The organism is Acaryochloris marina MBIC11017, from assembly GCF_000018105.1.
GTDB classification, from domain to species: Bacteria; Cyanobacteriota; Cyanobacteriia; order Thermosynechococcales; family Thermosynechococcaceae; genus Acaryochloris; species Acaryochloris marina.
The window spans coordinates 4,209,596-4,267,266 of the sequence record NC_009925.1; the positions used below are offsets into that span (position 1 = coordinate 4,209,596).

The following is a 57,671-nucleotide window of genomic DNA, read 5'->3' on the forward strand; positions in this document are numbered from 1 at the left end:
TGGAAAATATGAAATTCTAACTTTATCTGGAACCCTTAGCGCCGCTGGTGTTCACTTGCATATGATCGTTGCAAATGAAAGGGGGGATTGTACAGGAGGCCATCTGGTAAAAGGGTGTCAGGTTTATACCACTTTAGAACTAGTGATTGCCCAGTTCACGAACCTACGATTTACGCGACAATGGGATGCCTTGACTGGATATCCAGAGTTGGAGATTAGCTCGATTTCCTAATTGTCCTCATTCTTGACTTAGGTCTAAAAACTAGGAGGATAAAATGATTTTTCTTAGCCTTGACTTAACCTGATTGCGTCAGAATCGAAACGCATTATCGAGCAATTTTTGCATGACTTGGATTGATTTCAGCTTACGGCTGACCGTTGCTCTGATTTTGGGAAGTGCGATCGGTATCGAACGGCAGTGGCGACAGACTCGCGCTGTTCTGAAAACGAATGTTTTGGTCTGTATTGGCTCATCTATGTTTGTGATGATGTCGCTAATGCATGCTCAAGACTCTAGTCCAACCCGGGTGGCTGCTCAAATTGTTTCTGGAGTGGGCTTTCTGGGAGGGGGTGTCATTTTAAGAGAAGGCACCAGCGTCAGAGGACTGAATACGGCAGCAACATTATGGTGTTCTGCCTCCGTTGGAACCCTTGTGGGGGGCGGCTTTCTTTTTCCGGCTTACCTGGGGGCAGCTGCGGTGGTGTTTTCCAATCTAGTGATGCGACCTCTAGTGGAGCAGTTGAAGTTCCGCCCCCATAAGCCTGGATCATCCACGAGCATTTATCGGTTCGTTCTGATTTGCGCTCATTATGAGGAGAAAAAAATTCGAAATGTTTTCCTTGAGTCCATCAATACAGCAAACATGATGATCAGCGCTTGGCGGAGTGAGAGCTTAGAGTCTTTAGGAAAACCCAAGCAGGTGGTGCTAGAAATTGAATTGATGACGATTCAGCGGGAGGATAAGCTGCTCAATGAACTGGCTGAAGCGCTGCAAGACCAGGCCAATACCCAGCAAATTCGATGGGAACTGGTATCGGACAAGATCAATAGCCTGTCTATTTCTAGGAAATAATGTCGAGCTCCTTGAGAGAGCAGCACTCTCACCTGTCACTTTTGTGGGTTGGGTGAGGAATACTACAAGGGAGATCTATGTACCTAGAAAATCGCAGTAATCTATTCTTTAAGTGGATGATATTGCTCATAGGTGCATTCTATTGGCGTTATTGCCTTATTTATCCAATAAATATTAAAATTTGATGATAAATATGCTAATATCAGATCTTTTTGATTCCATTGGTTAAATCAAAGATAATAAATCGTTAAGGTTTGGTGGGGGATATCAGCAATATGCAAGCAAGCTCTAAAAAAATGATTCTTGCTTCTTCATTTGTAATTTTTGGCTTGGTGGGCCCTGTGACCTTTTGGTTGGGTGAGCAAAGCAGTCAAGCCTCACTCAGCTGCTCTCCTCAACAGCGTGCTGGCAGTCCCATCGTCATGTCTCCTGACCAAAACCCTTAAGCATCTAACGGTGGTGAGGGGATCGCCACCTCAAAAGGCAAAGTCTTCTGGATGAGTACAAACGGATTTGAGGCGATGGCGCATTGCGGTTTGCGATCGCACAATCACATCCCCATCTCCATAGAGTTGAAACGCCCAGTTTGCTCCAAATAGCAGCATATCTAGCTCGTAAGCCAGCTGAACAGGATCGACACTACTATGGATATCTCCAACTTCTTGGGCTCTCGCAACAAGACGGGCAAAGGTTTGCTGTCGCTCAGCCATAATGTCGGCTAAGCGATCGCGAATGGGGCCAGGTCGACTATTAAATTCGGTAGATGTGGCTGCGAAAAAACATCCCCCCCGAAACAGTTGCTGCTCGGTATAGTGCAGCCAGGCTTCGCAAAGAGACCATAAACGCGGTAACCCTTTGGGGGCGCGGAGGGCGGGCCGGACAACTTCTCGTAACACTAAATGACGAGCCCCTTCAATCACCGCTAATTGTAGGGCTTCTTTAGATCCAAAATGGGCAAATAAGCCACTTTTACTCATCTGCAATTCTTTGGCAAGACCGCCAATGGAGAGTCCAGTCAGGCCATCGACTGAAGCCAAATCCATGGCACATTGCAAAATGGCTCTACGGGTTTGTTCTCCTTGGGCTTTGCGGTGGTGAACTGTGGAACTCAAAATCTAGGTGAAATGATAATGGGCTTGATTATAACTTGAAACTTTTGTCAGCTGGTTGGAGGGGGTAGATCGGCCTGGCCCTCGATATCCTGGCAGTTGGATTGTTGGTTTGAAAGCCATGATCGAGAAGCAAGGGGGCTATCTCCTCTGAAGACCCGACATCATCAATGCGCATTTCGTTGTGTTTCTGTGCACTATATGGCTAAATCAATTTCTGTCTTATGTCTGAAATCCAGCCTGGTGATCCAGCCTCCCGACGAAAGCTAGTGGTTGGGGCGTCACTGTTTCTACTCGCGATGTTATTGTGCCAGAGCGTTGTTCAGTGGTTTACTGAGTGGCTGGCTGAGGATCCAGAGCGGGTGAGAGAATATTTTGCCTATATTGTGGGTGCGATCGCATTCGTATTCTCGCCCTTATTTGTATTTGGATATTATGCGTGGCAAATTGGCGTGAAGGTTATTAGGGCGAAGCGATTTCCACCCCCAGGGATGAAGGTGATCAAGGATACTGTGGTAGTTAAAGGGCGACAGGCGGTTTCCCGAGGACGGGCCTTACAAGTCTGTGGCGTTATCCTGTGGGGGACGGCCATTGCCTTTCCAATTGCCTGCTGGCGGATTCTGGGCAATGTTCTCAGTGACATGCCATAAGTCAGGAGCTGTGATGGGTTTGGGGCCTCGATGCTAGCCTTGAAGAGATAGTACTCTACGGTCAACCAATGAGACCCTTGGAGGAGCAGGTATGCCCAATAGCCCATGTAACCTTGTATTTGTCTATAATGCCGATGCGTCTTTAAATAGCCTTCTACAAGAAGCCGCCCATAAACTCTTTGCGCCTGAATCCTATGAATGCTCTTTATGCGAGCTCACCTATTCCCTTATTCGCAAGAAAAAGGGTTGGGTCGAGTTTTTGGATAACCTACCCTGTCAACACGAGTTTCATCTAAGGAACCTTTTCCTCCGCCAATATCCCCAGCAGACTCATGACTCCTTTCCCTGTATTTACAGTAAGTCTGCTTCAGGCGATCTAACGCTTTTAGTCGAAGCTGAAGCGATTGATCAGGCTCGATCCCTAGAACAATTACAAACCTTAGTCGCTGAAGCGGTTGTAGATCTGCTGTAGTCTGTTTGGCATCGATCCAGCATTATGATGAGCCAGGCTTGAAGCAGCTGGCCTATGGTTTAATCTCTAAAATACTCATCAGCGTGTCATAGCGATATTCCTTCAGCAGTTTTGAGATGGTATCAACCATGGCCGTATGTGCTCTACTAGCAGTGTTCGAATCGTGCAATCATCAAGGGTGCAAATGGCCTGTAGGATCGCTTGCTTTACTTTTGATAATTCGCGGCCTAGACAAAACAGGTTGTAGCATTTGACGACAAGGGCATATCCCGCCAATTCAAAATTACCCTTGTCTAATCCACTGGTGTAGGCCTGCTCCAAAACATTCAAAGTTTCCCTGACATGACGTTTCCCATGGAGGGTGGACGCACTCATCGATTGGTACACTCGATTGCCCAACATTTCATGGTCCCCCATGCCCATTGACCCAATACCCAGAATTCAGGATGCCCTCAAATGACGCCTTACATGAAAGTAAACACTGCTCCAGAGAAGCCGTATTTACTTTCTAGTCCTAGATTAACTGAAACTCGATTAATTCTCGATTAATAGGTCATGATTGTAAGATTTTGCATTTATGGCAACAAAAACTCAGGCAAGAGGCTTTTCTGCAGCTCTCGCACGGTCTTATTCACGGAACGGGCCATTTGAATATGGGGTTCATCGGGTTCAATCGGGGCAATGGACGCAGGAAAGCCCTGACCCAACTGGTTAATCACATGGTTGGCCGCTTCTAGTCCAGTCACATAAGCCTTTTCCTGGGACCAAGATCCATGACGAGTCACCACCCAGTCTCCACTCATATATAGATTATTAATTGGAGTTTGAGCCGGTAACAAATACCGATAGCTTCCCGGTGCAAAGTGGGTCACCGCTCGGGGCAAGCGAATCACGCTGGAATCGACCACCTTAGCCTCACGGAAATCGGGAAGACAGGTGATTAAATCATCTTGCACCATGGAAATAATCTCATCATCTTCCATGGCCAAGAACTGATTGGCATGGTAGAAGTCCGCCTCAATCACCGTTTCTGGCTGATCGCGATAGTCATCATGGAGGGCATTGAGGTCAAAGAAGGTAGAACCCGTTGTCGGATGGAAGCCAAAGCAGGCATTGGACGGTTGAGGAACCTCGACTTTGCGGTCGAACCAGAGGCGGGTGGCTAAAATATCCACGGCACCCAGATTCATCATGTCGCGGAACTGAGGATGCTGTTGTAGCGTGGAACTGCCCCGGACGATGTTCTGCATGCCCGTAATGCCGACGGAAAAGATCACCGCATCGGCTTCAAACACTTCATCCCCGCAAATGACGGCATCGGCTTGGCCCAAATCATTGAGCCGCACATCGGTCACTCGGCGCTGGGTGAGGATTTTGCCCCCTGCATTGGTGATGCGATCGCACCAGGGCTTGAAAATTTTCTCTCCCACCGTCCCCCGACACCAAACCACATCAAAATCAGCTTGATGGGCCAGAATGAAATAGTAGAGCATCCCCAATGCAGCAGCAGCAGAGCACTGCTCACCGGGAGCGAATAACCCCACCAACAGCATCGGTTCAAAGGCATCTCGATAGAGCCGTGCTGAAACGCCATAGCTCTTAAATAGCTCCCTAGCCGTCACCGAATCGTAGCGTCGCCAAGCGTCATCGGAATTGTCAAAGTCGATGATTGGATACATCATCGTAAAGGCAGACAGCCGATCCACCAGCGGTAAGCGGGGAAACTGGGGATAAGCGAACGTTCCCAAAGGCATCGGCAAGCGCTGTTCCTTCTGAAAAATCGGGGACACTGCTTCCAGCCCTGCCGGGGAATATTGAGAGGACTTCGTCCAGTCTGTAAACGGATCGAGTCCTAACTCATCGACTAAACCAAAAATATTTTGATAGGGATACCAAAATCCGTGAATCCCGGCTTCAACAGGGCGACCGCCTGCGGTTTTCCAACCCGCTACCAGGCCACCCGGATAAGAGCCTGCCTCCAAGAGGGTGACATCATACCCTTGGGACACAAGGTGATAAGTGGCACCGAGGCCAGCCCAGCCAGCACCAACGACGACAACACGTTTTTTGGAGTCAGATGTCATAGCTTTAGAGATTGAATGATGGGTAACCAATTGCCCTATTCACCATGACATGAAATCTGCGGTCCATGCACAGTAGTATTCAGTGAAGAATTAGCCTGATAACTTAAGGTCTGGACAAGTATGGCTTTCAAAAAGATCCCACATGAGTTCTCTAAGATGTGAATGTTAATCCATACTTGAGACCTATTAAACTAATTGAGCAATCGTTCCCGAATCATGTAAATTACGGAACAATATAAGGTCATTTGTAGACGATATCTACGATGCGGAGACATCGGACACATTGCTCAAAGGAAGAACAGACTATGCGGACGTTTCATTGGATAAGTTTGGGAGTGGGTCTAGCGTTTATACCTTGGCATCCCACCCTAGCCCAGTCTTCTGCTCCGACAACACCCACTGCTGAATCAGCCCTCACCTCTACCGTTAAAGGCAACTGCGGCACTGAGCAAACCTGCGAGCAGCTTTTACAGACCCTCCGTACTCAATGGCCGACTGCCAAGCTGAATTGCACTCGAGATCGCATTCTGTCTCTCCGGGTCTTTCAGAACGACCGAGGGGGGCGACAGGTGCATGTGACGTGTTGGGACACTGAAGTCAAAAAAGGCGACCGCTATGGCTTATCTCGCGATTCTCTCCCCTATCCAGGCGATGAAGCTCAGTTCCTGCCGCCCCTGCCTCGCCGATCTCGCTATACCGAGCCCTTACAAACCCGTTTCCCAGGGCCCGTTCGCACCAGTCAAAATGAGTGCGGTTCTCTAGGGGGAGACATTCAATACCGGGCTCGCAAAGATATCGACCGACTGGAGCTGCAATGTGTATTTACCGTTGGCGCAGTGTTGATTGACACTGATGGAGACTTTATTTCCGATGGCGAAGCGTCCAGAGGCTCACTCATCGATAAAATTGTTGGCAAATTCGCCATTTCTGAGCTGGAAAAGCCCCTAGTCGCGCCACCTCCCACCGCCAGCACCCCAACCGAACCCCCTGTTGATAACACTGCACTCCCTCCCTTACAGGGAGAAGACAGTGTTTCTGATGTCTTTCCCAATGCCTCTCCAACCCCCACGACGAATGGAGCAGTGCCTGCACAGACTACAGCCCCCACGGCAGCTGCAAGGCCGACAAATTCCACTCCCTCAGCTCCCACCGCCAGACATGCTGCCCTTCAAGCTATCGATGTGCAAATTTTCAACCGGGTGAATAATCAGCTGGTTCCCCTCAACCAACGCTGGAATCCCTATGGTCTAGGGATGGACTTACTGATTGCCGTCAAAGTGAAACCGGGTCAACAAGAGACTCAACCCGGCACCAATTTAGTGCTGGCGATCAACGCCAAAGGCTACGACTCACCAGCCACAGGACCTGTTCCAGCCTGGAATTCAGTGCAAACGCGATCCATTGCTGTGAGCGCCAATGATCAACTAAGTTACTCGTTTCCCTTTCTAGCAGAGTATCAGTGCTATTCCGAAGTGCAGTTAACCGCAACCCTGATTCAGCCTGGTCTAATTACAGGACCTAGCCTGACGAAAACCATTAACCTGGGTTGTGCGGAATAGATTGTGGTCTTTTAAGGACTTATCGTTGCTAGTGCCTCCCTGTTATACGAAAATCCCTCCGTACTGGGCTATTTCACCGCCAGAGATAAATCCACTGCACATACTTGAAGGATTCAATTCATTCACAACCCCACAATCGTTTAGCTTGAAGAAATAAGTACTTTAGGCTGGCTAAAGATATAGCAGTCGCCATATTGAGAAGGACTTAAACTAGAGAAGTATTTTATTCCTTCTCCTATGTGATGCCCAAAATTTATAGTTTCGACCTACGTTGCAAAGTGATAGATGCGATTGAGCTAGATGGGATGCGCCCTTCTGAGGCTAGTGAGCTGTTCGATATCAGTCGTAACACCATTAACCAATGGCAACACCTCAAGGCGGAAACGGGTGATTTGCATCCCAAGCCAGTCCATCATCCTGGCCATAGCCATAAAATCACTGACTGGGACAAGTTTCGAGCGTTTGCCCACAAGCATCGTCATAAAACCCAAGCTCAGATGGCTCAACTATGGGATGGAGAGATTAGTGATCGAACCATCTCAAGAGCCCTCCAGAAAATCGGATTTACTCGAAAAAAAAACATATGGGTACCGAGAACGAGATAAGCACAAACGGGCAGCGTTCATCAAACGTCTGAGTACCGTGGACCCAGACGATATCGTCTATGCGGATGAGTCGGGCATGGATCATCGAGACGAGTATGACTATGCTTATGGCCCCAAAGGTGAGCGGGTTTATGCTTTGAAGACTGGGCGTAGAAGCGGCCGAGTCAATATGATTGCGGCGTTGAGAGCAAAGCAGTTGATGGCACCGTTCACGATCGAAGGAGCTTGCAATCGGACTGTGTTTGAACTTTGGCTAGAGCGTTGCTTGATACCCGTGCTCAAGCCTGGGCAGAAGCTGGTGATAGATAATGCCACTTTTCACAAGGGAGGACAAATACAGGAATTAGTGGAAAAAGCAGGATGTGAGGTTTGGTATTTACCGCCTTATTCCCCTGACTTGAACAAGATTGAGCGGTCTTGGTCTTGGATTAAAAGTCGCATCCGTCACCAATTAGAACATTTTGGATCTCTCAGAGAAGCAATGGAACATGTTCTACATCTAGTGTCCTGAATAGAATGGCGACTGCTATAACAAGTGAGGAAGATCGCTCAGACTAAATTGACCCCAAGCATGGCTACATTCTCAGTAGAAATGCAATTGATTTCTTGAGTAAAACCTATTTGAATAAAGTGAAGATCAGAGATTGTACTGAGTTAATGATTTTAATTATTCATTAAACTATACCTATAAAGGAAAAGCTTTCACAGCTTGCTTTTCTCTTATAACGTGTGCTTTCTGACTCATTACAATCTCCATGTTGACGGTTGAAGATATTACTGGTTTCTTCCTTGAGAATGCCTCCAAGTCTAGCCAAAGTCCAATAGAAAACTCTCAAAATATCCCTATTATTGAGTCTTGGGTTGGCGTTGAAAAAGATGGCAGGGCGGTTATTCAAGGGAAACTGTTTGGCCATCCCCAACATCCCTTGGGTGTCAAGATGATGACCTCCACAATTCAGCGGTACTTTGGAGGTGCAGGCCACGTTTACGTTAAAACTAGAAACTCACTCTATGAGCTGGGTCAACCTCTCCATGAGCTAGCACTCCCAGTGGAAATGCCAGATTTTCAATCAATGGCAAAAATGACGATATGGCACTGATAGTGCCGAGATTTAAGTCATCCGGGTTCAGGTTAATTGAATGGTGACTGCTGTAAATGTCTCTTTAGCTCGGCAGCCCAGTCACCAATATCGTCATTCTCAAATCTGTCTAGCCCTTATGGTTTATAATTCATGTCTTAGTTTGACATGAGCCTATCTTGCCTAGAATTTACAGGAAGTATACTCTAGACGGTTAAGAGATTAACTTTCTGGAAAGACTGAAACTTGAGTGAGAGCAGGCTGGTTAGTTTCGCCTTATGCTCTGTATTGCATTGGTCAATGCACTGTTGAATGGCCCCTTTGAAAGAGTGAAAATCCGAATAATACTTCGAGTAGAGACATTCCTTGCGCACAAAGCGCCAAAGCCGCTCAATCAAATTCAAATGGGGTGAATAGGAGGGCAAATAGACTAACTCAATATCGACGATCTCAGCAAAGTCAGTCACCAGCTGGCATTTTTGATATCGGGCATTGTCTAAAATGACGCTGATGGGTATGACTGGGTCGAGTAGTGCCAGCTTGGCTAGCAACAGACACATGCTATGAGAGTTGATGTAGGTGTGGTTGGTGATACTGGTGACTTCTTTGGTGACAGCGTTGAGTGCACCCAGAACATTGAATCGTTGACGGCCAGAAGGAGAAGGGATGAAGATCCGACGAAGGCACCAGAGAAACCCCAGATAAGCCCGGTGAACAAAATGAGCAGCATCCACAAAAAAGACAAGACGCTCTTGGCGTTGAGCTTCCTCTAATAAGCACCTAGCTAAAATTAATTACATAATCATCGCCGTAGGCTTTCAAAACTCTTTCCACATATTCGACCAAAGATGACCACCCCCAGTAGGCACTCATTTCAATCCACTGATATTTCATGAATTGCCACAGACGCTCAATCAAATTTAGATGGGGAGAATAGCTTGGCAACTCAAACAAGGTAATTCCCCGTTCGGCCCACTCTGCTTTCATCTCATAGATTGATTGGCTCGTATGGATAGGGGCTTGATCCACCACAATGACGGTGGGCAACTCCACGTCAGCAAAAAAGGTATCAATGCAATGACTGACAACCTCACTGGTGATGGTCTGTTCTGATGTATAAGCATGTAGCCCTTGTCGTCGACTCAAAAACCCCAGAACATTCAAGCGTTTACTTGAACGAGTCGGTATTTCCAGATACGTCCCTATGGGTCAATGGCACTGACTTAAGCTCAATCAAACAGCTAGCTTAGCTTTGAGAGCAGAGCGAGGTTGTCGCATTCGCGGGAAAGATTTGGGTCTGCGTTTGACGACTCTCGGTTCGTGCCGATTCGGTCGAGAGGGTAATAGATCGGCTGCCATGGTCTCAAGTAGATGAGTAAACAACCGCTTTCTGGTCGCACGGTTGGCTGTCGCCAACAAAGCAAGCATCTGATTGAAGTGTTGTCGTGCTCCTTGCACAGACAGTTGAGTTCTAGCATTATCTGCTAGCGGTGCCGCAAGTTCCATGAGACTTCTGAGTAGGTTATAGCCCAACAAATGTACCCAAATGTCCTTGCGCACCATATCCGGAGTTTTGGCACTGAGCATCTCCATTTTTAAGGTGGTTTTGAGATGGCGCAGATTGACTTCCGCCACTGGCCAACGCCAGCCATACAAGCGAGTCAGTTGCCCAGCGCTGTAGCGTTGAGCATCCAGCAGCGTCGTCACCACAATAATGTGCTGGTCGCGAAAGCCCTTAAGGGATAAGCGCAAACACACCTCTCTAACGACCAATGTTTGAGGAATCAGGGCAAAATCTTGCTCACTCATGTGCTCAGGCCGTTGGGCTGGCTTATGCCATGTCACCTGATGATCACCAATGCCATGCTTGTTGCCTTTGCGGAAATCAGTCTTGCGAGCATGATGTTTACGCAACACTCCATCAGCCCTGTGTTGTTGAATGATGGCTAGATCAACATAGCTGCCATAAGCTTGGTCCGCCATGACCACATCACCGACCTCAAGGTCTTGATAGAGCAAACGACTCATGACAATTTCACTGGTGTCCCAGGAGGCAATACAAGCTGACGCCACTGCACCGGTAACCAAACAGAAGAACACTACCAAGCGAGCGATGGGAAAACCACAGCCTGCTGTTTGATTGCCATGTTGTGGATATGATGCTTGGTTGGCCGCACTATCAGCCATCAACACGGTGGTTCCGTCGTAGACCTTGACGGGCCGACCACACCAGAGGTGCTCTGGGGAGAGGGGTTGCGCTAAGCACTCAGCGCTTTCGGGAATTAAACGTTGCAACAGTGACTCTGGAAAGCGACTTCTGGCTTTGCTGTAGGCTCCGGTATCAGATGAGGGCGGTTGGATGCCAGCCGCTGTGAGCCAAGTCGTGATGCATTTGACTGTGTTACGAAGGCTTTTATCGGCTGATAGCACTTGGTAAAGCATGGCCCACAGCGTAACGATGGGGCTATATATCCGGTTGCGATAGGAGAATGCTTCTTCTTTCAGGAGTTCCTCTAACCTTGAGGCTGGAAGGATATCTGTCCACGGTAAACCCAGGCTTTGGGAAAATTGCTGCTTGAGAATTTCGGCTGACTCAGACATAGTGAAAGGCAGAAGTTTATGGCGTGCAAGTCTTGATCCTATATCTATCAAGACTTGTAGCCTTTTCCTGACTTCTTAAGTCAGTGCCATTGTCCCTATGGGTTGCCATCCATAGGGAATACAGGGGACTAACGAAAAACCACTCTCATCCATAAAGAATAGATGGATGTCTCCCTTCTCTTCCTGTTCCTTGAGATGTTCTAACTGCTGTTTTTTTCGAGGTAGTGGGCATATAAAGGCTGGCCTGATGTCCCTTGGCGAAAGCGATGCCAGCTCATGTCCATCTGCTTCAAGACGCGTTTAACTGTGGCCTTTGACACGCGTACTGACCACTGTTGTTCAATCTGAGCTAACACCTGATTGAGTTGGATGGGAGATGCCTGAGTCCACTCATAAATCTGCTGTTGTTGGTCGGGATTAAACATCGGTTTTCGACCTCGACCTGGGTGATTATAGAGTCCTGCAAATCCTCGGTTGTTCCAAGCCTTAAGCCAGTTGTAAACCGTTTTAGGACTCACACTAAAAAGGGAGGCTAAGGTGTAGGGGGGCCAACCCTGGGCGAACAAAATGAGGCAATGGGCGCGTTGTCTGACCTGATGATGGCGACTACTGTGATAAATCCGATGCAATAAGCGTAAGCTTTCGGTGGAGATAGGACGGACTAATAACATCAAATCAATGGATGTAAACAGAGGACTCAGGTAGTTTACAACCAGGAAATTCTATGTAATTAATTTTGTTCATCTGCTTAAGGGTTCAAGGCGAGTTTGTCGAAACTGCTCTTGCTCCTCAATTTTCTCGGGCAGACTCGACTTTCCCGGCACATACCCCACTTTTCGAGAGCGACAACCAATGCGTTTGAGGAAGGCTTTGATCTGGGTTGGAGAACGCTTAATACCTGTCAATTGTTCAATGACTGCTTGGGCTTCTGCACTGGTGCGGGGCGGGTGTTGCTCAAAATAGGCTCTCACACTATCGCTATGAGCGTTGAGTGAACTGGATTGACCTTTGTATTCCAGGGTTTTCAACCCTTCAATTCCGCCTTGTTGATACAGACGAAGGGTTTTAGCTAAGGTCGGACGACTAATCTGACAAAGCTGACAAATCTGGGCATGGGGAAGACCCTGACTTTTCAAGTAGAGCACTTCCATCCGTCGCTGCACCCGTGGGTGAGGGTGATGATAGCGTTCGTAATTGAGGTGTTGGATTTCCTCTGCGGTGAAATCAATTTTAATCATGCAAGTAGGGGAGTCGGTTGAGGGATACTCCCAGTCTGCCAAATCTCTCCACTACAATGTTAAGCCGCAAGTCGTACGCAGTATATATTAATTTCAATCTTCCCAATAAGTGAGTTTTTCCCATTGCTGAGTGTCCAGGTTACCGACCAACAGTTCTACATCCCCAGTGAAATCTGGATGGGGCATACCTAGCTCATACATAGAGTTTTTGGTCGTCACATATACCCGACCATCTTTAGCAAGGTAGTGTTTGATAGGCGAAGTCTTTAACTTCTTTCCTTCCGCATGTTTGGGATGATTGTGAATTTCCCCATGGATGACAATTTTTCTCCCCACCTCAACACAAATCCAAGACTCAATAGTCCCTGTGCAAATAGAGGGTGACTGAGGTGTCGCTAAGGTCGACTGAGCATTTTGCAAATAGTAGTTGACTATGTCATCAGCTGTCATGACCAGGTCTCCCCTGTATGTTCCTAAATGAGAATAATCGCAATAAAATTAGAATTATTATTTTCGCAAGGGCCACACAATTGTATCTAGCCTAATCAATATCTTCGAGAGGAAAATCAGTATAAATACTGAAAGCCTTTCTAGAATTAGATTTGCTATTAACCCAAGTCTAGGTTTGGATATTGGTTTCTTGCTATGTAGGAAATCTTAATTAAGAATTACTCTTTATAAGATGTTTTGTTGTGGCTCTCGTCAAGCGTAGGTATTGATGAGAAGTTTAAGCGTCCATTTTTTCTTAAAAACTGACTTGTGTATAGGTACTGTCGGATAGACCTATTGGTGCACTCCAAATTGAGTGAAACCGCTTTAATCCTTTAGGTGTGATCTCAATGTCTTCATCACTTAATATCAGTTCGCCGTTGATAAAAGTACAGCCCGCAGCCCAGAGAATCCCAAGGAATTCATCCCGATCTGAAATAACGGGAATTGATTCGCTTAATTCATGGTTTGCATAAATCTGGGCAACTTGTTTCAAAAGCTCAGGATAGTGATTATCCAACGCCTGAATGTAGAAATAGAGTAAAGGGAATGGATCCTCTTTCCCAAAAATGGCGTTACATATGCAAGTGGAGGTCGTCAGCATCCAAGCAGCAATCTTTTTGGGATCTGTAGCTGGATTTCGTGCCATATCCAAGAGAAGATCCGTCATATTATGCCTAAAACGAACATTGAGGATAGTCTCAACGTTTTTCCAGACCGCTAGGGTATTGGGGTTCATTATGTGTTGGGAAATCTGTGCGTTCTCTATTTGGATACCCAGCTTCACCCTAGGATGATCAACGAACTCCCTTTTGTTAGGTTTTTTTAAGTAAGTTTTTGAACCCTTATATATTAAGGCTGAAATTCATCATGTTTTAGACGTGATTAGCTGGCAGAAATACTATTTTTCTGCATAAATTCTCGACAATCTCCATAAATGTCAAAAATACGGTCCATTTTAGTTAATTCAAAGATGAGACGTACCTGATCGCTCAGTGAACACAATGACAAGGTGCCACCTTCTCCTCGCACTGATTTAAGCGTAGCAACCAAAGCACCAATGGCAGAACTATTCATAAAAGTGACATCTTTAAGATCTATCAGAATTGTTTTCACGCCATCAGCTAAGGCATCGTTAACTTCAGTACGTAATTCGCTGGTACTGATACCGTCTATCAAGTCAGCAGGCTGAAAAACTACATAGCTCATCTTAATTGAACTCCTAAGTCGGTTCCGGTTGGGTAGGTTAGATAAAGGCGATAACACTCTATAAATTCTGGTTCACAGATCAGAACGCCATTGTCGTTTTTACAGAATTCCCAGTTCGGGAAGTGAGAAAGCAATCGCAGATAAATATTCAATTTTTGTGTAATTTTTTAGCTTAGTATTGCACTTAAATTGTGCGAGTATAATACTCATGCGCTGGTTTAAGCAAAGACAAAAAATCCGGTCAGATTTTAATAGATACTGAGCGATATTCTTCATAAAATTGAGGAAGATGATGGGAGCAGCCGAGTGCTATCGAGAAGAGGCTTAATTAAGTCGAGCCTTTTGGCTAGTTTAGGTACGCTTATATCCGTCTGTAGTGCGGAATTGACTACAGGAGTCAACAGTAAGAAGTTGTATATGCCCGATGAAGGAGAGCCTCACAAGCAAACTTGGATGGCTTTTATCGCCAGCGACGAAGTTTGGGAGCAACGGCAGATTCTGGAAGTTCAACGTAATTTGGCTGAAATTGCCAAAACGATTGCCAACTATGAAGCTATCTCTATGCTGGTCCGACAACAGGATCACGAACTAGCTGTAGAACTATTAGGTGGGTTAGAGTCTCATCCTTTCCCTATTCAATTGATTGAATTCACGATCAACGATTTGTGGATAAGGGATACAGGTCCTTCATTTATCGTTGATGAAAATGGGAACAAAGCAGCCATTAATTTCAATTTCAACGGTTGGGGAGAAGATCAGGCCTACCAATATGATGCTAAAGTCGCTGATTTTGTGGCGCAGCAAGCAGGAGTAACGACTATACAATCTAGCCTCGTTCTAGAAGGTGGTTGTTTTGAACTGGACGGACAAGGCACTGCCATTATGACGGAAAGCTGCATCCTTAATGACAATCGAAATCCAGGTCGAAATAAAAATGAGGTTGAAGTTGAACTCAAACAACTGTTGGGTCTTAAAAAGATTATCTGGCTAGAGGGCATCAAGGGGAAAGATATTACAGATGGCCATACCGACTTTTATGCTCGATTTGCGAAACCAGGAGTTGTGATGGTCAGTCGAGAGGCTGATCAATCTTCTGATGATTATCCAGTGACGCAGAAGAACATAGAGGTCTTACAAAGAGCTACAGATGCTATGGGGAGACCTTTAGAGCTGATTATTCTAGATACACCCTTGAAAATCAATACGAAATTTGGGACGAAGGATTTCGCCGCTGGTTATGTGGGCTATTACTTATGTAATAGTGCTGTCATTATGCAGAAATTTGGCGATTCTAAAGCTGATAATGCTGCAAGGAAAAAGTTGGCGACCGTGTTTCCCAATCGGCACATCGTGCAGCTGTCCATTGATGGTATTGCAAGCGGTGGAGGTAGTATTCACTGTGCCACCCAACAAGAACCTTTGGTTTAATATCTTTCGTCAATGACTTTTGTGGCAATTGCTTTATGTCGCGGCGGGTCTTCAGAAAGGACTTAGTTTCGAATACTGTCATTTAACAAGATAAATACTCGCACGGTTCAATAGTGTGATTTTTTGGAGGCAAGATAGCTATTGAACACGTAAATAGTCCTTATTCTGAATTATATAGTTCACGGAGAACGAGGTGCCCATTATTCAATCGGTTGATTTAGAAAAGAGAGGTTTGCTACACGATCAATCTTCGTCACTAGAAATCAAAGGTAAGTGGCTCAAACCTGGCCCATCGTTTAGAAAATCGCTATGTCAAACGGCCATAGAGTTCTGTGAGTAGGCCATTGAAAAGAGACGACAATATATCCTGATTGAATTTCCCACTTATTTCATGGCTTGGCAACACTTCATTCCCAAGAATGCTAAGCCCTCTCTTTCAGTTCAATCCCCTTCCACCCATTCATCTACTCAAGAAATTCACTCTGAGCCATTCATTCCTAGTGAAAGGGAAAAAGCTCATCAGCCATTTCCTACTCCCATTGATGATAAATTCATCGCTCAATGCAAAGTAGAATTGGCCTTTCATATCGGTCCAATGGTTGAGATTGTTGTATAGCAGTCGCCATATTAAGAAGGACTTAAACTAGAGAAGTATTTCATTCCTTCTGTTCTGTGATGCCCAAAATTTATAGTTACGACCTACGTTGCAAAGTGATAGATGCGATTGAGCTTGATGGAATGCGCCCTTCTGAAGCGAGTGAACTGTTCCATATCAGGCGTAACACGATTAACCAATGGCAACACCTCAAGGCGGAAACAGGTGATTTGCATCCCAAGCCAGTCCATTGTCCTGACCATAGCCATAAAATCAAAGACTGGGACAAGTTTCGAGCATTTGCTTACAAGCATCGGCATAAAACCCAAGCTCAGATGGCCCAACTATGGGATGGAGAGATTAGTGAGCGGACCATCTCAAGAGCCCTCCAGAACATCGGCTTTACTCGAAAAAAAACGTATGGGTACCGAGAACGAGATGAGCATAAACGGGCAGCGTTCATCAAACGTCTGAGTACCGTGGACCCAGACGATATCGTCTATGCAGATGAGTCGGGCATGGATCATCGAGACGAGTATGACTATGCTTATGGCCCCAAAGGTGAGCGGGTTTATGCCTTGAAATCTGGCACTAGAAAGGGTCGAGTCAATATGATTGCGGCGTTGAGGGCCAAGCAGTTGATGGCGCCGTTCACAATCGAAGGAGCTTGCAACCGGACGGTATTTGAAGTTTGGTTGGAGCGTTGCTTGATACCTATGCTTAAACCTGGGCAGAAGCTGGTGATTGATAATGCCACATTTCACAAGGCAGGACGAATACAGGAATTAGTGGAAAAAGCAGGATGTGAGGTTTGGTATTTACCGCCTTATTCCCCTGACTTGAACAAGATTGAGCGGTCTTGGTCTTGGATTAAAAGTCGCATCCGCCATCAATTAGACCATTTTGGGTCTCTCAGAGAAGCAATGGAACATGTCCTGCATCTGACGTCCTGAATAGAATGGCGACTGCTATAGAACAAACTTTGCAACAATCTAAAGAGGATAATCCTGAAAAACTGATTGAAGCCTTGGAAAATTATATTCAGGATTCTCAAGCTAGCCATTCGTTTGCCTTGAAACTAGCCGAAATAATTTTCTGACAATAAAACTAGTGCTCGACCACACTGAATTGGATAGGTAAGCTAGCAACAATCTAGCTGTTTTTAGCCAACTAATCATGCCTGACAAATATATTGTGACGCTAACGCCTGAAGAACGCAGTGAGCTGATACAACTCACCCGACGTAGAACCCTGTCAGCGCGAAAAATGAAACGAGCCCAGATTTTGATGTTGGCAGATGAGGGACACAAAGACGATACCATTACTCAAATGCTCAATGCAGGCATCTCTACCGTGCATCGTACTCGCCAGAAATTTGTTGAAGGTGGTGTGGAATTTGCCCTCAATGAGCGTCCCAGACCAGGAGGGCAAAAGAAGCTCGATAGCAAAGCAGAGGCCTTGCTAATTGCGACAGCTTGTAGCGACCCACCAACCGGTTGTTGCCGGTGGACCATGCAGCTATTGGCAGAACGGCTGGTTGAACTTAAAGTCGTCGAAAGCCTATCGGATGAAACTGTGCGACGTACGCTCGAAAAAAACAGCTTAAGCCTTGGCTAAAAGAGCAGTGGTGTTTTTCTACTGTAGGCGTAGACTTTGTTTGGCGGATGGAGAACGTTCTAGATTGGTATGCCCAACCCTACGATCCTGATGAGCCTGTTGTTTGTTTTGATGAACGGCCTTGCCAACTGATTGGCGAAACCCGGGTGCCCCGTCCATCGAAGCCCGGTCGTCCTCAACGCTACGACCATGAATACGAGCGGAAGGGCACTTGTAATATATTTGGCTTTTTTCAACCGCTCAAAAGTTGGCGACATTTGAAGGTGACTGAGCATCGAAAAAGTGAGGACTTTGGGGTGTGCATGCAGTATCTAGTGGATGGTCTGTTTCCTGATGCTCAACAAGTGCACGTTGTCTTAGACAATCTCAACACCCATACTCCCGCTGCACTCTACAAAACCTTCAAACCTGATGAAGCTTTGAGGATTCTCAGTCGCATTCAGTTTCACTACACTCCAAAACATGGTAGTTGGCTCAATATGGTTGAGTTTGAGTTTTCGGCTCTTTCTAGGCAGTGCTTAAATCGACGAATTCCTGATATTGAAAAACTCCGGCATGAGGTCACCGCATGGGAACAAAGGCGTAACTGGGATAAAGCGATGGTTAATTGGTTATTTACAGTGGATGATGCACGAACTAAACTCAGCCGACTCTATCCCCAAACTACCCTGTCATAATCACTGTGGCAAAGCACTAGCGGTATCATCCGCAATAAGACAGATAGACTGCGATACCAATACCTTGATGGCTTCTTAACCCAAATTGGGGTATCTAGTCGCAGAAGGTGTCAACAATCAAGCTTGACGCTCAATTTGCCATCAAGCTTGATTCCTTATCCAATAGCTTCAAATCATGAAGTGTAATTAAAGCCTGACCCGCTCAAATTCAGGTTACTTGATCCACTGACTACCGCAATAAGTTCATCAGTGCCAGGTGTTTTAAGGAAAATAGCCTGTCCAGAAGGAGTGCCGGTTGGTGATGAACCCAAACTATACTCACTGGCAGACCCATGCAAAAGGATGCGATCCCCTTCAGCAACCTTAAATCCCTCAATATGGGCGTAATCTCCCTTACCAAGGGTGTTATTTCTGCCGTCATCATAAAACGATTGAGATTGGTTGCCTAGAATATACAAATCGCCACCAGGGCCGCCCTTGAGTCTATCTATCTGAGATTTAGAAGTACTTGAAGTGGTTGCTATACCAGTCAAGACATCACGACCATTTCCTCCATAAAGGGAGTCATTGCCCAGGCCGCCAAACATTGTGTCATTCCCTTTATGACCGACCAATTTATCGCGACCAGAGCCTCCATATAGCCGATCATTACCATCTCTACCGAGCAGCCGATCATTATCACCATCGCCATAAAGAGAGTCGTTACCTTGAGCGCCATCAAGCGTATCTCGGTTACTTCCCCCTCGAAGCCGATCCTTGCCAATCTCTCCAAACAGCCGATCCTTGCCTGCTCCTCCTTCTAAATAATCGTTTCCGCTTCCCCCTCTAATCAGATCGTTTCCTGATTCCCCTTTCAGCCGATCATTGCCCTCCCCGCCATTGAGGAGATCATTTCCGGCTTGGCCGTAGATAGAATCGGAACCGTTCCCTCCAGATAAAGTATCAGCCCCATTGGCCCCTTTGATGGTGTCATTTCCTGCCAAACCCGCTATCTTATCGGGTTTATTCGTCCCGTTGAGTAAATCATTGCCTGCGGTAGCAGTATTTGTAGAAGGTGGGCTGTTTGCCTGAGGATTGGTTTGACCATCTGTTTGCGCAACATAGTTGCCTGGATTAGCGCCCGCACCAAAGACTTGGGTCCAATAATGAGAATAATTTACGCTTCCCGTATCGTTATTCAAAGCGTGGTACCCCAGCCCCATATGGGTAAAGCTTGAGTTGAGGATATTCGCTCGATGTCCTGAACTGCGCATCCATCCTTGAAAGACAGCTTCAGGCGTAGTCTGCCCTGCAGCAATATTTTCACCCCATGTAGACCATCCTGTATATCCAGCAGCCTCAATCCGATCTCCTGCACTCGTTCCTGTTTGCGGATCGGTATGACTGAAGAAATCACCCGTCGCCATGCGGGTAGAGTGCCCATCCGCTGCTTGATCTAATTTCTGACTTAAAGATAAGGTATTCAACCCGGCTTTAGATCGTTCCTGATTAACCAGACTCAAAATCTTCTGGTCAAATTTGTCTCGATTTAAGATCGCCATGTTGTTCTGTTTAATTAGTCAATATTGACAAGCTATTACTACTATGTGAAGATGCGGTGAATCACGAGCTTAATTAACTTTTAAATACGCTATTTTCTGTATAAAATAAATAATTTATGTTGGTTTATTGTATTTTTTTGATTAAAAAATATTGCTGAGTCAATAGATGCAATCTTCTTTTGAATTCAGTATTTAAAGGATTTACAGGCTGAGTATAACATTAGAATTAGATGAAAATATGATATTTGAAGTGCTTCCCAGTATTAAGATTGTGTGCTTGCTGAAATCCAGGATAGATCTAATCAAAAGAATATTCTGTTTTTAATTGACTGAAGGTAAAGTGTCAATATTCGCTAGGCTGTTAAAATAGTATATCTCAATAAAAACTCAATCTTCTTGGATATCTGACACAACTTATAAATATCCTGATATCAATAGAGCAAAAATCAATAGGATTCAGATCTGAACTAATAGGACCCAACCAAGGTTGGAACTACGAACCTAACTCTATGTCTGAAGATTTGTAGTTTATGAAGGCTTCCAACGAATCCCATACTAGGTCTGGAGAGATATAGGGTGTTGAGATATCTTCAAAACTAAATTCGATGAATATTAGGCCAGCTGGCAGAATCCACTAAGGCCTTGACCAAACATCATGAAATAGCTCGTTCTGTTTCACTCTGGGATTGGTAGTTGTAGCATCCCAGACGAGGAGTCGCAGGTCTTTTGCACTTCAACGTTAGACAGTGGTATCCTCAGCCATTTCAATTTTGGAAACGAGATAGTTCATCCTAACTTCAGCGATTAGGATGAAGTCACTCCAGCCTTGTGCTGGAAACCCTTGGAATTGAGGAGAAGGATGCAATGAAGCAGTTTAATTGGCAGCGGTCTGGTGCACTATCCGCCGCCTTACTGATGACGATGAGTGCTTGCCAACCACTCAATATTGCCCAAGCGAAATCGCAACCCCAAACCAGAATCAAGGGTTGCAATTCTGAGTCGCTGCTGCTGCCCGCCCATAAAGATGTCGAGGTATTGCGCAATCTGTATGAACAGTATCTGGGGCGCACGCCGGTCGAAATTGAGTTAGGGCTATCCCGTGCTGAGTTTGCTCAAAGTTTGGCCCAGCTTACTCGTAGTTTAGAGCGTTTACAGGATAAATCTTTGAGTTCTGTAGATGCAGCTCTGCTCAAACGCCTACAGCAAGACTATGCAACAGAGCTGAGTCAGGTCCGTCAACGTCGTAAACCTAGCAATCGTCGATTTGGGATCTCACCTCGACGTCCACGACCAACCGGTCTGCCACCGGCCCTTACGAAAGCACAGCCTGCCCCGGCGGAAACCGCTGCTCAATCCCAATTCAGCCGTGACCAAAGTGGTCGGATGAAGTCGGTTGCGCCCCCCGCTGGCCTTGCGCCCCCTGCACCTGAACCTAGATTCCAGGACAAGGATCGCCTTCATCTACCTGGGACATTCAACACCGAAGACTACAAGCGCATCAATGAGAATCCGTTTTTCTTACCTCAGCGCACCCCCCTGTCCACCTTTTCCATTGATGTGGATACGGCCTCCTATAGCAATGTGCGACGCTTTATCCGCCAAGGTCAACTCCCACCCAAAGATGCCGTGCGTCTCGAAGAACTGATTAACTACTTCGACTACGGCTATGCCTCTCCCAAAGGCGATCAGCCTTTCTCCGTCAGTACTGAGGTGGCGACTGCCCCTTGGAATAACCAGCATAAGCTCGTACATATCGGCCTCAAAGGCAAGGAGCTAGAAAAAGAACAGCCCAGCAATTTGGTGTTTCTGATTGACGTGTCGGGGTCCATGAAACGCCCCAACAAGCTGGCCCTGGTCAAGAAGTCCCTTTGCTTACTGGTTCATCAGCTGAAGCCTGAAGATCGGGTCAGCTTAGTGGTGTATGCCGGGCGGGCTGGCATTGTTTTACCGTCGACACCAGGCACCCAAAAAGCCACGATTATGAACGCCATCGATCGGCTAGAGGCCGGTGGATCCACTGCAGGGGCAGCTGGCATTAAGATGGCCTATGATATGGCCGAACGCCACTTTCTCAAGAATGGCAATAATCGAGTGATCTTAGCGACGGATGGCGACTTTAATGTCGGCCAATCCAGCGATGCTGAATTAGAGCGTCTGATCGAGCAAAAGCGAGATCGAGGAGTATTTCTCACGGTCTTAGGCTATGGCACGGGCAATTATAAAGACAACAAAATGGAGCTGTTAGCGAACAAAGGCAATGGGAACTATGCCTATATCGATACCCTCCTAGAAGCTCAGAAAGTGCTCGTCAATGACTTGCGAGGAACCCTATTCACCATTGCCAAAGACGTCAAAATTCAGGTGGAATTTAACCCGGGAAAAGTCCAGGCCTATCGCCTGATTGGCTATGAAAATCGCTTGCTGCGCGATCAGGATTTCAATGATGATCGGAAGGATGCGGGTGAAATAGGCTCTGGACATACCATTACGGCTCTCTACGAGGTGATACCCACTGGCGTGAAAAGTGATGTCGAGCTTCCTGATATTGATCCGCTGAAGTTCCAAAAGCCGACTGCCAGCAGCAATAGTTCAGATCTGATGAACCTGAAGTTACGGTACAAGCAGCCCACGGGCAGTAAGAGCCAGCTGATCAGTACTGCGATCGCAGATAAAAACCGCTCGATTCAATCTGCGACTGACAACCTCAAATTCTCCGCCGCCGTTGCCATGTACGGAATGGTTTTAAGAGATTCAGACTACAAAGGTAAAGCTACCTTTAACCAAGTTCTGGACCTCGCAGACCAGGCCAAAGGGAAAGATCCTCAAGGTTATCGCATGGCCTTTATGCAGCTGGTAGAACGCAGTCAAACCTTGCAGCAAGCCAAAGCCCGAACTGAAAAGCCAAAAGCTCAATTATCTCCCTAACGTTCTTCCCGCAACCCGTTTGACTAGACTCCCAAGTTTTAGCGCGAACGGGTTGTGCGTATGGACTCGACAAGAAACATGTGTTGCGAGTACCTGCAGAAGGCGTATCCCTCAATAGAAATGCTGATTATTGAAGATATCACTGAAGGTGAAGAGATTGTTTAGAGAGTGGGTAAATAGATTGAAGAGCAGTCAGTCACTGAAGTTGAAGCATATTGTGAGTTGACGTGACCATAGGTGACGCAGAATTGAGTCCCACGTTTGGATTAACGGATTGCAGGGAATGATCTATCTACGACGTAGTGGGAGACGCGTACATTCGAGGGGGCATAATTTCTGAGTTGCGGCGATATTCAGCCAAGTACTGCTCCAGGACGACGAACTGAGCCAAATTTAGACTGTAGTAAATCCAGCGCCCTTCATGGCGGGTATGGACCAATTCCGCGTCTTTGAGGACTTTTAAATGGAATGAGAGCTTGGACTGGTTGATATCTAAAGACTCGCATAACTCACCCACACAGAGTTCTCGGTGGCGTAAAAGCTCTAAAACGTGGGTACGGAGAGGGTCAGCGAGGGCATGGAAACCAGCGAAAACTAGTTCAGGAGAGGTAGAACAAACGTGTTGCATCAGAGGAGGTCAGAGGTTAGGTGAATCGTTTATATCCGAAAAATGGGAATCGATTCGTGAAGTAAGAAACAATACCTATTGTAAAAGACTCTTCGCCATGTTAGGGAAAATCACTCATTTGGTTAAGCAACTTATGAACCAAAGAAATATGTTCAGGAGAAGGGTTTTGGGCTAAAAAATCTTGTAAATCTTGTCGGGCTTCGGACCAACGGCCTACATGATAGTACAAGATACCCCGATCTCGCAGCTCACTATAACACTTCGGATCAACGAGCAGAATCTGCTCTGATGTGCTGAGGCATTTTTCCAGATGGTTTTCATTGAGATAGATTTGTTTCAGATTGTTCAGTAGCCGCACCAGAAACTGCTGGGGACTAACCACCTGAAAGAATTCAGGTCTCATCTCCATCGGATGCCCAAAAACTTGGGTGATGCGATCGCGGCAATCCTGCTCAAACAAAATCTCTCCCTGATAGAAAGGATCCACAAAAATATTCATGTCATCCCGAGTAGGGCGAACAAGAAAATGCCCTGGAAAGTTAATCCCTTCCATCGGGAAGTTGATCCGGCGGGCAATTTCAATATAAACCAACGATAGGGTAATAGGAATGCCTAACCGCCGATCCAAGACATCATTGAGGAAGCTATTGCGGGGATCGTAGTAATGTTGACTGTTGCCCGTAAAGCCAAGATCCTCGTATAGATAACGATTCAGGGTTTGCAGGACTTTTAAAGGGTATGGATCAGCAGGCAGTCGTTCTTCGACTTCTCCCGCCATCGTGTCCAGGGCATTGAGATATTCATCAACCGCTAAAGCGGGATACTCTTCCTGAGCAATATAAAGTGCAGCCGCAGCCAAATCTGGCTCAGACGATTGACGGAGCAAATGATAGAGCTGTTGACGAGGAGCCGAGAACTTCATCGTATTCACGATGTTACCTCGTAATTATTGCAAATAGGTCAATTTGCGAATTTCTACTGGAATTTCTGGCAGATATAAATCCCCAACACCGTCTTCAATCATCGATCTCGGTTCAGCTATTCGCCAGGGATGTTGAAGATCATGCCAAAATAAAATATATGGGATCATCATTCCAATAGCACCAATATAGGAATGAATACCCTCCACATAAACGCTCTGAGGAATGTGCCTTAACTGTTTAAGTCCATTTAGGTTCTGTTTTGATTCAGCTCTTGTTTGAAAGATTCAGAAAAATTATTGTGAGTTGGTGGGCCGACTCCAATATCCAAACTCGGCTTATGGTCGCTGCAACCCTTGTGGTGTCCTTGCTGATGAGTTCCCTGACATTTTGGGCTGTGAATAGCATTCAGCAAGATGCTCGCCTGCAGGACAATCGATTTGGCCGGGACTTAGGGTTACTCTTATCATCCAATGTGGCTCCGTTGGTAGCAGACCATAATTATGGAGATTTGGCCAAACTATCGCGGGAGTTTTATAGCCGCACCTCTAGCATTCGCTACATGATTTATGCCGATGAAGAAGGCAGTATCTATTACGGCATCCCCTATTCTGAAACCCAGGTCAATAGTTCCTTGACCTTGCGGCGGTTGATGCAATTGCCAGAGAACTTTATGCCGACTGCTGGATCGGTGATGGTGCGGGAGCATTCAACCCCTGACGGTGAAGTGACGGATGTATTTGTCCCTCTATTGCAGGATGAACAATACTTGGGCGTGTTGGCCATTGGCATCAATCCCAACCCCACGGCAGTAACTTCCTCCCATTTAACCCGCGATGTCACTATTGCTGTATTTATCACCATTTGGGTGATGGTGATCCTGGGGGCTGTATTTAATGCTCTAATCATTACCAACCCGATTAAAGAGTTGGTGGTGGGTGTGAAAACCATTGCCTCCGGCAACTTCAAAAAACGCGTTGACCTCCCGTTTGGCGGAGAGTTAGGGGAACTGATCTTCAGCTTCAACGATATGGCAGAGCGGCTAGAGCGCTATCAGGAGCAAAATATTGAGGAACTGACAGCCCAGAAAGCCAAGCTAGAAACCCTAGTCTCTACCATTGCCGATGGAGCGGTGCTGCTGGATACAGATTTAGCAGTGATTTTGGCGAACCCCACAGCTCGACGCTTATTTAACTGGGATAGCGAAGTCGTCAGTAAAAATGTTCTCAACCATTTACCAGAGCCTGTACAAATTGAGTTGACCCGTCCCCTCTATCAGAGCGCAGCGGGGCAGGAAGGCAGTGAATTTCGAATTACCCTGACTGGACCCACCCCCCGCACGGTGCGTATCTTGCTGACAACGGTTCTGGATCAGCAACGGGAGAAGGTCAAAGGAATCGCCATGACGGTTCAGGACATTACTCGAGAAGTGGAACTCAATGAAGCAAAGAGCCAATTTATTAGCAATATCTCCCATGAGCTGAGAACGCCTTTATTCAATATCAAATCCTTTATCGAAACCCTCCATGACTATGGCGATGACTTGAGTGCCGAAGATCGCCAAGAGTTTTTGGATACAGCGAATCGTGAAACGGATCGCTTGACTCGCCTCGTGAATGATGTGCTCGATCTATCACGACTGGAGTCGGGCAAGCAATATCGTTTTGAAGCGGTTGATCTGCTCCAGCCCGTAGAGCAAACTCTGAGAACCTATCAACTGACGGCTCGCGATCAAGGGATCGAGTTGAGCCACGATATCCAGGCAAATCTCTCGCCCATCTGGGGTAATTATGATTTGCTCCTGCAAGTCCTCACCAACTTAATTGGGAATGCCTTGAAATTTACGCTTAAGGGTGGAAAGGTGATGATTCGAGCTTATCCCTTAGCAGAACATACGAATCAAGTGCGGGTAGAGGTTGCGGATACCGGGATTGGCATTGAGCCGGATGATCAAGCGGCTATTTTCGATCGGTTTTACCGAGTTGAGAATCGAGTCCATACCTTGGAAGGTACAGGTTTAGGACTCTCGATTGTCAGGAATATCCTGGACAAGCATCACGCAAGCGTCAATTTAATCAGCGAGTCAGGGGTTGGGACGACCTTCTGGTTTGACCTCAACGTCTATCGTGACGATTTAGCCAAGCGTGCGGCTGATGAAGCAGACTCTTTAGAAATGCCGGCCCAAGCCTAGCTCACTTACCACCCTAGCCAAGAATGATTAGGGTGCGGGGGTGTTTCAGGTGGGGGAGTAGTGGCCATCTGATCACTGACTAGCTTTGACTCTGCACAAAAAGAGGTAGTATTAAATCCACCAAAGCTTTTGACCGTCGTGGTGCGCAGTCGCAAGTTGGGATTGGCAAACCAAAACCGCTCTTGAGAACTCATAGTGTCATATTCGGTGGTTAAAACGAGGCCATTTTGCGCATCCACCTGATACTGCCCCACGACGGGAACGCTCTCAGCATACCCCCGCTCCCGCAATAACTGACCGGCGTTATTACTACCTTCATGGGGGACTAAAACAAATACCGTTGACCCCCGATGGGAGTCGTTCTCCTCCTGATCCCAGGCCATTGCACCTCGCCACTGCACAAAACACCCGCCGATGGCTAAGTGGGGTTGAGCATGATGTAACTGGCAAATTTCAATGACTTTGGGGTCATCTGGGGCTAAGACCTGGACCTCGATTTCTGTATTTCCCGACTCGGACCGGCGAAGGAGCAAATGGTGGGTAATGCGATGGGACCGCCACCGGCCTTCGCTGAGTTGGAAAAATTCTAGGGCATTCATGTTAGCGCTTGCTCAATCGAGTGGGGGCATTCGGTCAATCCATGGGGTGGAGCTATTCCTCTTCTGTCTCATCGGGGAGATCGCTCTCATCTTCACCATTCACTTTGATGGGCGCTTCGGTCACCTCATCTTCAGGAGCTTCGCTACCACCACCGACGACAATTAAGTCGATTTGTTGGCGATAGTAATCAACGCTCTTGACCTCGACATCAACACGATCACCCAAACGATACTGACAGCGATTTTTGCGACCCACTAAGGTTTGTTGGCGAGAGCGGTATTCATACCAGTCGTCTTTGAGGGAGCTAACATGTACTAACCCTTCGACCATGAGCGTCTCGATGCGGACAAAGAAACCATAGGACTGAATTCCGGTGATAATACCCTGTAATACTTCTCCCGTATGAGTTTGCATTTGCTTGGTCTTTTGCAGCCCCGTTAGATCCTGGCAGGCTTGACGGGCTAAGTCGGCTTGCTCATTCAATTGGGGAATCGCGTCCGTAATCAAGGCATCTAAATGCCGCTGGGTCTCCGGGGGTAAGACATTCCAGCTAATCTGCCCATGGCAATCGCTATGGCGCAAATTCACTTTCTCTTTGGCTCGAGATGTGCGCCGATCGCGCCCTTCTGTAAAGACCGCATGTAAAATGCGCTGATTGAGCAAATCGCCATATCGATTGAGGGGAGAGGTGAAGTGGCCATAGTTGTTGACAAGGGCTAAACCAAAATGTGGCCCTGACACCGCACTGTACTGGACGGGCTTGAGGGTGGATTGCAGTAGCTCAAATAGGATGGCTGAGCGTTCTGAAGTCTGAAAGGTTTGGCTAAAGGTTTGGAAATCCTGGGGCTGAACCGTATCTTCCTGCTGCAAACCGAGGGAGAGCTGGATATTGTCAGCCAACTTGAGTAGATCCTGGAGATCTTGAGCATCAGGTGGAGCTTGGATTTGATAAACCCCTGGAATGGCTAATGCCTGCAGATGGGAAAGAACCAGGTGATTGGCGAGGACTAACAGATCAGCAATGATGCTGTGCGCTTGGGTGGGGGACGCTAAGATAACGGCTCCTAAATCCCCTTCATCACCCATGATTTGGGGAGGAACGGTGGACAGCAACAGATCAAAGCCACCGCGATCATAGCGTTGCTTTTTCAGGGCCTCACTCACCGTCTGAAACAGCTGCATGGCATCTGCGAGGGACTTATCTTTGTGATCTCCATCCAGAATTTCTTGCACTTGTTCATAGGCTAAGTGTTGATCGACATGAATCACAGAAGGCTGAATTTCAAATTCTAGAACCTCCCCCTCGTTATCCAAGGTGACCAAGATGGAAAACGTGAGGTGATCTTTGCCTGCGGTGAGGGCACCAATGCGCTCAATGCAGGTTTCTGGGAAGAGGGGCAGTGCCGTATCCCCGAGGAACATAGCGGCCCCCCGTTGGCTAGCCTGACGTTCGATGGAGGAGTCTGGGTCGAGATAGTAGACTAAGTCAGTGACATGGACGCCCACGCGCCACTTGCTGCCTTTTAATTTTTCGACGGAAAAAGCATGGTCGAGTTGAGTGGGATTGGGGGTGCGATCGCAAATCGTAAACGTGGGCACCTTCAGCAGATTCACCCGCTTTTTCTGATCGGCTTTGCGCAGCTTTTTCGGCAGGGCTTCAGCTTCTGCTAAAACATCTTCAGGAAAAGAGCGAGGCAAATCGTACTTACAAAAGACAAGCTCTGTATCAGCCGCCGATTGGGCATCACTCCCTAGAACTTGGGTGACCCGGCCTAGAGGGGACAGCTGCCCTAAGGGGTAGCGAACAATCTCCACATGTACAAGCTGATCAATCGCCGCTTCCAGGTCGGGGCCATCGGTTTCCTGATGGAGGGCGAGTTCAAATAAAAGGCGATCATCGAGGGGGACGGCTCGATACTCCCCCGCTTCTGTTTTCTTGACCCTGGCAATCACAGATGGGTTGGAGCGTTCTAGGATGAGGCGGACTTCACCTTCGGGACTACGGCGACGGCGACCTTCCTTGGTGACTTTAACCAGGACCCGATCACCATTCCAAGCTGTATTCAGCTGGCTCTCTCGAATATAAATATCTTCCGTATCGTCTTGATCTTGGATAGCGAAGCAAAAGCCTTTACTGGAGCAGCGGAGCTTTCCCTCAACAACCCCTTCTTCTGGGAGACGCTTATATTTGCCGCGCTCTTTGGTGAGGATACCGACTTTTTCTAGGGCCTCTAAGGTGATTTGTAATTGTCTGATGCCATCAGAAGCCTGGCAATCTAATTTTTTTTCTAAAGCTTTTGGAGCGAGTAACTTATCATCTGCAAAGTTGTTCAGCAGAGTACTAATCGAAAATTCCATGCAACTTTTCGTCCTTCATTGTGGCTAGGGCCCGGCTCCAACTCAGTGCCAACCTTGTTGATCGTTCTCGCCATAATGCCAGGAGCATCTGTTCTCCTGGAGGGAATAGCTTGACAAGATTGAGCATGATTCAAACCGCTTAGGTCACTGACACTCATACCCATCAGAAAAAATCTCAGCTCATGGCCCTTTAAGCAATGGTCTAGCAAACTTAAGGGGTTAGAGAATGCTGTTTTAGAAAAGGATTAGGTTTTGTAATGGACCTTGATCCGTTTTTTGCGATCGCAGCATTGATTCTGAGACGTTGACGGAACTGCAGCAAAACAGTTAGAGCATCGAGTGCTTGAGTATGAAAACCTGAAGCGCCCTATGAACATTGTATGCTTTATTGATCGTTCCTCACAGGGGAACAACTGTCAAACGAAATTTGTCAATGGGTTCCTAATACCAATTTCCGATTTTTAAAGGTTGGGAGACTGCCGAGCCTTATCGCTTTCCAGTCACAATAAATGCAACCCTTTGTCCAATATTAGTGGCATGATCGGCCATTCGCTCTAAAGAGCGAATCACTAACATCGACAACAATAAAGGTTCCGTGGGGCCAGAAATAGATTGGCTAGCGAGGACATCGTATAAATTGTCGTAGCAATCGTCTACAGCATCATCTTCCACTTTGACTTGGAGGCCAACTTCCGCATCCAGTTGGGTTAAGGCAGACAAACTCATGGCCAACATACTCTGGCACAGTTCTGACATATGCTCGACTTCGGGCATGTAGGGGGCAACTGGATAGGGAAACAGTTTAACGGCGACTTCGCCAATATCTTCGGCATAATCCCCAATCCGCTCTAAATCTCGAATGAGCTGCATCAGCGTACCGATTAGCCTTAAGTCGCTGGCCACCGGGGACTGCAACGCAATTAACTGCAGACACTGCACCTCAATCTGTTTATAAAACTGATCAATCTTCTTATCCTGCTTGGCGAGGGTATCCACCACCGATAAATCGCGGTTAAACAGAGCGGTATGGGCAAAACGACAGGACTGCTCAACCAATGCCCCCATGCGTAAGACATCACCTTGAATAGTTTGGACTTGTCGCTCAAACTGACTGCGAATAGGTTTTGTCACTTTGGGCAAAGGCGATTGGATTAACATTTCTTTATTATTTACTAATTTAATAACGTCTAGGACAATCTTTGTGATTTAAATTTATTGTTTTAAGTTACCCCGTTTCCAAAAATCAGCATTCAATTAGAGCTGGCTTTTAGAAATCAGATAATTAGGACAATTGACAAGCTGCTTTTAAATAATCTTTAAGAGTATGGAAAATCAATGGTTATATTCATAAAGGCCAGGTTAAAGGTGGTGACCCCATCCATCCTTTGAATGGATCTCCAATACTGAGGTAATAGGTAACCCCAACATGAAGTCTAAGCAAAATCTGCATATTTTTTAGTAGTTCAAAACACACTCTGGTGATCCCTACTGGCTTGTCTAAATCTACTGAGACGCAATTTTGCGGTTCATGTTAACGTTATGCTCGTCAGTCGAGATGATTGCTGGGAGGCAGTTGATGTACTCGCAGTTCCGGTCACAATATCCGACAGGGAGTCTCACCTCTGAGTTACTGAAGGCCGAACCAGACCACTACATTGTTCGTGCCTTGATTCAAGTGGGAGGTACAACCTTAGCAACAGGACTGTCTTCGGCATCGACGGTGGAAGAGGCAGAAGACCATGCCCGGGCTCGAGCGTTAGTGGTTTTGGGCATCGAAGCAGCAACCTTTGAAACCCAGGCCCATTTAATGGGGGAACAGGATCAGGCACGTTTACAGCCTGCATCCTTATCGGAAGACTTGCAGGCCATCGCCAACCGGGCCCTCGACGCGGCGCCGGAGTGGGATGATCCCAGCTTGCAAATGCAAGATATGTCAGCTCCAGACTTTGTAGAAGAAGCGCCCCCTCGTCGAGGGGCCAGTCGGCGACAGAAACCAAAGGCAACCACTTCAAAACGCAAAGCCTCTCGATCCCCCTCGGTTGATACAGCAGCCCTAGACTCTCCCCTCGATTTGTCAGATATTATTGCCCAAACTGATGTGGAACTGAAGCGCTTAGGATGGACCAGCACCCAAGGACGACAACATTTGCAACAAACCTATAACAAGCGTTCCCGCCAACATTTGACCGATCAGGAGCTGCTGGAATTCCTAGATTTTTTGCAATCCCAAGCCAACATTGATGAGGCTCCCTTCTAACCTGAAATGTTAAGTTTTTGCATCAGATTCCCAGATTTTACCCCTGGAGTTAGAAGAGAATCTGAAAGTTGTGTGCAAGAGTAAATTAAGCATATTAGGGTGTAAAGGTGAATCTTTATTGTTAGATTCTTATGAGAGCGTTTTTTAACGTTCCCGATATAACCCAGAATGTGAGTCGGCAAGAGTTTAGGGCAATGGAAGAAAAACGCATGAGCGAGCAAAATCCTTATGAAATCCTGGAAGTTGCTGAAAACGCATCTTTTGAAGATATCCAAAATGCCCGAGATCGCATCATTGCACAGAACCAAGAAGACGAGAAATGTCGGCAAACCGTAGAAGCGGCCTATGATTCTGTACTGATGGATCGGTTGCGTAAGCGACAAGAAGGCAAAATCAAGGTCCCTGAAGGCATCCGCTTTGCCGAACGCTTGGCGGAGAAAAAGCCTCCGAAGCTCAGCATGCCGCAACTGAATCCGTCACCCAACTGGCTGCAGCAGTCCATCGATCAGCCCGATATGCAGGAAATTACCATTGTCGGCGCTTGCTATACGACTCTGGCTGGGATTGCCCTGTTGTCCCAATCCGTTGATACTCTGGCGTTTCTGTTAGCCCTTGGGGTTGGTTTTAGTCTGTACTGGCTGAATCGTAAAGAGCAAAAACTAGGACGGGCGTTACTGTTGACCTTGGCTGCCATTGGTGTGGGAGCCTTGATTGGGTCTGCCCTTTTGCAAACCGGTTTACAAACCGATCCGGTTCAACCTCAAGCTATTTTGAGTTGTGTGCTCTTCGTGATGCTGTGGCTAGTGGATAGCTTCCTCAGATAATGGGTTCTCAGAAATAACCAGCACCATTAGATAGGTGAGGGCTACCGAATGGTCATTATGCTCGTTTTGATCGAGTCGATCATCCAGGCTTGAAGGCTAGGTGTTACATCATCTGTTGGGGCGATAGGCTGCCCTGCTGGCTCATGGGTGGGGGCTAACGACGTCTTACAGCGGCCATCAGTTTTGAGTACTAAGGTCTATTTCTCTGTGCTGAATATAGGCGCGGTGAGTGCTTTGCACCTGATACCAGTTGAGGAAGATACGGGCGATGCCTAGGGCAATTTGTGGGTGATGGTGGCGGATCAAAAATTGCAGGAGCGGGTTGAGGGACTGTTCGTTTAAGTGGCCTTGCAAGGTCAATAACCCCCAGAGTAAACGATGCCAAATAGTGAGCTGGACCATCATCTTGACGGGAAGGGTCGAGTGTTTGAGGTAAAACTGAGCACCCATTCGTCCCCGCTGTTGTTCCTGTTCGATTAACTGAGGCAGTTGATCGAGACTAAAAGGGGGATGCCAGTGATACCCGACGGCTTTAGGGGCTTTGACCAGTTTGAGGCCAAGCTGTTGGAGTCGCACGCCTAACTCTAAATCTTCCCAGCCATATTGCTGAAAACTGGAGTCAAAACCTCCGGTCTGTTCTAGCCAATGACGACCAATAGCAACATTTCCGGTGGCGAAATAGGCGGCTGAATAGTCTGACAGTTTGTAGGGAGTAGCAGATGGATCTGCAAAGTTGCAAGTTTGAATGACGCGGCCATAGGTGAACAGTCGATCATGTCCCAACCGCTGCTGTGCCGCCTGCAGAACCTCAGCATGGGATTGTAAAAAGGACTCGGTGACGACTAAATCGCTATCGATAAACACGATGGTATCGCCTCGGGCCATTTGCAGGCCGAGATTACGGGCAGCAGCTGGGCCTTGGTGAGACTGACAGTAATGCTGTAGTTGGGGAAATGCCTGAGCGTGTAACCAGGAGAGTGTCTTGTCTGTTGAACCATCATCCACCACAATCACTTCGTAGGTATGAGGAGGGGATAAGCACTGCTGGGAGAGGGCTGCCAAGCATTTTTGCAAGATCGGCAGACGATTATAGGTGGGGATAATAACACTAAAAAACAAGTTATGATATTTAGGGATACTCGTGTTTAGGATAGCTTGCGGGGCGAGCTTAAGCCGTTTTGACAAAGCGGATCAGCTCTCGGACTTGATTGAGGAATTGAGCGTCTTCGCTGAGATTTGCGATCGCACTCTCTGTATCCCTCGCTAGCTGCTGATGTTCCACCTGATTATTGACCTTGAGGGTTTCCAGAGCCGTCATCATTCGATTGAGATCCTGGCGGATAGACTCCCATTGCCGCTGCTGCTCACTAATCCAGGCGGTTGGATCGTCTAGATTAAGCCGTTGCATTAGACTTTCAGTCTGCTTTTCCTGCATAGCAATGCGGCCCCGTAACTCCAACACATCTTCTCGGGGATATTTGCACTGGCGCTGAATCATTGATAGGCGTCGGGCGAGAAAAGCGTAGGCTCTGATGCTAGGACGTAGCACAGTCAAAAGGAGAGCCGCTAGGGAACCCAAATAGCCAATGGCGCTAATGTGCCACCAGGCTAAGGCAAAGAGGCCGATGGCAGAGACCCCATGCAGAGCCAAGGCAATCCATAAACTTCGACGATCGACCATCACGGCATATTGGCGCTGTTCCGAATCAATGGGAATACCTTTTTCAAGGGAGAGGTTGATTTCCGCTACCACTTCGCGGGCCTGAAAATGGACGTTCCAAGGGACGGTGGTAATGGTCACCAACCATCCAAAGATGGCGAGCTCCATAATCCAATCCATAAACTGAATGGTGGCGATATCTACCCAGCTAACGGCGCCATAACCAGCCAGAATAATTAAGGCTAGAAAGGCTAGCAGACCGAATGCGATATATCTCATAGTCTTACACTCCTTAAATATTGATGTGAGCCCACGAGCAGTCCAACACTGCCTGTGGAATGTCTCAGCTTTCAGCCGGTGAAGCCCAGCTCTTGTCGCCACTCCTGCAGCGGTTTCTCCCATTGCGCTTCCCACTTTTGGGATAGCAGCGGTTGGGTTCGAAGTCCCAGCTGATATCCCTGGGAAATGGTTGGTAGTAGCGTGGCAAGGGCATCAGGGGTTTTGAGCAGAGCCTTGAGTAAGCCAAAGGTGAGCAGGACCAAGGCCATGGGGCGGCGAGTTTGAGCCAGTTCAAAGGCTTTCAGGCCCAGTTCCCCCGCCACATCAGTGCCGAATCCGGTGATCAGATGCCAAATATCGTGGGTTTGGCGGAGTCGGAGGAGGATGTAGCTGGCATCGTCTCGAACTGCGATCGCACGGTAAAACTCCGGGTCAAACCCCGCTTCCGTCAGCGAGGCAGCATAGCAATAGCCCAGGGAGTCTTGGGGATACTGCAGCAGTGTTTCGAGATCGGGGGAAGGGGCAATATAACGGTCCTGCACCAACTCGGCGGTATTAGCATCAGCCTTAATAAAGTCCACTGCCAACTTCATGGCTTGACTACCGTAGAGCCCATCTTCAATGTCATAGACAGACTGGGTATTGCTGGGATTGCGAAGGAGGGAAATAACGCCCTTACTAATACTGAAGGCATTGCGGGACGTGGTGAGGGGGTGAGACAGAAGCATATTGAAAGTCCTTAAATAATGAGCTGAATGGGATAAGGGGCTAAACCACTTTGTTGAAGGGGTCATGCTCGGCCAATAGTTTTTCTAACTTGGCTTCATCCAGACGGCTGAGCACCCGTTTCGACTCTTCCACGTCGCGGATAGTCTTAGACAAGCTGATGGTGGAGCCGATGGAGAATAAGGTGCCCATGCCCAAGTACCCCTTCATCCAAGGGTTAACGGGCATATAGACAATACCGATGGCGGTAGCGGCAATAGAAACAGTAAAAGAAATCCAGGTTTGGGCAATCCAAGCACTGGTGTGAACGGTGGGAGTGGTGATTTGTTTGTCGCTCATGATGGCCTCCGTTGGGCTTGATTTGATTAATTGCATTCTGGCTTCTGCGTTGGTGAGGCCACAATGACTACACCGTAGAGCTTTGAAGCAATATCAGGGCCAAGAACTATACTGAAGTAGGGTGAAGGGAAGTGAAGTTCTTGAATACTGAAGATCTAGATCAGTGGTGGTCCCCTGAACAACAGCAGCAAACCGTGGAGAAATTGATTCAGCGAGTCGGTCTAACGCGGGTTCGGGCTGAGAGTTTTGTCCGCCTCTGGATTTATGCCCTAGTGCAAGAACAGCTTGCAGACCAACCATGCTTGCGGCCTCCCCTGAAAGATTTGGTCTTGCCCACTCAAAAAGTCATTTGTACCCATCGACAAGCGGCAGACTTGTTTTACTTTGATAAGGACCAAGGGAGCGATCGCGCTGCTGGGATGATGCTGGATAAGCTTGCAGCCCTCGGTTTGGTCCAAAAGCAGTTTGATGGCAATACTACCTGGATCGAAATTCAGCCGATGCCAGAAGGGTGGGATACCTCAGAAGAAACCGTCGAGCTAAAAACTGATGATTTTGACCCTCGCTGTGATGCGATTCCAGTGGCGAACTTGCTGGCCCGGAACTACAACTGGATGAACCAAAACTCGGAAACGGCACCACACCGAATTATGTTGAGACTTCGGCAATGGGCCAAGCAGTATGGAACCGGGATGAGGGTGTTGCGGCAGGTGAATACCCTGAATCCAGTGGGTTTTTATTTGTTGTATCCAACGGATAGTGAATCCGATGTCAATTTCTTTTCGGCACCCAGTAAGGGTCTGCATTTGAGTACTCTGACAGAGGTGGATCCATTCCAAATGGCAACGCCGGGCGATTCAAATTGTGTGTCGGTGTATGTGCGCAGCTGGATGATTGACCCGCTTTATTGGGACCACTATCAAGTCCCGTTTCTAATCGATACCCAGGAAACGTTGCGGCGCATGCAACAGGATTTTCCGAATCTCTGTGACCTACATACTCTAGTGATTCACCCCCTATACGAAAAGATGGGAGTGATGTTGAACTTTCAAAAGACGAGTCTAGATTCGACGAGTTCGATGTATTGGATGTACCGACCATTGGATCGGTTTTTAGCTGTGGACTTACAGAGTCTTCAAAGCTATTCAGATACGAACAGATAGAACTCTCAATCTCCTATACAGTAGGACTTTTACTCTTTGTTCTTCATTGAAGCTGGGTGTGATGAAGCTGGCGCTGCTTGCTGGTTGATGCCGAATTTGGGTGACTTTATAGGAGGACTTGCCACCAACTTCTGAGAAATGTGTTAAATTAATGTCAACTACTATAAAAACATATAGTAGTTGAAAAAAATAGATTTCGAGTAATCGAAGAAACTAATGGCACAAAAGCGCAAAGATAAACCGCAAACAGAAAAGCCTGTGCGATTGTCTGCAATCGATGAAGATATCCTCACGGTTCTTTTGGGACGAGAGTTCTATGGCTTAGAGATTTTGGATGAACTGAATCAGGGCAGGCCGATCACACTAAGTTTCGGTAGTTTATATCCAGCCCTAAACCGTTTAGAGAAGAAGGGTTTGATTTCCTGGCGATGGGGGGATGAGGTGGATGACTCTGGTGGAGCCCGGCGCAAGTATTACAAGGTGACGGGGTTGGGGGCCAATACCCTCAGTGGAGTCCAGCAATATCGGTCAATGTTGGCTCAGCGATCGGGGCAGGGACAACTGGCTTGGAGGTTGCTTTGATATGTCAAAGATAGAGGAACAAAGAAAAAAACTAAAAAAATTCTGGTTAAAACGATTTTTATTAATTACTGGGGGAGTGGTTGCGCTTAGCTTTTCTGTTCCCCGTATTTTGACATTTCAGGATCAGCTTCAGCAGTATTCTAGCTATCACGACCATATTGAACGCCATGAAGAGATACAACAACTTTCTTCACGCTTGAAAGTACTTCAAGAAGATCCCCATTTGGATATTCCAAGATTTGTCAAAGGGGCTGATTTAGAGAGCTACCAGTCGGCGCAGGAGATTTTGCAGCAAGTCCTCCAGCAAGCGGAAAAAATCGACGATCCTTGGGATAAAAATTCTGCATTGCGGGAAAAAACTTCTGTAATGCTTAGCATTGCTCAAGCCTATGAGCAGTTGAAAGATTCCCAGCAGGCGCAAGAAATTTTGCAGCAAGCTCTCCAGCAAGCGGAAAAAATCGACGATTCTGGGTCTAAAGCTTCTGTATTGCTTAGCATTGCTCAAGTCTATGGGCAGTTGAACGATTCCCAGCGGGCGCAAGAGATTTTACAGCAAGCCCTCCAGCAAGCGGAAAAAATCGACGATTCTAGGTCCAAAGCTTCTGCATTGGGTAGCATTGCTCAAGCCTATGGACAATTGAAAGATTCCCAGCGAGCGCATAAGATTTTGCATCAAGCCCTCCAGCAAGCGGAAAAAATCGACCATTCTTGGGATAAATCTTCTGCATTGGGTAGCATTGCTCAAGCTGCTGGGCAATTGAAAGATTCCCAGCGGGCGCAGGAGATTTTGCAGCAAGTCCTCCAGCAAGCGGAAAAAGGGGAAAAAGCTTCTGTATTGGGTAGCATTGCTGAAGCTGCTGAGCAGTTGAAAGATGCTCAACGGGCGCAGGAGATTTTGTATCTAGCCCTCCAGCAGGCGGAAAAAATCTATGGTTCTTGGGAAAAAGCTTCTGCATTGCATAACATTGCTCAAGCCTATGGGCAGTTGAACGATTCCCAGCGGGCGCAAGAGATTTTACAGCAAGCCCTCCAGCAGGCGGAAAAAATCGACGATTCTAGGTCCAAAGCTTCTGCATTGGGTAGCATTGCTCAAACTGCTGAGCAGTTGAACGATTCCCAGCAGGCGTATAAGATTTTGCATCAAGCCCTCCAGCAAGCGGAAAAAATCCAACATTCTTGGGATAAATCTTCTGTATTGGGTAGCATTGCTCAAGCTGCTGGGCAATTGAAAGATTCCCAGCGGGCGCAGGAGATTTTGCATCAAGCCCTTCAGCAAGCGGAAAAAATCCAACATTCTGGGGTCAAAGTTGATGTATTGGGTGGTATTGCTCAAGCCTATGGGCAATTGAAAGATTCCCAGCGGGCGCAGGAGATTTTGCAGCAAGCCCTTCAGCAAGCGGAAACAATCGACGACCCTGGGTACAAATCTTCTGCATTGGGTAGCATTGCTCAAGCCTATGGGCAATTGAAAGATTCCCAGCGAGCGCATAAGATTTTGCAGCAAGCCTTCCAGCAAGCGGAAACAATCGACTATTCTGGGCATAAAGTTGATGCATTGAGTAGCATTGCTCAAGCCTATGGGCAGTTGAACGGTTCCCAGCGGGCGCAGGAGATTTTGTATCTAGCCCTCCAGCAAGCGGAAAAAATCCAACATTCTGGGGTCAAAGTTGATGCATTGGATAGCATTGTTCAAGCCTATGGGCAGTTGAATGATTCCCAGCGGGCGCTGGAGACTTTGCATCTAGCCCTCCACCCAGCGGAAAAAATCCACCCCAAATATTATGTATTGATTAGCATTGCTCAATCTGCTGGGCAGTTAGCAGAAGTTGCATCCATTTCACAGAAACTTTCAGTCCTCTTAGAAGATGCAAATTTAGACACCTCTGTTGTCCCAAACATCACAACAAAGTCTCTGCAATGGCAATTTATCTATCTACTCATCCCGACTGTTTCAGCAGGTATCTTCTTATTTGTTCTTCTCAAATCCCGTAGTCCACTCAATATCTCATTAACAGGACAACTCATCCTTGTTTTTCCAGAAGAGTATGTGGCAAATTTAGTCCTGCTCAAAAAGCAAATGCACAGTGAGCAACGGCCCAAGTTGTATATCCAACTGCGTATGCTGAAAGAAACATTGGCATTAATCTTAGCAATCTATATTCAAATTCCTTTAGATAATCTAGGATTGCCATCCATAAGGCGAAAAATCGACAAATAGAAACACCTGAAGAATCTCATAATGCTTGAGATGGGAATTATCAGTAATATTCAATGAAAAGCCAAACGAAGAAGCCAGCATTTAGCTTGCAAATTAGTGTGTCAGAAGAATCGACTCGCTGGTTGATAGGCAGCCTGATTGCCATTACTCCTGGATCAAGTATTGTGTAAATTACTCAATCTCCTCCCAGCTCAGTAAACCCTTTCTTCCTGCAACCGCAAGCACAACAAACTCAGCAATAGGGATCGTGTCTTATTTCCATGAAACAGCTTTAAGCGTTTGATACTAGGGACCAAGCTCCCATAGCAATATCAATCCGAGCTTTAACCCTGTATAACCAGAATTCCGTTTGGCAGGAGAATAAGCAACATAGGATTTGCTGAAGAAATTTGTAGCTTATTCTGACAACGCTCTCAGAGTAGTCAGTATAAGCAGATCTTCTTATACTGCATTTAGCACTTTTCTAGAGGTTTCCATCCAGTTGACTAAGACTTCAAATTCCTTATGCGCGAGTTGCTGATCGCGTTCTTGAAAAGCAAACTCAAAGTCTTTATGTTCAAATTTCACCTTGGTTGTAGTCCCCACTAGGCGCTCATAAAGCCACTGGCTGCAGGTTTGCCAATTATCTCGATTGATTTCGATATTGAGAAGACTACTGCTGCTTTCTGCGGAACAATGTCCAGTTGGATCAGCCTGACTAGGCAGCTGAGCAGGGGTAACAACAGCATTTTGACGTTCTAGATCCATCGCTAGATGAGCCAGAAAATCGATGATTTTTTCATCTTTTGCTTGAGTATCTTGCACTGAAATTTGAAACTCGATTAAGTTAACCATAAAAATGACTTCTGAAGATTTTTAATAAATATCTATAAATTGAGGCAGTAAGAGTTGCGTATTGATTTTATTTTTTGATCAATCCTATTGCTCGACTGAATCTGACTCAATAAGGGCTGATTATTCTACATCTATAATCCTTAAGTTGATGCCAGCAGATATAGAAAGTGCTATGTAAGTTAATATTTTACTGAACTTGAGTTTAATAGTGCTTCATCCCTATACCCTTAATCTACTCAAGAAGCATGAGAGGCTAGTGATGTTTATCTGAATAAACTATTGAAGTTAGCTGAGATTTTTGTGAGATTTTTATGAGAAGAATTAGAATTATGAATCTTGCAGAGAAAAATCTAACTGTCTAGAAGATTAGATTTTTAGTGATTTGAATTTTTGTTAGGAAAATTCAGAGTCACTTCTTGATATAGTCAAAATCTATCCCTCTTTTATCACTTTAGACAGATAAAAAATAGACTATTCTCAGTTTCTATTTTTCTAATGAGTGATGTCAGCTTCAAGAAGTCCAGAACCAACCATTGGCTTTGTTGATGAGTACTGCCAACTATTTGCAGAGTTATTTCCCCAAGTCCGCAGTTATGAAGCCTTCAAGCATCTCCATCTGGGGATGATTAGTGATATCAAACGTAAATCATTGCCCGCCATTGCAAGAGCAGTGGGCTTGGAGAACCATCAAAGCCTGCATCATTTTCTGAGTGAATCACCTTGGGTAGCGTCACATTTGTCTGACAAGAGATTGGACATCATCTTGAAAATACTGGATGGGCGCAGGTTAATTCTATTGATCGATGAGACGGGCGATTGCAAAAAAGGCAAGAGTACCGACTATGTGAAACGGCAGTATATCGGCAATGTGGGCAAGAAAGAGAATGGCATCGTCGCAGTCACTGCCTACGGGCTGTTTCAAGGGATGATTTTGCCTTTGTCCTTTGAAGTGTACAAACCCCGAGAACGTCTTAAAGAGGAGGATGAGTATCTCAGCAAACCCCAAATTGCTGCTGGAATGATCCGACAGTTGCAAGGGATGGGCTTTTGCTTTGAGCTCGTCCTGGCTGACAGCTTGTATGGGGAAGCTCAAACAAACTTTGTGAATGTCTTAGAGGAGTTAAAGCTGCCCTATATCCTAGCGATTCGTAGCAATCATGCGGTGTGGTTACCCGCAGAACAAGCAGTCTTTGCCGAACCGTGGCAGTCATTTGAACGAACCTTCAGCAATGGCACCACTGAAACTCGTTACAGGCAAGAGATCATTTATGGCCAGCGACACCACCAGAAGCGCTATTGGCTATTAACCACGGACCCCCAAACGCTACCAGAGAACTCAACCTCTTATGTCATGGCAGCGGCACCCGAGATCAAGCTGGATGAAATTGGGGATTGCTATGGCTTCAGAACTTGGATTGAGTATGGTCTCAAACAGTCTAAAGATACCTTGGGTTGGGCTGATTTTCGCATGACGCACTACGAACAAATTGAAAAGTGGTGGGAGATAGTGATGAGCGCTTTCTTGATGGTGAGTTTGTTCGCTGATGTCTTCAATGACTCTTGTCCAGTGGCACATCAACACTTTGCGCAGCATCCTTGGTGGGATAACCAAAACGGGTGGAAGAATCTGCTCAATAATGTGCGCTTGATCATTCAACCGTTAATCAGTTGGAATCTTCTAAAGCGCTGGTTAGAAGTCTTTCCCAGCCGTGCTTTGAAAAAGGGGTTTGAGCAACTCACATCAAAGATGGAGGCATTTTGCTGTCCACTGGTGAGGAAATTGCTCAAGCATCCTGATTTTCTCTCTGTCTAAAGTGATAAAAGAGGGCTATACTCTAGACGGTTAAGAGATTAACTTTCTGGAAAGACTGAAACTTGAGTGAGAGCAGGCTGGTTAGTTTCGCCTTATGCTCTGTATTGCATTGGTCAATGCACTGTTGAATGGCCCCTTTGAAAGAGTGAAAATCCGAATAATACTTCGAGTAGAGACATTCCTTGCGCACAAAGCGCCAAAGCCGCTCAATCAAATTCAAATGGGGTGAATAGGAGGGCAAATAGACTAACTCAATATCGACGATCTCAGCAAAGTCAGTCACCAGCTGGCATTTTTGATATCGGGCATTGTCTAAAATGACGCTGATGGGTATGACTGGGTCGAGTAGTGCCAGCTTGGCTAGCAACAGACACATGCTATGAGAGTTGATGTAGGTGTGGTTGGTGATACTGGTGACTTCTTTGGTGACAGCGTTGAGTGCACCCAGAACATTGAATCGTTGACGGCCAGAAGGAGAAGGGATGAAGATCCGACGAAGGCACCAGAGAAACCCCAGATAAGCCCGGTGAACAAAATGAGCAGCATCCACAAAAAAGACAAGACGCTCTTGGCGTTGAGCTTCCTCTAATAAGGGTTCAAGGCGAGTTTGTCGAAACTGCTCTTGCTCCTCAATTTTCTCGGGCAGACTCGACTTTCCCGGCACATACCCCACTTTTCGAGAGCGACAACCAATGCGTTTGAGGAAGGCTTTGAATCTGGGTTGGAGAACGCTTAATACCTGTCAATTGTTCAATGACTGCTTGGGCTTCTGCACTGGTGCGGGGCGGGTGTTGCTCAAAATAGGCTCTCACACTATCGCTATGAGCGTTGAGTGAACTGGATTGACCTTTGTATTCCAGGGTTTTCAACCCTTCAATTCCGCCTTGTTGATACAGACGAAGGGTTTTAGCTAAGGTCGGACGACTAATCTGACAAAGCTGACAAATCTGGGCATGGGGAAGACCCTGACTTTTCAAGTAGAGCACTTCCATCCGTCGCTGCACCCGTGGGTGAGGGTGATGATAGCGTTCGTAATTGAGGTGTTGGATTTCCTCTGCGGTGAAATCAATTTTAATCATGCAAGTAGGGGAGTCGGTTGAGGGATACTCCCAGTCTGCCAAATCTCTCCACTACAATGTTAAGCCGCAAGTCGTACGCAGTATAACTGATCTTGCAAGCAGGAATTGCCACAAAACTTCTTTAGCTCTCTATGAAAATGGGCACTGAGCGGGACTGACCATTTCACCCTCTCGAGTACACTACGAGTTAGTGTCATCAATTACTGGTACTTGGTAGCAATCTGACCTTTAACCCTGCATAATAGGGAACGCAGTTTTGCAGGGAAAAGAGCGATCATGGGGCGCGCTAAAAAAGTTGTGTTGGCCTATTCTGGAGGCGTTGACACCTCCGTTTGTATTCCGTATCTCAAGCACGAATGGGGTGTTGAAGAAGTTATCACCCTGGCTGCTGACTTAGGCCAAGGGGATGAGCTAGAGCCCATTCGCAAAAAAGCCCTAGATGCAGGAGCTGCCCAATCTTTAATTGCCGATGGCACCGAAAGCTTTATTGCTGACTATGCCTTTCCTGCCATCCAAGCCAACGCCCTCTACGAAAATCGATATCCCTTATCGACGGCCTTAGCTCGACCATTAATTGCCAAATTGCTGGTGGAAGCCGCTGAGATCCATGGAGCCGATGCTGTTGCCCATGGCTGCACGGGTAAAGGCAATGATCAGGTGCGGTTTGATGTGTCTATTACCGCTCTTAATCCCGACATCAAAGTGCTAGCTCCTGCCCGTGAATGGGGTATGAGCCGGGAAGAAACCATTGCCTATGGCGAAAAGTATGGCGTGCAGTCCCCCGTCAAAAAATCTTCCCCCTACAGTATTGACCGCAATTTATTAGGGCGGAGTGTGGAAGCTGGCCCCTTGGAAGATCCTTGGGTCGAACCGTTAGAGGAAGTCTACGATCTAACGAAGGCCATTGCCGATACCCCTGATCAGCCCGAGTACGTTGATATTGATTTTGCCCAGGGTCTTCCTACGCAGCTAAATGGCCAGGCCCTAAGCCCTGTTGCTCTAGTCGAACAGCTCAATCAGATCGTCGGCAATCATGGGGTGGGCCGTATCGATATGGTGGAAAATCGCCTGGTCGGTATTAAATCTCGGGAAATCTATGAAGCCCCTGCTCTGCTTGTACTGATTCAAGCTCATCGGGAACTAGAGAGCCTTGCCCTGACCGCAGATGTTACCCATTACAAGCGAGGCATTGAAGAAACCTATAGCCAACTCGTCTATAACGGCCTCTGGTTTAGCCCTCTCAAAGATGCCCTAGACGCCTTTATTCAGCAAACACAAAAACAGGTAACCGGTACGGTGCGGGTGAAGCTATTTAAGGGGGCGGCAACGGTGGTGGGTCGCCAATCTCCTCATTCTCTCTATACGCCGGACCTGGCAACCTATGGCGCTGAAGATGCCTTCGATCACAAAGCTGCTGAAGGATTTATCTACGTTTGGGGGCTACCAACTCGGGTCTGGTCGCAACAACAGCGATAAGGACTGACCTGCTTAGCATCTCAGCAACCACTCCTGAAGTATGCATGGGGGTGAGAAGTGCGTTGCCACATTAACGCCGTTAGCCAAAACAGAAAGAGTTGAATTAAGACACCAATTTCAGGTGAACAATGTAATTTAGCTTTGCGGTTCACAAGAGAGTTGGGGCGAATGTCTCCTAGCAGGGTACCATCTTGCCGATGAATGGTGAGTGCTGTGCCCCCAAAGCGTCCTGACCGCAAAGAAAGGCGTTGATGTCCGTAGGTGACCTCAAAACTATGGGTATTCGATCCGAACCTGCAGGCGGATGCTTGAACCGTGTTGTTGGCTAACAGTCGCCACTCTCCAGACTGCGAATCCTGGTGGATGGCATAGGCTGTAGACCCCAGAACAATTTGGCCTGAGTCCTTGCCAACGTTAAATTCAATCGCACCAATGATATCTTGCCCCGTAACCCAATAGTTCCAAGTGAACAATGATTGAGGCGAAAAGGTCAATCTCATGGAGGACTCCAGAACACAGTTACAAGAAAGGATTCAAAGCGACCCTTGACGGTCAATCTTTGCCTGTCCGTCAAGGGTAAAAGGCTGATTTAGTTGCTCTTGGTCTGCATTCTAAGCATTGAAAATGGCTTGAGCTGTGATTTACTTCTACGGGAAGTGGTTTTTGGTATCACAATTCTTCAGTGCCAAAGTAGTATGTTGTTGGTGGTTTGTCGCCAGTTACTCGTTTAGCGATGAGACAGTATGATTGATATCCCCCAAACCCTGCCTTCTGTTCCCTGTTGCGAAAGCCCAGGTTAGGTGTTTGTGAAATCTCTACTGGCCTGGACGGGATTCAATATTTGGAGCCGTCGCTTGGTTGCAGCCATATTTCTAGGCGGGCAAGTGGTGGTGCATTTGCTTAGGGGCAAAATTCATCGCCGCAATACCATTGAGCAGATGGCGATTGTAGGACCAGAGTCTTTGCTGGTTGCCCTATTGACCGCTAGCTTTGTGGGCATGGTATTTACCATTCAAGTCGCTAGAGAGTTTATTGCCTTTGGTCTAGTGCAGACCGTGGGGGGCGTATTGGCCCTCGCCCTCACCCGAGAATTGGCTCCGGTGCTAACCGCCGTGATTATTACAGGGCGAGTTTGCTCGGCCTTCGCGGCTGAAATTGGGACGATGCGGGTGACAGAACAGATCGATGCCCTCCAAATGCTGGATACGGATCCAGTGGATTATCTAGTTGTACCTCGGCTATTGGCTTGTACCTTGATGTTGCCGATTTTGACTTTAATTTCTCTGGTGGCGGGGGTAACGGGTGGCATGGTGGTGGCGTCTGTTCTTTATGACATTCCCTATAGCGTTTTCTTAGATTCAGTCCACAGCTTTTTGGGGGTTTGGGACATCTGGAACTCCATGATTAAGGCTGCTATTTTTGGTGGCATTATCGCCATTGTTGGCTCTAGCTGGGGGTTAACCACCTATGGTGGAGCCAAAGGGGTGGGACAATCTACCACCGCAGCGGTGGTAACAGCCCTAGTGATGGTGTTTATGACCAACTTTTTCTTGTCTTGGGTGATGTTTCAAGGGGCAGGAGGAACAGCCTTACAAAACTTGTGAAGCAGAACCCCTTAGAATGGAAAACAGTTTGCTCACCCTATGAATGCGAAATGGCTGTTTCTCAGGTTTCTGATACACAATCAACGGTAGTTTTAACCCCCCGCTATTGGGTGCCGATTGGAGTTGCGATCGCAGGCACGATCCTCACCTTCCTTACCCCTTGGGCGGGTGTTCCGGTCATCTTATTAGGGTGTTTTCTGGGCTTTCAGGCCGCCACCGTTCAGGTTCAATTCACCGCTACAGCCTTTGAGCTTTACCGAGGCGAGAAACAGTTGCGTCAGTTCCCCTTTGCCGACTGGCAAGACTGGCTGATTTTATTGCCTCCTGTTCCCATCTTGTTCTTTTTCAAAGAGGTCAAGAGTATTCACTTCATGCCCATGCTCTTTGATGCCCGAGCCCTATTGACCTGTCTAGAAGAGCGATGCCCCAGATCTTAAGGTATTCTGCTCAACGGCCATCGTTTTACTGATTCAAATGGATTTAACGTGACTGATTCTTCCGGTATTGCTAACAACACCCCCTCTGTGGAACAACTTCAAAAAGACGCTCAGACCCTGCGGGCGGAAATTGCTGAACTGCGAGGGACGAAAGCCAAGCTCCTGGAACAGCAGCTCTCGGCCACCCAAACCGCCCTAGAACGGTTTGCCAATGACCACCTCAAAACCCTGGAAGAGCGCAAGCAAACCTTACAGATTGCTGTCGATCAGCTTGAGCGTCGTCAAGAGCGGGTCCAAGCAGAAATGCGCCAAAGCTTTGCGGGCGTGTCCCAAGATTTAGCGATTCGAATCCACGGCTTCCATGACTATCTCGTCACCAGTTTGCAGGACCTCGTGATCGCGGCGGAGAAATTAGAGCTGGCTCCCAAAGAAACAGCGAAGCCTCAGGCTCCAGCGCCACAGGTCGCCCCTACTCCTCGACCAGAACCAGCAGCGGAACGGCGGCCTGCGGAACAGCGCCCCCCTCGTTCAGGTCCCTCCCGACAATCTCGTCCCCCTCAACAGCGGTCTACGCCGCCTCAGCGAGGCCCTAAGTTTGCCACCCAGGAATTTGAGGAAGAGACTCGACAGATACGTCAAATTCTCGATCAATACCGTACGAATCCAAACTATTACGGTCCGCCTTGGCAGTTGCGCCGCACCTTTGAACCCATTCATGCAGAGCGGGTCGCGAGCTGGTTCTTTACCTTTGGCGGCCGTGGTGCCTTGCGTACTTTAAGCAGTCGCCTACAAAATATTTTGGTGGCCTCAGCCACCATCTCAATTTTGCGCCAGCTTTACGGCAATAGTGTTCGCACCTTGATTTTGGCAAATTCCCCAGAACGGCTAGGGGATTGGCGGCGGGGTTTACAGGACTGTCTTGGCATTGATCGCTCGGATTTTGGTCCAGAGCGAGGTTTAATTTTGTTTGAATCTCCCGATGCCCTGGCTCAAAAAGCGGATCGGCTCGTCAAAGAACAACAGCTCCCCTTAATTTTGATTGATGATGCGGAAGAGGAAGTCAGTCTATCGATTCTGCAATTTCCCCTCTGGTTAGCTTTTGCGCCAGAACCGCAACTTCGCAAAGAACGAGCCACGTTTGATTGGTTTGAATAGAGATCCTGAATAATTCGCTGTAGTGGGAAAAAGACCGCTAGACTAAGCAAGGAATTGAGTGATCACACAAGGGTTTAACCTGACATTTCTTTAGACAATATCGGGGACTTTATCTGCATTAGAGATATTTAGGTGTCTAGGAGGTATTAGGAGTTGGGTCCGTTAAATCATCTATCCCACGGCATTGGCATTGATCTGGGCACTGCAAATACCCTCATCTTTCTCAGCGATCAAGGCATTGTACTCCGAGAACCCTCAGTGGTTGCGCTCGATCAAACCAGTCGGTCTTTGCTGGCAATCGGCAGCGAAGCCGAAGCCATGATGCGGCGTAATCCTGCAAGTATTGATGTGAATAGGCCTCTGTCAGATGGGGTGATTGTGGGGTTTGATACGGCTCGGCTGATGCTCAAGCATTTTATTCAGCAGGTCCAGAAGGGCCAGACCCTACTGTATCCACGGGTGATTATTAGTAGTCCCGTCGGTTCTACCAGTATCGAAAAAAGGGCCCTATCCGAAGTGGCTGCCCAAGCCGGGGCGCGGGAAGTCTATCTGATTGACGAACCTGTCGCCGCTGCCATCGGGGCCGATTTACCTGTAGAAGAACCAATTGGCAATATGGTGGTGGATATTGGTGGCGGCACTACTGAAATTGCCGTGGTCAGCTATATGGGCACGGTGGTAACGGAATCTCTGCGGGTGGCAGGCAACAAGTTTGACGATATTATTTGCCGTCATGTCAAAAAGAATCATGATCTGCTGATAGGCGAGAGAACAGCAGAATCCGTAAAAATGAAGATTGGTACGGTCTATCCCCATCCTGAGCATGATGAAGCAGAGCTAGAGATTTCGGGCCTGCGACTTTTGTCCGGTTTGCCAGGGAGTGTTGTACTCCAGGGCTCAGAAATTCGGGAGGCCTTGTCCGAGTCCTTGAATCGGATTGTTTCGGCGATTAAAAAAGTTCTGGAAAAGATCCCTCCAGAATTGGCGGCAGACTTAATTGATCGAGGCATTGTGATTACGGGGGGCGGGGCCAAGCTGAAAGGTCTAGATGCCCTGATTAGCTATGAGACGGGGCTAGTGGTGCATGTGCCATCTGATCCCCTCAGCTGTGTGGCCTTAGGCACAGGCAAGGTCCTAGAAAATTTCAAAACCTTGGAACGGGTGTTGCAAAAACGTCTCTAGACTCTGTAGCCTGAGCCGCTAGACGTGGAACAATAGGAGTTAAGTGCGTTCAGGACGTTTGGTTTCCCATGGCTATTTGGCTCCTTTGTAACGGTGTATTGTTAATCGTTGCCTATTTTTTAGGCTCTTTTCCCACAGGCTATTTGTTGGGTAAGGCTCTCCAAGGGATTGATATTCGTGAGCATGGCTCTAAATCCACGGGGGCCACGAATGTTTTAAGGACCTTAGGCAAGGGGCCGGGCTTAGCCACGTTAGGGGTGGACATTTGCAAAGGAGCGGGAGCCGTCGCTCTAGTGCGTTGGGCCTATGGGAATCCTATGTTTTTGACTCAAGCGCCAGCGACAACCAATATTGGCCTGTGGCTATCTCTAGTTGTGATTATGGCTGGGCTGATGGCAATTTTGGGCCATAGCAAATCCGTCTGGCTGAATTTTACGGGTGGGAAGTCTGTGGCAACTGGGTTAGGGGTGTTATTGGTGATGAGCTGGACGGTGGGTCTAGCGGCTTTAGGGATTTTTGCTTTGGTGGTGTCCCTATCTCGAATTGTCTCCCTCAGTTCGATTAGTGCAGCGATTTCCCTACCCGTCTTGATGTTTGTTGCCAAAGAACCCTTGGCCTATGTGCTTTTTAGCATCACGGCAGGTGTCTACGTGGTATGGCGGCATTGGGCCAATATTCAACGGTTATTGGCAGGGACTGAACCCCGCTTGGGCCAGAAGAAAGCTGTATCTACTGATGCCACTTAACCTGAAATGGTGACTCAAAAACTGGATTGTCTTGTTATTTCTCAGCTTTCAAAAAAACATATTTGCCATCTAGCTCCTGAATTATCGTTATCCCTGATGACGAGGAAAGGTGAGTCCTGTGAGCCACACCATGAAAGCTTTTTGGCAGGACATCAATGATGTGGTCGAGTCTAACCATTCAAAAAAGCTGCCCCTCATTGATGCATTGAACCGATGGACTGACTTTTGTAGGGTTGAAGGAAACTTCTTCAGACTTATTGACGATCAGGGATACACTATCCAATTTTGTTTTGAAGAGACCCTACCGGATGAGGTCGAAGATGCCACGTATTTACGAGTTGTACTGGTTGACTTTCCGATTCCCGAACGACGGGGGTGTTATTCCAAGCTTGTTACGGTTGGTGAGTCGTCTGCGCTGATAGAGAAAGCCTTCTCTGTGGGGGCGAACCCTCAGAAACTTGATGGATTGGAGTTTTCTTTATGGGGTGTAGTCGATGATCACGGATAACCCATTGTTTCACCGAGAGGCGGCTGAAGAGTTGTTGATAATAAACGGAGCAAGCCACCCTATGACCTTCTATATCAACGTAATTTAGGCAATATTGTTCATGCCAAGACTAACGCGTAAGACACTAATTTCTGTGGGGTGTATTTTCAGCGTGTTAGCTGTCAGCGTTCGCATCTATTACCAACTGATTCCTCATGGCGTAGCGTTTACTCCCTTCACTGAATATTCTCGCCAACTCCCCTCAATTACTGCTCCCAATGGCAAAACTTATGAGGTAGTTGTCAACGATGCTGGAGCGCTGCATTCTGGGAATTATTGGACTTGGGTCATCGACAGCCATTGGTTGACGGGGCGTTACGTTGCAACTGAAGGTTATCTCACATCAGAGTATGCAACGGGGGACAGACCGCTTACTGTTGAGTGGAATGGAAACGTTCCCAAACTCCCCTTTAAGAAGGAGAGATATGAATAGGAATTGGTCTGTCAAACCAGATCACCACTCAAGTGCAACCTAACATTGAGATGCATGAGAAATCGAGTGGCTTTACAGGTTTAGCATTGAATGTGTGGCCTGGTATTCTCAGGTGCTAATTTCAGTCTGATTCTGCTTTACTCATCTACGGTGGTGCGGAAACGGAACAGCCCATAGGAATCATTGGGGGCACCTACTCCAGTTGAGTGTGGGAGGCTAGGTAGATTCGGCAGGCCTGTTCCCGTATTGCCCGTTAAATTGAGGACGAACGTTCCATTGCCATTGGGGCCAGCAAGATTACACTCACTCGGTATCGCTGTATTGGGAGTGGCGTACAGGGCGCGATCACTACTGTCGTTTGCTGCAGTCAACGGTATGACTGCACTGGTTCCTAGCTGAAATTCTGCATCTCCATTGGATGGAAATGAAACGGGTTGAAAGGTCTGGAACGGCTGTAAGCGATCGCAGATGGTTACGTCAAAAGCAGGTCGCCCCCCAGCATTGAGAAAGTAAATTGTATATTCAATTTCGTCGCCTGGGCGGACCAACCCTGCAGAGAAAGCGCCTGTTAAGTAATTACTTGGCCAGCCAGCCTCATTGTCATTGGTTGTGACATCATCCACAAACTGATTCAGCACCGTATTGTCATTGGGATTAATAGTTCGATTGCCATTGATCGCCGTAATACGTTTGACGAGAACCAGTTTAGGCGGTGGGAGGGTTGTGGTCTTGGCAATGGACAAGGTTTTGTTATTGGTTGGATCAACTTGCTGATCCATAAAAGATGTCGCTTGAATCTCGGTGACATCCGACGCATTCGCGCCAGCTAAAGGGGTGACTCGTAAGATAAAACTCTGGGTTTGATTAGGGTTTAGAATTCCCGTATCTAGCTGGCCATCACCATCTGTATCGGCCAAAGCATTGCCGCTAGCATCCAGCAACTGGACCGTATAGTTAGCATTGGTGCTAACAGGATTTAGGTTGATAATGTCTGTGGTTAGAAATTCATTGGTGACGATAAAAGGATGATCAACCGCTACACCAATCGTTGTTGATAAAGTCGTATCCGGGGTAATTGCAACATCCCCCGCTCGAGTCGGTGGTTCGTTATAGAGAACTAGACGGTCTCCTGTTCCCGTATTTGCCTCCACAATCATTTGATTGTTGCTGGATAGATTATTAACTCTGAGTCCCCATAACCCAGCATCAGATAGGGTTAAGCCAGGTATGGTATCGCCTCCGGTATTGAGGTTTCCACCATTATTCCAACGACCGTTGCCAGAGTTAGTACCCGCTATCGTCGATCCATTGGGGCGGGTATAGGTTAACGTTCCTCTATTATCGATATCAAAGTTGCGGAGAAACAAACTCCCTGTGCCGGGGCCTACCAAAAAGTAAAACGGAATGGTTAAGGTGCCCCTCTGATTATGTTGAACAGTCCCCTGATACTGTCCAACTAAGCCTTGGGAGGCTGGGGGTAGGCCAGGGACATCGGGGATATTAATCCGAAAGCTATTATCATCGTTATTCAAAGCAGTGGTGTTATCGCCAAAGATCGGTCCCGCACCGGTTTCACTCGTAATTTGGTATGTGCCTGCGGTTGTGATCGTAAAGTTGACCGTGGTGTTATTGGGACTACCAGAATTGACGGTTTGAGATTGTAGAACCGTATTGCCATCTGCTGTCCGCAGCTGGAACCGAGTCGGGTCACCAGCGCCTGAGACCTCATCAAGCGCGCCATTGCTCTCAGCATCTTCAACACTGACCGTGACGCTCCCCCCCATGGCCGTAATCATTTCGGGGGTGATATCGACGACAAATCGGTGAATTCTATCGGTACTGGTGGTGGCTGCACCATTACAAGCCCCGCCACCGCTGCTGCCATTCGTGGTGTACCAGTCTCCAATATTTGCACAGCGTAAGGGGCCACTAGTTTGAAATTTCAAGCCGTTGGTAACAGGGAGAGTCGTCCCTGTGGCGATAGGAGTGGCTGTTACCCAAGTCAGCAGGGCCAGCCCCAACCCAACAGCATAATGAAATTGTTGTCGTCTCTTGTTCATCGTTGAAAGAGTGGTGTTGTTCTTGCAATGGCCAGTGGAAGCCCAATCTGCTATTGAGTCCCAAAGCGTGAGCAGATACAATTCTGGGCAGCAGTAACTAAGGCTGAAGACTTCTCCGAGCCAAAGCCGCATTCATCTGGCAGTACGCTAGATTGAAAAATTGAAATTCATAAAATAACCGAACAAAACAAGCTGTTTTGTTCTCACCCCTCTATTACATATTTTTGATGTCTTGCGAACAACAGATATTATTGTTCGATTGCCATATTTTGTTGCAACTACTCTTAGTATGCTCAATATTTATGATTTTCAAATCATAGAAAATACTGATTTTATTGAGGTTAATAAATAACTTTCCTAAAGGTGAATAGCAAATGCACCATGCCGTGTCATCCCAGAAAATACTGAATTTCTGAGATACAATCACGCTGCTCGATCGGTCCGCAACAAGGAATGTACGGATCTAGAGACGGTTCTTCAGTTTAGGGAGTCTTCGCTGATGGCATCGAACTCGTTTGTAGCGGAGCAAACCGTTCCAACTTGAGGGATAAAGAAGGAACAAGTTTATGAGAGAGGCCTAAAGCGTTACTCATCTGGCGAGACAGATGAAAACTGTCTGACTCTCTAACAGTATGGCTAGAGCTTGTATACAAACATGTTTTATTTATGATTTGAATCTGTATATTTTTGAACACCAATTCAAAAAATAGTGATCACCAATAAAAATATAGAAGAATTAAATGAATAGGGTGACTCCAATACATGATGACTGAGTATAACTGTCCCAATGATAGATATTAATACTGTCGAGAATCGGATACATTGTGGGACTGTCTACTATGTTGAAAGTGCTCCAGGGAGTAGAGTCTGACCCTAGTGAATTGGATGGTTTCCATCTTGGATGAGCGGATAGCCTTCATGTCTTGCCCTATCAGTAGTCAAGAACGAGGAGAACAGCAGCATACGAGGCTGATCTAGGCCTTTCCTAGGAAAGGTTGAAGATTGAGGTAGGGGGCGATGGCATCGGTGACTTGGTCCAGCATATGGTCTCGATAGACTTTATAATTTGGAATTGCAAGGGGGAGAGGAAGCAAATTTTTCTGGGCTCGCAACTGATTCAACCACACGCGTCGCCATGGCCCATTGTTAAAGATTCCGTGTAAATAGGTTCCTAAGATGCGATGGTTACAACTCACTACGCCTAACGCTGGATCATCAAACCATGCTTGCACTGCTTCTGGTTGTAACACTTGGGTTTGACCTTGATGAATTTCATAGCCTTGTATCGTTCTCGCATCTTCGCCTAAAGCGGAACAGTCGGATGGCAACGTGATTTGAGCTTGACGCTGACGAGTAATCTTGTCCCCAGACATAGTGGTCTGGAGGGGGAGTAGCCCTAGCCCGGCAAATTCACCGGGTGGGCCTTCGGTGCCCATTGGATCTGAGATGGTTTGACCCAACATTTGCAAGCCCCCACAGATCCCTAAGACCATGCCTCCTGCTTGGCTATAGGCACGAAGTTGATCCGCCATACTTGAGACCTGGAGCTGCTGTAGGTCTGAAATAGTGGTTTTAGACCCTGGCACAATGACGGCATCGGGCTGGCCTAAGGGTTGATTTGGGCCAACAAACTGTAAACGCACTGAGGGTTCAGCTTCCAGTGGATCAAAATCCGTGAAATTTGAGATGCGAGGTAGACGGATAACTGCAATGGTTACCTCGGCATTGGGTTTGGTTCGACGTCGTTCAAAGAGATCTAAGGAGTCTTCGGCTGGCAAAGAATGCTCTAGCCAGGGAATTACGCCCACCACGGGAATACCAGTTCGCTCTTCCAGCCAGGTAATACCGGATTCCAGCAGCGATCGCTGTCCACGAAATTTATTAATCACAAATCCTTTAATTAGGGCGCGTTCGTCGGGGTCCAGCAGTTCTAAGGTGCCGACAATATGAGCAAACACACCGCCTCGATCAATATCTGCGACTAATAAGGTGGGGGCATTAAGATGTTTGGCAACCCGCATATTCGTGAGATCACGATGTTTGAGGTTAATCTCAGCAGGACTACCGGCTCCTTCGCAAACAATCCAATCAAATTCTTGCTGGAGGGTGACTAATGCGGTTGTAATGGCCTGCCAACCCCGATCAAAATAATCCCGGTAGTAATCGGCCGCCTGGGTTCGACCGACGGCTTTGCCATTGAGGATTACCTGGGAGGTCATATCTCCCTGGGGTTTCAGCAAAATGGGGTTCATTTCTACCCGAGGTTCGAGACCGGCAGCCCAGGCTTGAACAGCTTGGGCATGGCCAATTTCATCCCCAGCATTGGTGACGTAGGCATTGAGGGCCATATTTTGCCCTTTAAAAGGGGTAACTTGATAGCCCTTGCGCTTGAGCATTCGGCAGATCACCGCTGCCATGATCGATTTCCCAGCATGGGAGGTGGTTCCGACCACCATAATGGCGCCCATTAAACGGGGATGCGGACCCAGCGCTGACAAAGGTTTTGGAATCGGTCTGAAAGGGAAGGCTTTGGAATATCTTTACCCTGATGCTGCCATTGATCAATTAACTGGCGGCCCAAGGGCGTGAGGCGAAAACTGTCTGTCAGGCCCTGACCATCGACTTCTCGACGTAGAAGCCCCACCTGGATCAGCCACAGTAAGGTATCTTCGGCTTGCCGTTCAGAGAGGGCTGTTTGGGTATAACCTGCGGTAACGCCACTGAGATCGCACATGTCTTGTAGGGATACACTTTGCGATCGCATCGTTGTCAATAAATGAATCGTAAAAGGACTGCAAGCCACAGCCCGGACAGCGCGGTTAATGGTAGAACGGGGATAATGCATGAATAGAGCGGACAGACTATACCTTAACTGTAATCCGAATTAGGTAGAAGATAATTCAGGATTCGCTGGGTCAGTAGCCGGTTCGCTAGTTTCTGGGGCAACGAAAGCTGTAGGTAACCCTTCCGGCAGAGCCGTGGTATCGTCTTGTTCCGTTGCTGCTCCCGTTGAATCGAGCTGCTGCTTGGCGGCTTGCCATAAAGCTTCCAATTCTTCAAAAGAATGCTCTGCCAGAGGCTTGGTTGTTTGAGACTCAATATTAGCGATGCGATCAATCAGTTTCTTATTCGTACTTCGCAGAGCAGAGGTGGGATCGAGCTGGCACCACCGCGCCACATTTACCAGGGTAAAGAAGAGATCCCCCAACTCCGAGAGCTGATGTTCTGTATCGCTTTGCAGCAAAGATTCCTGAAATTCAGCCAGTTCCTCGTAGAACTTCGTCCAAACATCATTAAGATCTTGCCATTCTAGTCCAGCGGCAGCTGCCTTTTCGGACAGTTTTAACCCTGCCATTAAAGGCGGCAAGCTACGGGTATATCGCTGCATCTTGTCACTCAACGCCTGGGATTGATCAGCCGATTCACCTTTTTCGGCAGCTTTGATCTCTTCCCAATTGGCCCGCACTTCCTCAATGCTGTTGGCTTCCACATCCGCGAAGACATGGGGATGGCGACGAATCAGCTTTTTGGTAATGCCTTGGGCAATTTCTTCCAAACTAAACTGGTCTTGCTCGCAAGCAATTTGGGCTTGTAGAACCACCTGCAAAAGTAAATCGCCTAACTCTTCGGCAATGGCCTCTGTACTGCCGGACTGAATGGCGTCGATAGTTTCGTAAGCTTCTTCAATAATGTAGGGAGTGAGACTTTGGGGGGTTTGCTCTAGATCCCAGGGGCAGCCTCCATCGGGGGACCTTAACTTAGCCACTACTTCCACCAGCTGCTGAACGGCGATCGTCACTGCAGAGACCTGGGCAGGCAAGTACACATTGGCTGGGTAGGAAATGCCCTTCTTCTCTCCAATTTTCCCTAGGGTTGTTTGCGACAGTTGCGGCTCTTCAGCCGTTAGCTCGCCCACAATACTGACGGGATAATCTAAAGGGAACGCGGCTTGCAGGGCTGCATGTAACGTCCGCATCATCGAGGCAGACTCAACCTGAGTAATTAGTATGGGAACGTGGAGCTGGACGCCCTCAGTCAAGACACTGGCTGCCGTGACGATTTGCAATCTGGCGGGAGTTTCGGGACTAGGCATGGCATCACAATTGTGAGGGCTAACCATATGATGCGTTATTTACCAGTTATATAGCCAGTAATTCAAGCGAAGTGATAAAGATTACTGACAACGAAGGTGAAAACATTACAGTTTGAGCCGTTTTAATGTTGACTTGCATAGCGATCCAAGGCCATCACTAAAAGAATGGCTCATAGCTCCTATTTCTAGTCCGAGTAAAATAGCTAGCCCTTCGGGCAGATATTGCTGGCTATACAGCTTTGCCTGTTGCAAGAGTTGTTGACGATTCACAGGAACGCCCCAAACTTGGGAGAGCAAGAGTCCTGCTAGCATGGCCCCCAACCCGAGCCAGACGCCTAGGTAAACCAATCTTAGTATCGTGCCAATAATGGGGCCATGAGATAGCCAGGATCGATGGTGTAATACCTTGCGGTAGGGTAGCCAAATGACTCGCAGCCATCCCCACCGTTTGTATTGGATGGAGTAGATATCGAGATCCGGGCCAAACATCAACCCACTGAATAGAAAGGCACCACT

At 47.3% G+C, this 57,671-nt stretch carries 53 protein-coding genes and 5 pseudogenes (2 of these 58 running past the window's edge); 28 read left to right on the plus strand and 30 right to left on the minus strand.

Going from position 1 to position 57,671, the window contains the following annotated elements; all coding sequences use genetic code 11:
• The 3 genes from AM1_RS18905 to AM1_RS42220 form a co-directional block, all read left to right on the plus strand.
• Window positions 1–232, plus strand: partial view of a PPC domain-containing DNA-binding protein gene (locus tag AM1_RS18905; protein WP_012164501.1) — the 3' portion only. Its footprint begins 200 nt before the window's first position; only the last 232 of its 432 coding nucleotides appear in the window; its start codon lies off the left edge, out of view; its stop codon occupies window positions 230–232.
• 112 nt (window positions 233–344) lie between these two features.
• Window positions 345–1,073: an MgtC/SapB family protein gene (locus AM1_RS18910; RefSeq protein WP_012164502.1), complete on the plus strand. Its 729-nt coding sequence runs from the start codon at window positions 345–347 to the stop codon at window positions 1,071–1,073.
• 296 nt (window positions 1,074–1,369) lie between these two features.
• Entirely contained in the window at window positions 1,370–1,519 is a 150-nt protein-coding gene (locus tag AM1_RS42220; protein ID WP_012164503.1) for a hypothetical protein, read from the plus strand.
• Between the two features lie 30 nt (window positions 1,520–1,549).
• Here the strand turns inward: AM1_RS42220 and AM1_RS18915 are convergent, their stop codons facing one another.
• A complete protein-coding gene (locus AM1_RS18915) occupies window positions 1,550–2,185 on the minus strand; it encodes a TetR/AcrR family transcriptional regulator (RefSeq protein ID WP_012164504.1) in 636 nt (211 codons plus the stop codon).
• 221 nt (window positions 2,186–2,406) lie between these two features.
• On the opposite strand from AM1_RS18915, the gene AM1_RS18920 reads away from it, so the two are divergent.
• Entirely contained in the window at window positions 2,407–2,832 is a 426-nt protein-coding gene (locus tag AM1_RS18920) for a hypothetical protein (protein ID WP_012164505.1), read from the plus strand.
• A gap of 91 nt (window positions 2,833–2,923) precedes the next feature.
• Complete coding sequence (locus tag AM1_RS18925) at window positions 2,924–3,304, plus strand: hypothetical protein (protein ID WP_012164506.1); 381 nt, start codon at window positions 2,924–2,926, stop codon at window positions 3,302–3,304.
• A gap of 102 nt (window positions 3,305–3,406) precedes the next feature.
• Here AM1_RS18925 and AM1_RS18930 read toward each other — a convergent pair whose 3' ends face one another.
• On the minus strand, window positions 3,407–3,721 hold the full coding sequence (locus tag AM1_RS18930) for a hypothetical protein (RefSeq protein WP_148215770.1): 315 nt from the start codon (window positions 3,719–3,721) through the stop codon (window positions 3,407–3,409).
• A 158-nt stretch (window positions 3,722–3,879) separates the two neighbouring features.
• Complete coding sequence (locus tag AM1_RS18935) at window positions 3,880–5,388, minus strand: hydroxysqualene dehydroxylase (protein WP_012164508.1); 1,509 nt, start codon at window positions 5,386–5,388, stop codon at window positions 3,880–3,882.
• Window positions 5,389–5,693: 305 nt separating this feature from the next.
• On the opposite strand from AM1_RS18935, the gene AM1_RS18940 reads away from it, so the two are divergent.
• The 3 genes from AM1_RS18940 (at window position 5,694) to AM1_RS18955 (ending at window position 8,652) form a co-directional block, all read left to right on the plus strand.
• Window positions 5,694–6,947, plus strand: coding sequence for a hypothetical protein (locus tag AM1_RS18940; RefSeq protein ID WP_012164509.1), 1,254 nt, complete (start codon window positions 5,694–5,696; stop codon window positions 6,945–6,947).
• A 242-nt stretch (window positions 6,948–7,189) separates the two neighbouring features.
• Window positions 7,190–8,063 (plus strand): IS630-like element ISAcma25 family transposase gene (locus tag AM1_RS18950; RefSeq protein ID WP_148215670.1). Its coding sequence is split into 2 segments (ribosomal slippage): window positions 7,190–7,519 and window positions 7,521–8,063, totalling 873 coding nucleotides; the frame shifts between segments, so codons are not numbered across the junction.
• 244 nt (window positions 8,064–8,307) lie between these two features.
• On the plus strand, window positions 8,308–8,652 hold the full coding sequence (locus tag AM1_RS18955; RefSeq protein WP_012164510.1) for a hypothetical protein: 345 nt from the start codon (window positions 8,308–8,310) through the stop codon (window positions 8,650–8,652).
• 185 nt (window positions 8,653–8,837) lie between these two features.
• Here AM1_RS18955 and AM1_RS18960 read toward each other — a convergent pair.
• The 8 genes and pseudogenes from AM1_RS18960 to AM1_RS18995 all read right to left on the minus strand — a co-directional run.
• A pseudogene (locus tag AM1_RS18960) lies at window positions 8,838–9,407 on the minus strand (IS630-like element ISAcma41 family transposase); the annotation flags it as partial.
• Window positions 9,408–9,411: 4 nt separating this feature from the next.
• Window positions 9,412–9,840: pseudogene (locus AM1_RS18965) on the minus strand (IS630-like element ISAcma34 family transposase); the annotation flags it as partial.
• A gap of 24 nt (window positions 9,841–9,864) precedes the next feature.
• Window positions 9,865–11,283, minus strand: coding sequence for an IS4-like element ISAcma16 family transposase (locus tag AM1_RS18970; protein WP_012162310.1), 1,419 nt, complete (start codon window positions 11,281–11,283; stop codon window positions 9,865–9,867).
• Between the two features lie 39 nt (window positions 11,284–11,322).
• A pseudogene (locus AM1_RS18975) lies at window positions 11,323–11,903 on the minus strand (IS630-like element ISAcma34 family transposase); the annotation flags it as partial.
• Between the two features lie 78 nt (window positions 11,904–11,981).
• Window positions 11,982–12,470, minus strand: a pseudogene (locus AM1_RS18980) (IS630-like element ISAcma41 family transposase); the annotation flags it as partial.
• A gap of 93 nt (window positions 12,471–12,563) precedes the next feature.
• Window positions 12,564–12,920, minus strand: a complete 357-nt coding sequence (locus AM1_RS18985) for a hypothetical protein (RefSeq protein WP_012164514.1) — start codon at window positions 12,918–12,920, stop codon at window positions 12,564–12,566.
• 295 nt (window positions 12,921–13,215) lie between these two features.
• Window positions 13,216–13,698 (minus strand): hypothetical protein, encoded by a 483-nt coding sequence (locus AM1_RS18990; protein WP_012164515.1) that lies wholly within the window; start codon window positions 13,696–13,698, stop codon window positions 13,216–13,218.
• A gap of 146 nt (window positions 13,699–13,844) precedes the next feature.
• Window positions 13,845–14,168 (minus strand): STAS domain-containing protein, encoded by a 324-nt coding sequence (locus AM1_RS18995; RefSeq protein WP_012164516.1) that lies wholly within the window; start codon window positions 14,166–14,168, stop codon window positions 13,845–13,847.
• A gap of 417 nt (window positions 14,169–14,585) precedes the next feature.
• Between AM1_RS18995 and AM1_RS19000 the strand changes: the two genes are divergently transcribed.
• The 4 genes from AM1_RS19000 to AM1_RS39870 all read left to right on the plus strand — a co-directional run bounded on the left by AM1_RS19000 (window position 14,586) and on the right by AM1_RS39870 (window position 18,485).
• Window positions 14,586–15,596, plus strand: a complete 1,011-nt coding sequence (locus tag AM1_RS19000) for an agmatine deiminase family protein (protein ID WP_148215771.1) — start codon at window positions 14,586–14,588, stop codon at window positions 15,594–15,596.
• 675 nt (window positions 15,597–16,271) lie between these two features.
• Complete coding sequence (locus AM1_RS19010) at window positions 16,272–17,144, plus strand: IS630 family transposase (protein WP_041660006.1); 873 nt, start codon at window positions 16,272–16,274, stop codon at window positions 17,142–17,144.
• 5 nt (window positions 17,145–17,149) lie between these two features.
• On the plus strand, window positions 17,150–17,290 hold the full coding sequence (locus AM1_RS42225; RefSeq protein ID WP_012164521.1) for a hypothetical protein: 141 nt from the start codon (window positions 17,150–17,152) through the stop codon (window positions 17,288–17,290).
• Window positions 17,291–17,367: 77 nt separating this feature from the next.
• Window positions 17,368–18,485, plus strand: a protein-coding gene (locus AM1_RS39870) for an IS630-like element ISAcma35 family transposase (RefSeq protein ID WP_148215772.1) whose coding sequence is annotated in 2 segments (ribosomal slippage) — window positions 17,368–17,782 and window positions 17,782–18,485 — 1,119 coding nt in all. Because the reading frame shifts where the segments join, the coding sequence is not laid out codon by codon here.
• A 173-nt stretch (window positions 18,486–18,658) separates the two neighbouring features.
• Here AM1_RS39870 and AM1_RS19025 read toward each other — a convergent pair.
• On the minus strand, window positions 18,659–20,026 hold the full coding sequence (locus tag AM1_RS19025; protein ID WP_012164523.1) for a CAP domain-containing protein: 1,368 nt from the start codon (window positions 20,024–20,026) through the stop codon (window positions 18,659–18,661).
• An 864-nt stretch (window positions 20,027–20,890) separates the two neighbouring features.
• Between AM1_RS19025 and AM1_RS19030 the strand changes: the two genes are divergently transcribed.
• Window positions 20,891–22,951 carry a vWA domain-containing protein gene (locus AM1_RS19030; RefSeq protein ID WP_012164525.1) on the plus strand — a complete coding sequence of 687 codons (2,061 nt, stop codon included), beginning with the start codon at window positions 20,891–20,893 and terminating at the stop codon, window positions 22,949–22,951.
• A gap of 292 nt (window positions 22,952–23,243) precedes the next feature.
• On the opposite strand, the gene AM1_RS19035 is transcribed toward AM1_RS19030, so the two are convergent.
• From AM1_RS19035 to AM1_RS19045, 3 genes are all read right to left on the minus strand, one after another.
• Window positions 23,244–23,579 carry an ArsR/SmtB family transcription factor gene (locus AM1_RS19035; protein ID WP_010480540.1) on the minus strand — a complete coding sequence of 112 codons (336 nt, stop codon included), beginning with the start codon at window positions 23,577–23,579 and terminating at the stop codon, window positions 23,244–23,246.
• 100 nt (window positions 23,580–23,679) lie between these two features.
• A complete protein-coding gene (locus AM1_RS19040; protein ID WP_012164526.1) occupies window positions 23,680–24,501 on the minus strand; it encodes a SirB1 family protein in 822 nt (273 codons plus the stop codon).
• A 24-nt stretch (window positions 24,502–24,525) separates the two neighbouring features.
• The gene (locus AM1_RS19045; RefSeq protein WP_012164527.1) at window positions 24,526–24,672 is read right to left on the minus strand and encodes a hypothetical protein; all 147 of its coding nucleotides are present in this window, start codon (window positions 24,670–24,672) and stop codon (window positions 24,526–24,528) included.
• A gap of 128 nt (window positions 24,673–24,800) precedes the next feature.
• Here AM1_RS19045 and nblS point away from each other — a divergent pair, with 128 nt between their 5' ends.
• Window positions 24,801–26,690 carry a two-component system sensor histidine kinase NblS gene (nblS, locus tag AM1_RS19050; protein WP_049783841.1) on the plus strand — a complete coding sequence of 630 codons (1,890 nt, stop codon included), beginning with the start codon at window positions 24,801–24,803 and terminating at the stop codon, window positions 26,688–26,690.
• A 5-nt stretch (window positions 26,691–26,695) separates the two neighbouring features.
• Here nblS and AM1_RS19055 read toward each other — a convergent pair whose 3' ends face one another.
• The 3 genes from AM1_RS19055 to phoU all read right to left on the minus strand — a co-directional run bounded on the left by AM1_RS19055 (window position 26,696) and on the right by phoU (window position 30,806).
• Window positions 26,696–27,289 carry a phycobiliprotein lyase gene (locus AM1_RS19055; RefSeq protein ID WP_012164529.1) on the minus strand — a complete coding sequence of 198 codons (594 nt, stop codon included), beginning with the start codon at window positions 27,287–27,289 and terminating at the stop codon, window positions 26,696–26,698.
• Window positions 27,290–27,341: 52 nt separating this feature from the next.
• Window positions 27,342–29,648 carry a ribonuclease R family protein gene (locus tag AM1_RS19060; protein WP_012164530.1) on the minus strand — a complete coding sequence of 769 codons (2,307 nt, stop codon included), beginning with the start codon at window positions 29,646–29,648 and terminating at the stop codon, window positions 27,342–27,344.
• A 486-nt stretch (window positions 29,649–30,134) separates the two neighbouring features.
• Complete coding sequence (gene phoU / locus AM1_RS19065) at window positions 30,135–30,806, minus strand: phosphate signaling complex protein PhoU (protein WP_041660009.1); 672 nt, start codon at window positions 30,804–30,806, stop codon at window positions 30,135–30,137.
• Between the two features lie 418 nt (window positions 30,807–31,224).
• Between phoU and AM1_RS19070 the strand changes: the two genes are divergently transcribed.
• Both AM1_RS19070 and AM1_RS19075 read left to right on the plus strand, forming a co-directional pair.
• A complete protein-coding gene (locus AM1_RS19070; protein ID WP_012164533.1) occupies window positions 31,225–31,905 on the plus strand; it encodes a hypothetical protein in 681 nt (226 codons plus the stop codon).
• 131 nt (window positions 31,906–32,036) lie between these two features.
• A complete protein-coding gene (locus AM1_RS19075) occupies window positions 32,037–32,729 on the plus strand; it encodes a CPP1-like family protein (RefSeq protein ID WP_010480550.1) in 693 nt (230 codons plus the stop codon).
• Between the two features lie 177 nt (window positions 32,730–32,906).
• Here the strand turns inward: AM1_RS19075 and AM1_RS19080 are convergent, their stop codons facing one another.
• The 4 genes from AM1_RS19080 to AM1_RS19095 form a co-directional block, all read right to left on the minus strand.
• A complete protein-coding gene (locus AM1_RS19080) occupies window positions 32,907–33,848 on the minus strand; it encodes a glycosyltransferase family 2 protein (protein ID WP_012164535.1) in 942 nt (313 codons plus the stop codon).
• A gap of 49 nt (window positions 33,849–33,897) precedes the next feature.
• Window positions 33,898–34,668: a hypothetical protein gene (locus AM1_RS19085; RefSeq protein ID WP_012164536.1), complete on the minus strand. Its 771-nt coding sequence runs from the start codon at window positions 34,666–34,668 to the stop codon at window positions 33,898–33,900.
• Window positions 34,669–34,739: 71 nt separating this feature from the next.
• Complete coding sequence (locus AM1_RS19090) at window positions 34,740–35,396, minus strand: Coq4 family protein (RefSeq protein ID WP_012164537.1); 657 nt, start codon at window positions 35,394–35,396, stop codon at window positions 34,740–34,742.
• A 40-nt stretch (window positions 35,397–35,436) separates the two neighbouring features.
• Window positions 35,437–35,733: a YiaA/YiaB family inner membrane protein gene (locus AM1_RS19095; RefSeq protein WP_012164538.1), complete on the minus strand. Its 297-nt coding sequence runs from the start codon at window positions 35,731–35,733 to the stop codon at window positions 35,437–35,439.
• 140 nt (window positions 35,734–35,873) lie between these two features.
• On the opposite strand from AM1_RS19095, the gene AM1_RS19100 reads away from it, so the two are divergent.
• The 3 genes from AM1_RS19100 (at window position 35,874) to AM1_RS19110 (ending at window position 39,696) form a co-directional block, all read left to right on the plus strand.
• Window positions 35,874–36,896: a hypothetical protein gene (locus AM1_RS19100; protein ID WP_041660967.1), complete on the plus strand. Its 1,023-nt coding sequence runs from the start codon at window positions 35,874–35,876 to the stop codon at window positions 36,894–36,896.
• A 216-nt stretch (window positions 36,897–37,112) separates the two neighbouring features.
• On the plus strand, window positions 37,113–37,478 hold the full coding sequence (locus tag AM1_RS19105; RefSeq protein ID WP_012164540.1) for a PadR family transcriptional regulator: 366 nt from the start codon (window positions 37,113–37,115) through the stop codon (window positions 37,476–37,478).
• A gap of 1 nt (window position 37,479) precedes the next feature.
• Entirely contained in the window at window positions 37,480–39,696 is a 2,217-nt protein-coding gene (locus tag AM1_RS19110) for a tetratricopeptide repeat protein (RefSeq protein WP_012164541.1), read from the plus strand.
• 441 nt (window positions 39,697–40,137) lie between these two features.
• On the opposite strand, the gene AM1_RS19115 is transcribed toward AM1_RS19110, so the two are convergent.
• Window positions 40,138–40,530, minus strand: coding sequence for a hypothetical protein (locus AM1_RS19115; protein ID WP_012164544.1), 393 nt, complete (start codon window positions 40,528–40,530; stop codon window positions 40,138–40,140).
• Between the two features lie 502 nt (window positions 40,531–41,032).
• Here AM1_RS19115 and AM1_RS19120 point away from each other — a divergent pair.
• A complete protein-coding gene (locus AM1_RS19120; RefSeq protein ID WP_012160919.1) occupies window positions 41,033–42,343 on the plus strand; it encodes an IS701-like element ISAcma8 family transposase in 1,311 nt (436 codons plus the stop codon).
• A 22-nt stretch (window positions 42,344–42,365) separates the two neighbouring features.
• Here the strand turns inward: AM1_RS19120 and AM1_RS39875 are convergent.
• A pseudogene (locus AM1_RS39875) lies at window positions 42,366–43,422 on the minus strand (IS630-like element ISAcma41 family transposase).
• Between the two features lie 276 nt (window positions 43,423–43,698).
• Here AM1_RS39875 and AM1_RS19135 point away from each other — a divergent pair.
• Window positions 43,699–44,898: an argininosuccinate synthase gene (locus AM1_RS19135; protein ID WP_012164545.1), complete on the plus strand. Its 1,200-nt coding sequence runs from the start codon at window positions 43,699–43,701 to the stop codon at window positions 44,896–44,898.
• 20 nt (window positions 44,899–44,918) lie between these two features.
• On the opposite strand, the gene AM1_RS19140 is transcribed toward AM1_RS19135, so the two are convergent.
• Window positions 44,919–45,398 carry a hypothetical protein gene (locus tag AM1_RS19140; RefSeq protein ID WP_012164546.1) on the minus strand — a complete coding sequence of 160 codons (480 nt, stop codon included), beginning with the start codon at window positions 45,396–45,398 and terminating at the stop codon, window positions 44,919–44,921.
• A gap of 306 nt (window positions 45,399–45,704) precedes the next feature.
• Here AM1_RS19140 and AM1_RS19145 point away from each other — a divergent pair, with 306 nt between their 5' ends.
• From AM1_RS19145 to AM1_RS19175, 7 genes are all read left to right on the plus strand, one after another.
• Entirely contained in the window at window positions 45,705–46,502 is a 798-nt protein-coding gene (locus tag AM1_RS19145; RefSeq protein ID WP_010470057.1) for an MlaE family lipid ABC transporter permease subunit, read from the plus strand.
• Window positions 46,503–46,552: 50 nt separating this feature from the next.
• A complete protein-coding gene (locus AM1_RS19150; protein WP_012164548.1) occupies window positions 46,553–46,939 on the plus strand; it encodes a DUF3119 family protein in 387 nt (128 codons plus the stop codon).
• A 48-nt stretch (window positions 46,940–46,987) separates the two neighbouring features.
• The gene (locus AM1_RS19155; RefSeq protein ID WP_012164549.1) at window positions 46,988–48,094 is read left to right on the plus strand and encodes a DUF3086 domain-containing protein; all 1,107 of its coding nucleotides are present in this window, start codon (window positions 46,988–46,990) and stop codon (window positions 48,092–48,094) included.
• A gap of 183 nt (window positions 48,095–48,277) precedes the next feature.
• Window positions 48,278–49,276: a rod shape-determining protein gene (gene mreB / locus AM1_RS19160; RefSeq protein WP_041660968.1), complete on the plus strand. Its 999-nt coding sequence runs from the start codon at window positions 48,278–48,280 to the stop codon at window positions 49,274–49,276.
• 68 nt (window positions 49,277–49,344) lie between these two features.
• On the plus strand, window positions 49,345–50,022 hold the full coding sequence (plsY, locus tag AM1_RS19165) for a glycerol-3-phosphate 1-O-acyltransferase PlsY (RefSeq protein ID WP_012164551.1): 678 nt from the start codon (window positions 49,345–49,347) through the stop codon (window positions 50,020–50,022).
• Window positions 50,023–50,152: 130 nt separating this feature from the next.
• A complete protein-coding gene (locus tag AM1_RS19170; protein WP_041660010.1) occupies window positions 50,153–50,530 on the plus strand; it encodes a hypothetical protein in 378 nt (125 codons plus the stop codon).
• Between the two features lie 100 nt (window positions 50,531–50,630).
• Window positions 50,631–51,002 (plus strand): hypothetical protein, encoded by a 372-nt coding sequence (locus AM1_RS19175; RefSeq protein WP_148215773.1) that lies wholly within the window; start codon window positions 50,631–50,633, stop codon window positions 51,000–51,002.
• 137 nt (window positions 51,003–51,139) lie between these two features.
• On the opposite strand, the gene AM1_RS19180 is transcribed toward AM1_RS19175, so the two are convergent.
• The 5 genes from AM1_RS19180 to AM1_RS19200 form a co-directional block, all read right to left on the minus strand.
• Entirely contained in the window at window positions 51,140–53,062 is a 1,923-nt protein-coding gene (locus AM1_RS19180) for a DUF11 domain-containing protein (protein ID WP_012164554.1), read from the minus strand.
• A gap of 974 nt (window positions 53,063–54,036) precedes the next feature.
• Entirely contained in the window at window positions 54,037–55,530 is a 1,494-nt protein-coding gene (locus AM1_RS19185; protein ID WP_012164556.1) for a cobyric acid synthase, read from the minus strand.
• Window positions 55,530–55,907: an Npun_F0494 family protein gene (locus AM1_RS19190; RefSeq protein ID WP_012164557.1), complete on the minus strand. Its 378-nt coding sequence runs from the start codon at window positions 55,905–55,907 to the stop codon at window positions 55,530–55,532. The genes AM1_RS19185 and AM1_RS19190 overlap by 1 nt, the downstream gene beginning before the upstream one ends.
• A 39-nt stretch (window positions 55,908–55,946) precedes the next feature.
• On the minus strand, window positions 55,947–57,155 hold the full coding sequence (mazG, locus tag AM1_RS19195; RefSeq protein ID WP_238549014.1) for a nucleoside triphosphate pyrophosphohydrolase: 1,209 nt from the start codon (window positions 57,153–57,155) through the stop codon (window positions 55,947–55,949).
• 105 nt (window positions 57,156–57,260) lie between these two features.
• Window positions 57,261–57,671, minus strand: partial view of a metal-binding protein gene (locus AM1_RS19200; RefSeq protein WP_012164559.1) — the 3' portion only. The gene runs 105 nt beyond the window's last position; the window shows 411 of its 516 coding nt (coding positions 106–516); its start codon lies beyond the right edge, outside the window — the gene reads right to left on this strand; the stop codon is at window positions 57,261–57,263.

Bases quoted from the DNA above. Each gene is read 5' to 3' on its own strand.
- AM1_RS18930 (WP_148215770.1), bottom strand. From the start codon at position 3,721: ATGGGGGACCATGAAATGTTGGGCAATCGAGTGTACCAATCGATGAGT.
- AM1_RS19055 (WP_012164529.1), bottom strand. From the start codon at position 27,289: ATGAATGCCCTAGAATTTTTCCAACTCAGCGAAGGCCGGTGGCGGTCC.
- plsY (WP_012164551.1), top strand. From the start codon at position 49,345: ATGGCTATTTGGCTCCTTTGTAACGGTGTATTGTTAATCGTTGCCTAT.
- AM1_RS19115 (WP_012164544.1), bottom strand. From the start codon at position 40,530: ATGGTTAACTTAATCGAGTTTCAAATTTCAGTGCAAGATACTCAAGCA.
- AM1_RS19185 (WP_012164556.1), bottom strand. From the start codon at position 55,530: ATGGGCGCCATTATGGTGGTCGGAACCACCTCCCATGCTGGGAAATCG.
- AM1_RS18955 (WP_012164510.1), top strand. From the start codon at position 8,308: ATGTTGACGGTTGAAGATATTACTGGTTTCTTCCTTGAGAATGCCTCC.
- AM1_RS19110 (WP_012164541.1), top strand. From the start codon at position 37,480: ATGTCAAAGATAGAGGAACAAAGAAAAAAACTAAAAAAATTCTGGTTA.
- AM1_RS18990 (WP_012164515.1), bottom strand. From the start codon at position 13,698: ATGAACCCCAATACCCTAGCGGTCTGGAAAAACGTTGAGACTATCCTC.
- AM1_RS19030 (WP_012164525.1), top strand. From the start codon at position 20,891: ATGAAGCAGTTTAATTGGCAGCGGTCTGGTGCACTATCCGCCGCCTTA.
- AM1_RS18995 (WP_012164516.1), bottom strand. From the start codon at position 14,168: ATGAGCTATGTAGTTTTTCAGCCTGCTGACTTGATAGACGGTATCAGT.
- AM1_RS19000 (WP_148215771.1), top strand. From the start codon at position 14,586: ATGCCCGATGAAGGAGAGCCTCACAAGCAAACTTGGATGGCTTTTATC.
- AM1_RS19070 (WP_012164533.1), top strand. From the start codon at position 31,225: ATGTACTCGCAGTTCCGGTCACAATATCCGACAGGGAGTCTCACCTCT.
- AM1_RS19010 (WP_041660006.1), top strand. From the start codon at position 16,272: ATGCCCAAAATTTATAGTTACGACCTACGTTGCAAAGTGATAGATGCG.
- AM1_RS19105 (WP_012164540.1), top strand. From the start codon at position 37,113: ATGGCACAAAAGCGCAAAGATAAACCGCAAACAGAAAAGCCTGTGCGA.
- AM1_RS42220 (WP_012164503.1), top strand. From the start codon at position 1,370: ATGATTCTTGCTTCTTCATTTGTAATTTTTGGCTTGGTGGGCCCTGTG.
- AM1_RS19180 (WP_012164554.1), bottom strand. From the start codon at position 53,062: ATGAACAAGAGACGACAACAATTTCATTATGCTGTTGGGTTGGGGCTG.
- AM1_RS18940 (WP_012164509.1), top strand. From the start codon at position 5,694: ATGCGGACGTTTCATTGGATAAGTTTGGGAGTGGGTCTAGCGTTTATA.
- AM1_RS19170 (WP_041660010.1), top strand. From the start codon at position 50,153: ATGAAAGCTTTTTGGCAGGACATCAATGATGTGGTCGAGTCTAACCAT.
- AM1_RS19095 (WP_012164538.1), bottom strand. From the start codon at position 35,733: ATGAGCGACAAACAAATCACCACTCCCACCGTTCACACCAGTGCTTGG.
- phoU (WP_041660009.1), bottom strand. From the start codon at position 30,806: ATGTTAATCCAATCGCCTTTGCCCAAAGTGACAAAACCTATTCGCAGT.
- mazG (WP_238549014.1), bottom strand. From the start codon at position 57,155: ATGCCTAGTCCCGAAACTCCCGCCAGATTGCAAATCGTCACGGCAGCC.
- AM1_RS18925 (WP_012164506.1), top strand. From the start codon at position 2,924: ATGCCCAATAGCCCATGTAACCTTGTATTTGTCTATAATGCCGATGCG.
- AM1_RS18920 (WP_012164505.1), top strand. From the start codon at position 2,407: ATGTCTGAAATCCAGCCTGGTGATCCAGCCTCCCGACGAAAGCTAGTG.
- AM1_RS19150 (WP_012164548.1), top strand. From the start codon at position 46,553: ATGGCTGTTTCTCAGGTTTCTGATACACAATCAACGGTAGTTTTAACC.
- AM1_RS19025 (WP_012164523.1), bottom strand. From the start codon at position 20,026: ATGGCGATCTTAAATCGAGACAAATTTGACCAGAAGATTTTGAGTCTG.
- AM1_RS19140 (WP_012164546.1), bottom strand. From the start codon at position 45,398: ATGAGATTGACCTTTTCGCCTCAATCATTGTTCACTTGGAACTATTGG.
- AM1_RS19135 (WP_012164545.1), top strand. From the start codon at position 43,699: ATGGGGCGCGCTAAAAAAGTTGTGTTGGCCTATTCTGGAGGCGTTGAC.
- AM1_RS19190 (WP_012164557.1), bottom strand. From the start codon at position 55,907: ATGCATTATCCCCGTTCTACCATTAACCGCGCTGTCCGGGCTGTGGCT.
- AM1_RS18910 (WP_012164502.1), top strand. From the start codon at position 345: ATGACTTGGATTGATTTCAGCTTACGGCTGACCGTTGCTCTGATTTTG.
- AM1_RS42225 (WP_012164521.1), top strand. From the start codon at position 17,150: ATGGCGACTGCTATAGAACAAACTTTGCAACAATCTAAAGAGGATAAT.
- AM1_RS19045 (WP_012164527.1), bottom strand. From the start codon at position 24,672: ATGATGATCCCATATATTTTATTTTGGCATGATCTTCAACATCCCTGG.
- AM1_RS19085 (WP_012164536.1), bottom strand. From the start codon at position 34,668: ATGAGATATATCGCATTCGGTCTGCTAGCCTTTCTAGCCTTAATTATT.
- AM1_RS19035 (WP_010480540.1), bottom strand. From the start codon at position 23,579: ATGCAACACGTTTGTTCTACCTCTCCTGAACTAGTTTTCGCTGGTTTC.
- AM1_RS19060 (WP_012164530.1), bottom strand. From the start codon at position 29,648: ATGGAATTTTCGATTAGTACTCTGCTGAACAACTTTGCAGATGATAAG.
- AM1_RS19075 (WP_010480550.1), top strand. From the start codon at position 32,037: ATGAGAGCGTTTTTTAACGTTCCCGATATAACCCAGAATGTGAGTCGG.
- AM1_RS19120 (WP_012160919.1), top strand. From the start codon at position 41,033: ATGTCAGCTTCAAGAAGTCCAGAACCAACCATTGGCTTTGTTGATGAG.
- AM1_RS19090 (WP_012164537.1), bottom strand. From the start codon at position 35,396: ATGCTTCTGTCTCACCCCCTCACCACGTCCCGCAATGCCTTCAGTATT.
- AM1_RS18935 (WP_012164508.1), bottom strand. From the start codon at position 5,388: ATGACATCTGACTCCAAAAAACGTGTTGTCGTCGTTGGTGCTGGCTGG.
- AM1_RS18985 (WP_012164514.1), bottom strand. From the start codon at position 12,920: ATGACAGCTGATGACATAGTCAACTACTATTTGCAAAATGCTCAGTCG.
- AM1_RS19175 (WP_148215773.1), top strand. From the start codon at position 50,631: ATGCCAAGACTAACGCGTAAGACACTAATTTCTGTGGGGTGTATTTTC.
- AM1_RS19040 (WP_012164526.1), bottom strand. From the start codon at position 24,501: ATGAAGTTCTCGGCTCCTCGTCAACAGCTCTATCATTTGCTCCGTCAA.